This is a genomic window from Myxococcus sp. CA056 (assembly GCF_013336715.1).
GTDB lineage: Bacteria > Myxococcota > Myxococcia > Myxococcales > Myxococcaceae > Myxococcus > Myxococcus llanfairpwllgwyngyllgogerychwyrndrobwllllantysiliogogogochensis.
Genome location: NZ_JABUMT010000021.1, coordinates 1 through 57,671 on the forward strand (window position 1 = coordinate 1; position 57,671 = coordinate 57,671).

Below are 57,671 nucleotides of genomic sequence, written 5' to 3' on the forward strand. Positions count from 1 at the left end.
GCTCGACGCAGAGACTCGGCACCACCTGCAGCGCGTCCGCGACGCACACACACGGACGCGTAGCCTGAGGAAACTACAGTCGCACTGAGAGAAGGGACGCATCATGCCGGCTCGTTTGGGACGCGGGCGGCTTCGTCCTCACCTACAAGCGTTTGGAGCAGGGCCGCTTCCGCCTGCCTGCCTTCAGCGAGGACGCCTTGGGAGCGCAGCTGGATGCCACGCAGCTGTCCATGCTGCTCGACGGAATCGACGTCACGCACGTCCGCAGACCAGGCAAGTGGGCACCGCCCCCAGTCGCCGAGGCAATGCCCGCCAGCGGTGGACTGGTTTTCCCAGAGAGATGGCAGCGCTCGATGCGACGCACCAGTGCGAGTGGCGTGAGCGAGCCGAAGGGCTCGAGCAGGAAAACCTCACCCTCAAAGAGCGGGTGGGCAGCATCGAATCCCAGCTCGCGCTCCTCCAGCGGACTGTCTTCGGGAAGAAGAGCGAGAAGCTCCCCCGCCTCGAAGACGAGCTGCGCAAGTCCTCGGGCAACGCGCCCAGGCCGCGTGAAGCGACGCTGAAGGAGCGGCGGCTGAAGCGCGAGGCGCGCGCAACGTTGCCCGAGCGGCTGATTCATCACCGAGTTCCCGACGAAGCGCGGCGGTGTCCGTCCTGCGGCGGCACGGCGTTGAAACCGCTGGGCCCTGGCAAGCGAACAGACCGCATCGAGTATGTGCCCGCGCACGTGGAGCGGCAGGTCCATCTGCAGGAGACGCTCGTCTGACCCTGCGGCGCGGGCATCGTCACCGCCGCCGCGCCAAAGGCCATTGAGCAAGGCCAGTACGGCCCGGGCTTCCTGGCGCACGTGGTGACGGCGAAGTGCTGCGACTCGATTCCGCTGTATCGCCAGGCCAAGGCCCTGGCCCGCGCGGGCATGCCCGTGGCGCGCACCACGCTCTGCGACGTCTTCCACGAGGTGGGCCGGGCCACGGCGCCGCTCGCCGCGCGCCTCTTGGCCCTGGTGAGAGAGGCCAGTCTGGTGCACGCCGACGAGACACCCCAACGCGTGTTGGACGAGGGCAAGACGCGCCGGGCCTACGTCTGGACCTTCCGCACCGATGAGCTCATCGCCTACGTCCACAGCGCCAGTCGCTCCGGCGTGACGCCCCTGGAGGTACTCGGAGGAACCCAGGGCTTCCTGCTGGTGGATGGCTACACGGGCTACAACCGCGTGACGTTGCCAAAGGGACGCGTGCGCGTGGGGTGCTGGGCCCACGTGCGCCGCAAATTCTTCGACGCGCTCACCACCGCGCCCGAGTCCAAGACGGCGCTCGACTTCATCCTCGCGTTGTACGGCGTCGAGCACGCTGCCCAAGACGCCGGGACGCTCGGCTCTCCGGAACACCTCCACGCGCGCCGCACCACCAGTGCACGCATCCTCCAGCGTCTGGCTGCGTGGGTGGATGAACAGCTTCCCCTCCATCCCCCCAAGAGTCCCCTGGGCATGGCCCTTCGCTACACGAAGGGCCAATGGGGTGCACTGACGCGCTTCTTGGAGGACCCCTCGCTGCCCCTCGACAACAACGCCGCGGAGCGGGCGCTACGCGCCATGGCCCTCGGCCGGAAGAACTATCTCTTCGTCGGCAATGACGAGGCAGGTCGGAATCTGGCGGGGCTGAGCTCCCTGGTCGCCACGTGCGAGGTCCACGGCGTCAATCCCGAGACGTACCTCGCCGACGTGCTGATGCGGCTTGGCAGCCACCCCGCGTCACGGCTGGACGAGTTGCTGCCTCACCGCTGGCAACCGTCCTCCGCCTCCGCGCCTGACTCCTCCTGAACCCACCCAAGCCTTGGCGACCAGGACCTCCGTGCGCGGCTACCATGCGGCGCGAGTGGAAGGGTGCATCCGGCGGACGCCACCCGTCGGTCGGTTACGGCGAAGCGGAGTCGGAATCACCAAAGGCACTCCCGGCCTTGCGGTTCGAGCACCTACTGTCAGGAGCCGGGCAGATGGACAGCGCCCGGCTGTTCAGCCGAGGCGGTCGGGTCGGGGGCCGGCGCAGTGGTGTGCAGGCTGCTCTTGGCTGTTTCCGCCGTTTCCAGCTTCGTGCCCGTGTAGAGCGTGCCATCACTCCGTCTCCGGCCCCCTGTGCCTACCCAAAATTCAGTCGCTGCGTCATGAGTGCGTCAAGGCTGCGTCAAAACGTGCGTCATGACGCGAGCGATGCGCATGACGAGCCGCTGGGGCCTCCCTTCCGTTTGATAGGGGTCGGAATTATGCCCGGCGCAGACGCCTCAACTCCTCTCTGCCTGCCTGTGGACACTCCCCAACCTTCCTGCGAACGCAGGTAGGCTGGTGCAGCACGCGCGGGTCTACGAGGGTGTTGTTGGAAAGATCGCGACTCTACGCAGCGCGGCGCTCGTACCTGTGGTGGAGCCCGAAGACCTCCCGTAGATCTATCACCTTGGCTCCATGCTCCGGGCCCTGCACCTTACGCGTCTCGGGCGCATCTTTCCCGAGCGACAGGTGAGTCCGGCTCGCATTGTAGTAGCACTGGTACTCGCGCAGCAGGCGCCGAGCGTGGGCTTCGTTCAGGACGACGACATGGTCCAGCAGCTCCCTACGTATCGAGCCGATGACTCTCTCCGCATAGGGATTCTGCCACGGACACCATGCTGCACTCGGCACCTCGCGAATCCCCAAATGGGTAAGCGTGGCGCGAACACCCTCCGAGTAGAGCTTGTCCCTATCTCGGTGCAAGTACCTCGGAGCACTGGTCCAGGGAAAGGCCTCTCGCATCTGCTGCTTCGTCCATTCTTCCGTCGGGTGCGCTGTCACATTGAGGTGGAGGATTCGCCTGTCCCTGTGACTCACAACCACAAATCCCAACAGCACTCCAAACGTCGCAGCCGGAATGACAAAGAAATCCATCCCCGCAGACTCGGCCAGATGCAAGCGCAAGAAGTTCCGCCATGTTGGTGACGGTTTCGGCGCTCCCCTTCCCGGTCTGGGCATGTACCGAGCGACCGTTGTCTGGCCTACCGCCATCCCCAGCTTCAACAACTCCCCATGAATGCGCGGGGCACCCCATGTCGGGTTGGATTCAGCCATGCGCCGAATCAACGCGCGCAGCTCCGGAGTTGCCCGAGGCCGCCCCACCCGACTCCGGGACTTCCAGCGCCAAAAGAGCCGAAAGCCCATCCGATGCCACTTCACCACTGTCGCCGGCTGAACCAGGCACAGTGGCCTCCGCCAACCCTGCCAGAGGCGTTGGAGAACGACCCAGAAGATGCGGTCGCCCCGGGCAAGCCTCGGGGACGGGCGCTTCTCACGGAAGACTGCGAGTTGCTGGCGAAGAGCCAGGTTCTCCAGCGCCAGCTCCGAACGGCTCCGCAGGGCCGAGCGCATCGTCTCGACCAGCGTCTTCACGAAGACCCGCATCTTGCCATTCTTGCCGACTGTAGCTGGCAGGTCAGAATTCTGCCACGCCCTATCACGCACCGCCTGCTGCCACATAGACAGCCGTGCACGCTCACCCACCTCCACCCCTTCTGCCCTCCGCATGCATTGGGATCCCTGCACGCTTGGGGACCCATTCGAAGTACCGTGCATGAAATGAAGCGTTCGCTGACGCACGCGTGGCACTGGATTCGAATTTTCGGTGGCCACAACCTCCGGGAGTGCGCACACCGCATGCTCCACGCATCGGAGTAGACGGGAGCAGGGTCGAGCAAACCAAAGGCCGCATTTCCATGAAACACCTCGACCCATAAACACTGCTCATCTGTCGCGAAGAAAACAGCCCCTGGTGCGGGCTGATACGATGAGCGAGTCCCTCCACCTCCAGCCGCACTCCATACAGAGCACCGTTCCAGGACGCCTGTGACAATCTCATCCAGAAGCACCCGCCCTGACGCCCCGCACTCGGAGAGCCCTCCATGTCCGTGCTGAGCGAAGCCGACCTCCAGCGGGACATCCACGACGGCATCATCCGACTGGCCGGGCCCTTCCAACGGAGTGGCGGACGAGGGTCGAGCCTTCCTCTGGAAGAAGACCGGGCTGTCTCCGGCGCCGCCGAGGAACAGGCCATCCGGCTGGCACTCGGACGAAGGGGCTCCCCGGAAGGACGGCGAGGGTGAATGGGCTTCACGACCTGCCCGTGCCGGAGGCGCCGTGAGTGAGACCAACGGCTTTGCTTGGGAGGGTACGTGTCCGAGCTGCCATGTCGAGGTCAGGGTCATCTTCCGGTCCCATGTCGGTTTGTTGGACGACCAGGTCTTCGAGCGGGGGGAAGACGTCTTCGGCCGCGAGACGAACAAGAAGCACCCCGTCCATGCACCTCGATACGAGCTTCGAAGCGGCAGCTTCTGGGCCTATGGCGTCGATGCGTGCCCGCATTGTCTGACGGAGCTGTGGAGTCGCGTGTTCGTGAGGAACGGTCGCTACGAGTCGTTGGTGCTCACGACGCCCCCCGAGGACCCTCTCTTCTGGGATGAGCTGTGAGCCTGGCCTGGATGACCGGGCAGGCAGATGGAACCTCGAGCCGGCCACTTTTTCCGCGCGGGTGCGAAGGAACCCAGCCTCTCGCGTTGAACCCAGTCAGCCATGATAAGGAGATGCTCCCATGCGAACTGGCCTCATCGTCCTCGCGCTCGGCGCGCCGCTCTTGCTGGGGTGTGGTGACTCCGGGGATTCCGAAGAACCGAACGACTGTCCCACCACGGGCCAGGGCACGCTGGAGGTCACCATCCGCGGGCTCCCCTCCTCCGCCGCCGCCATCGTCACCCTGCGCAACGGGAACGGGCTGCGGATCATCGATGCCTCGCGCAGGCTGGAGGGGCTCTCCGCGGGCACGTGGAACCTCCTTCCCGAGCCCACCGGCGGGAGCGGGCCGCTGATTCGCACGGCCTATGACGCACCTACCTCCCAGGTCTGCGTCCGCGACGGGCAGACGGCCACCGCCACGGTCGACTATGCGCTCGTCCCCAGCAGCCAGAAGCTGTGGCTGTCCACGAGCAATGGCGCCGCCGAAATCGAGGCCTTCTCCGCGGAGAGCCTCGGCGCCTCCGGGAGCCCCTCGGCCACGGTGTTGCTCGACTCCACCCCGGCCATTCCCCGCGCCTCAGGGCTCGCGTTCGACCGACGAGGCAACCTCTGGGTGGCGCTCGGCTCGGGGGAAATCCGGCGCTATCCCGCACGGGACCTCGGCGCCTCGGGTGTCCGCGCGCCCGACGTCACCCTGACGGGCAGCGCCCTGCGCGGAGGCGTCCCGGGCCCCATTGCCCTCACCTTCGACAGGATGGGGAACCTCTGGGTCTCCGTCGGCTTCAGCGACAAGGTGCTGCGCTTCGGCGCCGCCCAGCTCACCGCCAGCGGCTCGCCCACGCCCGAGGTGGAGCTCTCGGGGCTCGGCGAGCCGAGCGCCCTGGCGTTCGACGCCGAGGACAACCTGTGGGTGGCGGACAGCGCCAGCACCGGCTCCCGCGTGCACCGGGTGGGTAGCGTGCGCCTGGTCACGTCGGGCACGGTGACTCCCGAGACGAGCATCGACGCCAAGCCCACTCCGGATGGCGTCAGCTTCTCCGGCCCCTCGGGGCTCGCCTTCGACGAGGAAGACAACCTGTGGGTCGCCTACGCCGCGAGTGGCATCGTCGCCCGGCTCACCCCCAGGGAGCAGGGCGACGCGGGCCCACGGACCGTCACGCCCGCGGTGTGGCTCGACGTCGGGGGCCCTAGGGAACTCGCCTTCGACGAGGAGGGCGGGCTCTGGCTGGGCTACGATTCCGGCGACATCGCCCGCTTGAGCCCGGGCCAGCTCGCCGCCACCGGTGCGCCGACGCCCCAGACTCTCATCTCCAGCGCCGACCTCGGCGTCACCCACGGCGTGGCCATCTATCCCGCCCCCGCCAACCTGCCCCTGTTCCACGGGCTGGACTGACGCTCGGCCCCCGGCGCGAAGGCCACTCTCCGCGCCGGGTGTCGCGCTGGCAGTACGGCATCCCATCCGTTTTGCACGCACGGCCCGAGCCCCGGAGCGTCCCGCCCGCGAACACGCTTCGAGGGCGCTCGACAGGTCGCCGCGGGCAGGCTCGCTCAACGGTGACGGCTCAGCCTCCCTCGGAAGTACCACCACCATTGCCGCAGATGTAGCAGGACGGCTCACGCCCGCACGAGTTCGGGCCGCGCGCGCCTGGCCGTCCAGCCAGTAGCGGCTCTCCGTCTCCGCGCGCAGGTGGCTCTACGCCCAGCCGGCGAGCATCGGCATCTGCTCCTCAACGTTGGAGCGTGGCAGCTTCGCGCCGCGCGCCAGCATCGCGCTGAGGAAGCCATGGACGGCACTCGCGCGGACGGCGCGCGCGGACCGGAGCGGTCCTCCAACGAGCCCTCGGCTTGCCGCTCAGGCACTGGTTCCTTGTCGCGCGCAGGCCGAGCTGCTATCCGTCAGGTCCCTGGCGTATCCCGCTCGCGCTGATGTCGCGAATCTGGAGCGGTCAAACCGTCAGGAGATATCTTGAAATCCCCCGTCGTCCGCATCGGTCTCGTGGGAGACCGCAGTCCTGCAGTGCGTGCGCATGGCGCCATTCCCGTGGCCCTCGACCTCGCGAGCAAAGTGCTCGGTGTGGTGACCGAGCCAACGTGGCTGAGCACACGCGAACTCGACGGCACACTCGCGCAGACGCTTCCCTCGTTCGCCGGCATCTGGTGCGTGCCTGGCAGCCCATATGAGAGCATGGACGGCGCGCTCGGGGCGATTCGCGTGGCGCGTGAACAAGGCATCCCGTTCCTCGGTACCTGCGGCGGCTTCCAACACACGCTCATCGAATTCGCACGCCACGTCCTCGGACTCAACGACGCGGACCATGCCGAGTCCAATCCGGACGCCGTGATGCCCCTGGTCGCCGCACTCTCCTGCTCCCTTGTCGGCGTCCAAGGGCAAGTGACCCTGACCCAGGGCTCACATGTGGCTCGGGCCTTCGGTCGCACCCGGTCCACCGAATCCTACCACTGCAACTACGGGCTGAACGCACGCTACCGGCACATGCTCGACGGCACCGCGCTGCGCATCACCGGAGAGGACGAAGCGGGCGAAGTGCGCGTCCTGGAACTCATGGAGCACCCCTTCTTCATGGCCACCCTGTTCCAGCCCGAACTCACCGCGAGCACCGGCCAGCCCCATCCGCTCATTCAGGCCTTCCTCACGGCGGCCTCCGTCCGGGCGGCCCATCCCGCTGTTGCGCGGGAAGTCACCACACACCCGGTGTAGCTCGCAAGAAGCCTCAATCGCTTGGACCTGTGGCTCTCCAGAATTCGGTCGCTGCATCACGCGCGCGTCAGCCCCGTCACAGCACTGGGCAGCGCGTGCTGACCTGCCTGGATCCTTCGGACCACTGATTACGAGAGAGGTGCCGGCCGGGATGGGTTGGGTACCATTGCTTCGCACTGCCGTCGAAATTCCAGAGGTGTGAGGTAGCCGAGGCTCGAGTGTGGCCGGACCAGGTTGTAGTGCTGCCGCCACGCCTCGATGACAACCTTCGCCTCTACCCTGGAACGAAACCATTCCATGCTGAGGCACTCGTCGCGGAGGCGTACTTGAGCACCGTGGGGACGGAGAGGCCCAAATCCTGACTGATGCGATGGAGCGAATGGCCGACACGCTGCCCGCGACGGACGGCTTCATAGCTGGCGAGCCTCCGAGTCCGGGCCTCTTCCCGCGATTGGGCCTCCACTCGCGTGCGAGGGAAGCTCGTCAAGCGATGCGGTGGCGCTGTCGCCTGCCGAGGCACGGGGGCAAGCTGTCGAAGTCGAGGATAGGCCGTCACCAACCAGCGCTCCAACATCTGCCTGCCATTGAGCAGCAGGTGCCAGCGGTCCGCGACTTGAATCGCGCAAGGTGCAGCTTGGGCGATGGCACGAGCGAACTCGCGGGCGCGGTCTGGGCTTGCGCGCCGGGCGGGGTCACCCACAGCAACAGCGCCACACAGGCGAGCAACGGGCTGCGATGCATGTGTTCTCCTCGGAGTTCGCGATTCTTCAACAACCTGGAGACCTTGAGAGCTACACTTGCAATCCTATGTCGACTCCAGGCGCAATCGCTGTGTACACGTCGGGCTCGGGGGTCCCCGAGCACGTCTCCGAGCGCCCCTGGCGTGGGGTCTATCAGCACTGGGATGGCTATCCGTCTGGCCTTGGGCAACACCTCATGGCCCGCGTTCAGCGCGCGCAAGGCGATATGCAGTCCGTGGTGCGCCAGCTCATCGATGAGGCCCCCTGGGGCTGGTCCCACTGCATGCCAGGACCCGACGCACCGGAGGGCGACCGCATCTCCGAGGAGAACGCCGGCCCGCGAGTCGCCCCGGACGAGACCGGAATGGTGGCCTACGTCTACGTCTTCGACCTGGAAGCACGTCGGCTCGACGCGTTCTCGACATGTGTCGGGGACGACGGCAAACGGCTCTGCTCCGTCGTCTTTTCGCAGACGGGCACGCCCGACCTGCGGGCGCTCGACCTCTTGCCTGAAGAGACTGTCGATGAACCCCTCCTTCCCGGCAAGGAGCTCTCGGCGAAGGAACTGCAGGCCTGGCTCGAGGGACTGCCAACGCTCGGGACAGACTCCACGTCCCTCCACTGGTTGGACACACAACAGGGCCCAGACGACGCACTCGCCATCACGTTCCGGGTCATCATCTATGAAGACGGCAGCATCCGCGACGTGCTGGAACGAGAGTGGGATGCAGTGCCCCCCTCCGCGCGACTGGAGCCGGAGCGTGTCCGGAACTTCCTCGAGGCGCTCGTCGACGTGGTGAGCGAGGATCCAAGGCGGCTCGATCCGTTCTGGATCTCCGCGCAGGACACCCTGCGTCGTTCTGGGGCAAGGCAGCGTGAGAGCTTCGCGAAAGTCCTGAGGGCACACTGGGCCCGCGACTTCGGCTCCGCGGCGTAGCCGCCCTTTCGAACGGACACGTCGCGCCCCCATCTGTCTTGCGTTGCTCGGCTGTGCCTACCCAAAACTCGGTCGCTGCAGCATGAGTGCGTCAAGACCCCGTCAAGCAGCGCGTCAAGGCGAACGAGCGAGGCGCGCGCCGTCATCGTTCTTCCTGGGTCGGCAATGCGCGAGGCGGGCTCGTGGCACGAGGCTGCGGCTCAGTGAACCAGGTGATGACCGGTTCCCGAGTGGAGTAGGACCCGCGCCATTGCCGCGGCGACCAGGTTTCCCCCAGGCTCCATGGCCTCGTGGAGCATCCTGTCCCGGTCCGCCGAAGGCGCGGCATCGGCCGCGGACTCGATCAGCAGACGCGAGCGGATGTCTGGCTCCTCCGCCTGTGCCAACCCCACCTCGAGCGCCGCCCGTGCCTCGTCCTTCCGGTCGAGCGCCGTGAGCTGCCGGCCCAGTTGCAGTTGAAGCTCGGGCACTCCCGGTGCCTCGCCGATGGCCTGGCGCGTGAGTCGCAACCGGTCCTCCGCGCCCAGGTTCGGAAGCTCGAGCGTACGCATCACGGTGAAGGCCAGGTACGGAATCCTTCCGGCGGCAATTCCAGCGGCCAGCCAGCGCTCGGCGCGACACCGGTACCAGCCCGGCGCAAGCGCCTCCACCTCGTCGTACCAGGACACGGCCTCGCTCGCGCGATGGAGGAGGAGGAGCGTGACGGCCCCTTCGTAGCGGGGCTCGGGCGAGTAGGCGTCGATACGCCGTGCCTCCTCGAAGAGCGCAAGCGCCTCCTCGTAGCGGCCCTGCCCGCCCAGCTCACGGCCTCGCTCGACCAGGGCCGTGGTGCGCGCGCGGTCGAGTCGATTGCGGCAGAAGATGAATTGCAGCTTCCCCTCAATGAGCGCGGGCAGCTCGTCCAGTTCGAGGGTGACGCTGTCGAGTTCCGCCACCACCCGATTGAGCGGCTCACCGGCCCGGACGATTTCGGCGACCTTCCGGATGCGGCGGGCCCGCGAATCCTGGCCCACCTGCTCCAGCGCCACCGCGAGTTCCATGGCCACGCCTGCAGCATCCACTCCCTGTCCCAGGTAGCGGTGCGCCTCGAAGCTGTTTTCCAGGTAGGCGACGACGCCCTCGTCGTCACCGGCTCTCCGGCACAGGTCAATCGCCTGCCGGAAGAGCGGAAGCGCGGTCTCCGCCCGGCCCTCCTGGAAATGACACGCAGCCATCTGCCCGAAGGTCATGGCCTTCATGGTCTCGGCGCTTCCTCCCGACAGGCCCTGGATTCGCTCCGCCTCGGGAGTGAGCAGCGATAGCGCACCTTCGAAGTCCAGCCCGCGCATGAGCGTGTTGGCGCGCTCCCGTGTCTCCTGCCAGCGCACGATGGGGTTATCGGCGGGAGTCCCCATCATCCGCTGGAACATTTCGGGCCGGTTCCGAGTCTCCGCGAGGCACTGAGCGATGCCGATGAGCCCCTGGCCATAGCGCTGGAGGTGTGTCGGCTCCTTGCGGACGCTCTCGGGAACCGTCAACCAGGCAGGGTAGTGCTCGAGGAGCAGGGCTTCGTGCTCGGCACAGAGCCGGATGAGCGCGGCGTCATTCTGTGATTGCACAGCATCGAAGAGCAGCTCGCGCACAGCCTCGGGCGAGGTGGGTGCCGGCCTGCCCGCGCGACCGAAGAGACGATTGAAGAGGCCCATGAAGCAAGGATACGCGAGCGAGACCGTTTCACGACACTCCGATGCACTTCTTTCCTACCCGTGCCGACCCAACCTCGGCCGCTGCGTCCTGAGCGCGTCACGGCCTTGTCGAACCGTGCGTCACTGCGAGTGAGCGAGGCGCGCACGGCAGAGGCGACAAACTCCCTGACACAGGGGGCTATTGGGCTGCCCTGGCGACAAGAACCCCGTGAAGACTGCCCGGGAGACGGGTGAGGCCGCGCTCAGTGAAGACGACATAGCCTTGATGAGGAGTGTAGCTCGCCTGCTGGATGCGTCCCTCCTCTACCCTGAAATACCCTACGATGTCCTTGGGTGCCGTGCGCGCCCCACTTTGCGACCCCCGCTGGTCCACGATGTAGAGCCACCCACTGCCCATGCGACGGGCCTCCTCCTGTGCGGCCGAGTCCTGTGGCGTGTAGTCGCGGACGACTTCGTGGATGAGTGCGACAAAATCGGGTTCTGGCGTGAATGCAGACAAGTCACCAGGGTTGCCACCAAGGGTACCGGCAATGGCGCGGCGCGGAATCCCTCCAACCACAGCCACTTCTGGAGGCAAGAGGGAGATGACTCGCACTGTCCTCTTCTCGTTTTCGAGCCCCCTTGCACGACTCGTCCACTCGAGAAGTCTCTTCCAGAGTCCCATGAAGGTAGCATATCAGCACAGTGCCCCATGGACTCGGGCAACTGTCCAACCTGAAGTTGCCCCGGTTCCGCAGAGCGGTCCCTGGGTCGCTGTGGTGCACGACGCTCTGGGGTTGACGCTGCCCCTCGGCTGACACGCCCTGCTCCGCCGACGTCCGGGCCGAAGAAGTAGCGCGGCCTCCCCGGTCTATTTCCTCTCATTACGAGGTTCCGCGTATTGAGTCGTTCCCCTGCCAACCATGACAATGGCGGTCCTCACCCGCAGTCGTCATTGGAAAGGCTGGCCGATGCCATTCGTGTCGCGGAGTCGAGTCGCTCTTGCCGTCGCGGTGTTTGGATTCCTGGGCGCGGTCCCCTCCACGCGAGCCGCGCCCACCGCCGACCCGGCGGACAACATGAGTTCCTCCACGCTCGCGTCAGCGCTGGATGAGGCTCGCATCCTCGCCTACTGGACTCCGGAACGGATGGCCTCGGCAATTCCCGCGGTGCCCCCCACGACGTCCGGCAAGGCGCCCATCAGCCTCAAGCCTGTCGCGCCGGAGAACGTGAGCCGCACCGTGGACGGCGCCGAGCCGCGAGGCGGCCTCGCGCCGCTGGCCGACATTCATACGATGAGCGGGAAGGTCTTCTATACGGACGGCGGGCAGAACTACGTGTGTTCGGGCAGCACGGTGTACAGCAATGGCAGACGGGTCGTCTTCACCGCGGGACACTGTGTGCATGGTGGCGGCTCCGGTCGCAACTGGTTCAGCAACTGGGCCTTCGTCCCCAACTACCACTCGGGTTCCCCCCACGGCACCTGGACGTCCACCAGCCTTTGGTCGAAGAACGGGTGGACCAACAACGGGGACCGGGCCTACGACGTGGGGGCCGCGGTGATGAACGACCGTAATGGCACGCGCATCGTCGATGCCGTGGGGGGACAAGGCATCAAGTGGGGAGCTCCCTACGGTGCGTACATCTACCAGTTCGGCTACCCCGCGGCCCCGCCCTTCAACGGCTCCCAACTGCTCTTCTGCCAGGGCGGCACGTGGAACGAGGGCGGCTTTCCCTCCATCTCCTGCAACATGACCGGCGGCGCCAGCGGCGGGCCCTGGTTGGAAAGCTATGGTCAGAACTACTGGGCCTATCTGTACTCGGTGAACAGCTGGATGTTCTGGGACTCGGACCCCACCATGGTCAACAAGTGGCAGGGCCCCTACTTCAGCTACGACACGGCGGGCAGCCTGTATGACGCCGTGAAGGACCTGTAACGCGCCCCTGTGCGTACCCAAAGTTTGATCGCTGCGTCAGGCATACGTCAAAGGTAGGTAAGCGCAGCGCCTATGGGGTCACCGAGTTCCTGGAGCGGTAGAGAGGGGCGGTGGAGCATTGGGGATAGGGCCTTGGGGCAAAGCAACCTGCCGCTGCACGCGGCCGACTCGACACCGCCTGCGGGGGACTGCCCTCGCAGGCGGTGGACGCCAGCCGGGCGGGCCGCGATTGGCCACAGGAGCCCCAGGACAGGGCCTCGCTCGTTCCAGGTCCCGCGCGCGTCGAGGCCAAGCGACCCTCACCTACCCCATGCTTTGCCCGCGAGCCCACGCCCACCGCCACCACGCACTCTTTGTGAAGCGGGCGCCGAGAGGATCAGAACCAAGGACAGGAGGTCACTCCCTATCCGCCTGCTGCAGTTCGAACCGTTGCATGTCAGCACTCCTACCTTGGCCAACACGCCACTCCGGCAGACTTCATTCGGGCGGAGGACTGGCGTCTGTGTCGCACGAAGGCCGCCCCGGGGTGGCCTGCCTCTGAATTTGCTCATCGCGGCGGGCATTTGCCGCACAGATATTCCCCGTGCTAAATTTTGGAGCGCAGGGGACCCCGTCAGAAGGAGTTCGAGCATGAACAGTCGATTGAGGAAGATCGCTACGACCTGCGGGTTGGTGGGCGGCCTGGTGCTGGCTCAGGCAGCAGAGGCGTCGTGCCAAAACATCTGCGTTCGGGCTTACAAAGACTGTTTGGCACACACGTCAGACCCCGCCGTATGCGTAGCAGAGCACGCCCTCTGCCTGGATGACTGCAGTAGCGGTGGTGATTCCATCACCGGCCAGCAACAGCTTCTGAAGGAGCAACCTGAACCCCAGCAGTGCGAGCGCTCCCCAGTGCAGCAGCGCGAGCTGAGCGCGCAGGCGAATCCAGCGTAACCGGGCAATGTTCGCGCAGGAGGCGCCTCGGAAGGCGCCGCCTTTGCGCTGTCTTTGGGAGGCATCCGCTTCCGGTTTAGCCGCTGCTCCCGAGGGAAGCGGTGAGCGTCAAGGTAGTTGTCGCGTGAGAGGGTTCAGCCGATGCGCTTCAGCTCCTGCACCACATACGGCGAACCCTGACAGTCTGCGCTGGCCCCCGGTGAGGCGCGGCGCTCCCTCCTACCGCCGTGGTAGCGGTGACGGAGCGCCTCGACCCTCATCACCTCCAACCGGCCGGTGGAGCCGCTGGGGATGGGGCCGCCCCAGGCGGAACGTGAGCATGCGTCCCGTGGCGAGGCAATCCACCACGGGACGCAGCCAGCGCGAGGTGGCCCAGGTTCTTCATGTGCCCAGGCTGACACCTGGGCACTGAGTTGGAAGGACTCCGCAACGCAGAGTCCGACCTCCTCCTATCGAGCAAACTCCTCTGGAAGCTCCCAAGCAAAAACAACAACACACCCAGCTTCGCGACTCACCACCACGCGAAAGCTGTCGGCAGGAAACTCTGCGACATCCCCAGCGGCGAGCTGGGCGACCTGCGTGCCGAATTCAATCTGGCAGTGCCCAGCCAACACGTAGCACGTACCGGCCCGCATTCCGCCAGCGATATCTGCCCCCGGCGAATACCGATTAACGCTCACCCGATATTTCCTCGCGGGCAAGTGCAGGGCACGCACACTCTCTTCCGAGAGTGGTTTGCTGGAGAGTTCGGACCAGCGTCGCACCGTGAGCTGTTTGGGTTCCATCATGCACCTCATTGCGGGAAGGTGATGCCAATCTTGGCGAACGCAGCCCGAGCAAACGCCACGCCATCCTCATCTCAATTCCAGACATACAATGACACGTTCACTGACGCACGCGGGCACTGGACCCGAGATTCCGGGAGCCGCAGCCGGTGAGCGACACGCCCGCCATGCGGCCAACAGTCCGGCGAGCGTCTGCTCTTCGTCGTGCCGGGCAGAGGCCTCCGCGGCGCGCTCCAGGTGAGCGTACACGTTGTCATCCACGTCGCCATTCTACCGCAAGGCAGACACGCTCACCCATTCGACGTGGGAGAAGCCAGACGTGGCCCACCGCAGGGCGTTGACGCTCGCGGCGTCGACCTGGCGATGACAGCGCACCCGCAGGCCCCTCTTCCCGAAACCCTCCGCCGCGGAAAGGAGCCTCCAGAACGACTCGCCAGCCCGGGCGCTCACCAGCGTCACCTCGATGGGCACCTTGTCGCCCGGGCGCACCGTGAGCGTCCAGGCTCCCGGAATGGTGGCATCGAAGCGCTCCAGCTTCGTCGCCAGCGTGGAGGTCGCGCACAGGCGCACGTCCTCCTCGTGCCCGGCGTGCAACTCCAGCCACGACAGGTTCGGCCACAGGGCCAGCCTGTCGAATACATCCCCCAGCGCGGGCGTGCGGTACACTTGGTCCGCGACAGACCCCCACAGCTCCAGCCGACTGACGGAGGGCGGCGGCCCCATCAAACGGGCCCAGTACGGCTCCACCCGTCGCATCCGCGTCACGCCCCGAAGATGCGGATGCGCGAGCCACTGCGCGTGGACCACCGACCAGGCCACCGTCGCCCAGTCGATCTCCCGCACCGTGCTCCAGGCCGGTCCCGGCTCGGGGAGAATCAGAGAGGCCGCCTCCTTCGCCATCCGCACCGCCACGGGAAAGCCCCGCTCGAAGCGGGTCGCCCCACTATCGATGTGGCCACCCAGCGGCATCTCCCAGCTCCGGAGGTGCGTCGCGAGCAACTCGTCGATGCGCTCCTCGTCCGGAGTGGGAGAGCACTGGAGCACGATGAACTCACCCAGGGGGTCGCCCGTCTCCAGCAACTGGTCCGCCATCACCAGCCGCACGTCGTCGTCCTCGGGGTTGGCATAGACACGGGGCAACCACTGCTCCCGGATGCTGGCGTTTCGCGACTCCTTCTCCGCGCGAACACGCAGGGCCTCCCACAGCGCCGCGAGCAGCTCCCCCGCCTTCGCGTCGAGTTCCCGCGGCACCCAGTCACGCCCCAGGCTGATGACGAAAGACAGCCGCGCGGCCGAGGCCCAAGCCTCCGGCATCATCCGCTCATACAGGGCCTCGAGGGGCTCGACGTCGAAGGGCGGCCCCACGTGCCGGAGCGCCGCGCACAGCCTCAACACCCGCTGAGGCTCCTCCGCCGAGGGGAGTCGCGCGATGGCGAGCAACCCGGGGATGAACCGGGGGTCGGGCAGGCAGTCGAGCAGGGCATCGAGCCGCGCATCCACCTCGCGCGGCTGCCCCTGCGCCCCCAGCCCGCGAGCCAGGTCCCGCGCCGCGCGACGAGCCTCCGCGGACTCCCCCTCCCGGCCCGCATGCGTCGAGTCGAGACGCGCCTCGAACTCCTGGGCGAACAGGACCAGCTCGCTCGCGCGACACTCGCGCCACGCATCCATCACAGCGCCGAAGGCCTCTTCCTCCTCCTGCCGCGCGAAGCACTCCGCCGCGCGCTCCAGGAAGCTGTGCAGGGCCTCGGTCACGTCGCCAGCGTATACCGCCTGAAGATTTCCAGCCTCCGCACAGGCGGCGACATGCCCGCCAACGCGAGCGGGCCCATCCACCTCCACGCCGAGCCTCCGCGTCAAGCCGCCCAGATTCGGAGGGGTGAGCCCCTCGAGGAATCGCGCGTCGCCCTTCCGCTGATGCCCGTCCAACTCCCACACCGTCCGCGGGCATCTCCATCTTCGAGACACGGGCCGCACGGAAGGCTTCTCCCGACACGCCAATGCCCGGGGCCGCGCGCGCCTGAGGGCCTATTCTTTCAATGCCTTCACGGGATAGTTGCCGGTGTAGGAACGGAATCGCTGCTCCAGCTTCCCGGGCACGAGCACGCCCGTGTCGAACAGCTTCAGCAGGAAGCCCTCGTACGTCGTCCATTGGGAGAAGTCCGCGCGCCGGAGCTCCTCATAGAGCACATAGGCCAACACGTGCATTCCATCGTCGTGGTCGCGGAAGAAGGCCGCGCCCGTGAGCGGCTTGCCGTCCCTCGCGCGGAGCAAACCCTGGCGCTCGCTGACGAAGACGTCGATGGCCTCGGCGCAGTCCTCCTCCGTCAGCCCCTGGGCGGTGGTGTAGCCGAACGCCGGGTCATGCTCGCGCACCAGTCGCTGGAAGTACGGGTCCGCCTCCAGGGCTGTCAACCGCGCGTCAAGGGCACCCTCGCGCTTGAACGGCGGGTGGAGCAGCTCATGCACGGCGGTCTTCACCGTGACGCTCAGCGGATAGGTGAGGTCGGTGAGGAAGTTCCAGCCCGTCACCCGGATGCCGTGGGGTTTGACGAACTTCAGCACGTGGGCGTTGAGCGCCTCCACGTGGAGCACCCGGCCGAGGACGTCCTCGTCCCAGCCCACCACGTCATGGGGCGCCAGTTGGACGCCGAATCGCGCGATGGCCTGTTCCACCTGGGGCAGGTACTCCGCGCGCCAGATGCGCGAGAAGCCGATGCGCTGGAGGAAGGCGAACAGCACGCCCAGGTCCTGGCGCACGTCCTCCATCTCGGTGAAGTCGGAGTCCTCGCTGTAACTCGTCGCCTCGAAGTCCCGGCGCATCGCCTTCCAGGCGGCATCGTCCGACACCGTCCTGGCCAAGTCTTCCACGGTGGTGGCACCCGTGACGGAGAAGACGAGCGTCAGATGGGGACCCACCATCTTCCCGGCCTGCTTTCCCATCCGCTCGGTGAGGTGCGCGAGCGCGGCCTTCTCCCCGGGCTCCAGGAGGGCGGAGAAGCGCTGAAACTCCACGGGATAGTACTTCGTGTAGAACGCGTCGCCACGGAGCAGGTTCAGCAGACAGAGGGCGTCGTAGGCCTCGGAGGGACGCAGCACCCAGTGCGTGCGCCCGGCCTCCACGCGGGTGATGGCCGGCGCGGGAGATGTGGGGACCTCCTGCCGTGAGACGCAGCTGGCGGATGCCAGCCACAGCGTGGCGACAAGGGCCACTGTGGGTACTCCCCGGAGGGCGTCGGAGGTCGGGGAGGAAACGGGGACGGTGGAGGCGAGCGGGTCCGGAGTCATGGCGCTGAAGCTGACCCCGCCCGCACGAGGATGTCTTGGACGGAACTCATCCCGTTGGACGAAACGAACGGCCCGCGAGCAGGCGCCGGTACTCGGCCGGTGCCAGGTGGAGTCGGCGGCTGAATTCGCGCGTCATGTGACTCTGGTCGCAGTAGCCCGCCTCCAGCGCGATGTCGCTGATGGGGTGTGCCGTCTCTCGCAGTGCCCGGCTGGCGCGCTCCAGTCGGGAGCGGCGCAGGTAGTCAACGGGAGTGCACTGGAAGAACTGGCGGAAGCTGCGGCCCAGTTGCGTGGGGCTCACCCCCGCCTCGCGAGCCAGTTGCGCGAGCGTGGGAGGCGGACCCCGGACCGCATCAAGCAACTCCCGCACCCGTGCGAGCCACGCGGGAGGAGCCGATGCCTTCGGGGGCGTCGTGGCGCGCACGGCCTCAGCCAGCAGCTCCAACGCCAGCCCTTCGATGGCCAGCGCCGTCATGTCGTCCCCGTGGCGGAACTCCTGATAGAGGCGCGCGGTCAGCGTGGACAGTCGCGCCGACGCAAGCTCCATCCGGCTGTCGAGCCGGGAGACGAGGGGGTAGCGCGACCGCCAGACCGCCTCGGAGAAGTCGACGTTGAAGGTGCGGGTGAGCCGACCGGCGATGCGCTGCTCGTGGGCGACCTCGGGTGCCTGGAAGGCCACCGACCTGGGAGGACATTGCCGCGAGCGTCCTTCCAACACGTCGGTGAAGCCGCCTTCCAGCGTGAGCCGGAAGCCCGCGTGCCGGTGCCGGTGAAGAGGGAGGACGACGTCGGGAGGATAGGTGCTCTCCGTCAAGACGAGCCCCGCCACCTCCAGGCGCTGGAGCGGGGTGCCGAGATAGCGACCAAATCCAAGGACGGGTGTGGAGGACACGAAGCCCCTATGTACGGCCCGTGAATCGATTGCAATCTCCAGGCTCCATCCAGGAGCCCAGGTCAAGCGCGCCGCACCCATGGCGAAGGGAAGCCCACTCCGGCCGTGCAGGAGCTGAAGCGCATCGGCTGACCCCTCTCACGCGACAAAGTGTGCCGGGCTCCCCTTTTCCTACCCGTACTTCTCGCTCATGTGCGCCCACGAACGCGTGGCCAGTTCGCGCAGCACCTGCTGATCCACGTCGGCGAGTTTGTTGATGTAGAGGCAGCTCTTTCCGTTCTTGTACTTCCCCAGCTTTTTCATCAGCGGTTCGGACGCGAGAAAGCCTGGCACGATGTAGAGCACGGTCGCGCCCTTGCGTGGGCTGAAGCCGATCTTCGGCCAATCCGCCTCGCCCATCGTGTTCGTGTATTTGTATGAGCCATAGCCGATGATCGACGGCCCCCACATGGCGGGCTTTTCGCCGGTGACCTCGCGCAGCATCTTGTCAATCGCCTTGGCGTCCGCGCGCCGGGCGTCGTCATCGACCGCGGCGATGAATTCGGCGACGGAGGCCTTGTTCTTCTGCGTTTTGACTGGCGCCTTCTTGGCTGCGACTTTCTTGGCCATGAGCGTTCCTCGCGACTCGGGGGCCTCACGCTACGCAATCACGCGCGGCAGCGGAAGCATCAGACGCGCGGCGCACAGGTCCTGTGCCTCCCCAAATCCGGTCGCCCATGCCCGCGCCGAGCCGACCTCAGGCGCACCGCCTGAGGTCATGTGGGAACCACGGTCGTTGGTTCAGGGTGCTCGGCGCCCGGCGGCACTGGACTTCGTCAAGCAACTCTCCGTGGCCCAGTCTGCTGCGGGAGTGCCGCGCGCCGCGGTTCCGGACGCTCGTGGCCATTCAACGCCCCGACGTCCCCCGACCAGCGCGAGAGGTCATCAGGTACGTTATTGAAGATTGAACCAGCCGCCCTTGCTGTCGTACCCAACGCCGTTGTGCTCGCTGAACTCGATGATGATCGTCCAGTGACCGTGGCCCCAGTTGTAGAAATAAATCTTGAGCATGGCCTCCTGGCCCGTCGGGCCCCACGGGCCCGTGAGCGTGCCAGCCAGCACCGACACCTGCACATCGCCGTTTGGTAGCTCGTAGGTTGGCAGTTCGCTGACGATGACGTCGGAGAGCGAACTCGTCGCGAGTACCAACGCCTCGACCGCGAGCGCGCCTTCTTCGTCACTCACGACGTGGGGGGCGAGATTCGGGGCTCGCCCCTCGGCCAGCGCCTGGCGGACTTCCGACGCGCTGGCACTGCCCACTGTGTCGAGCAGCACCTCGCCACCCGCCACCGGAATCGACCACACACAACTCGGGAAGCCGGACGGCGGCAAGCCCTGCTCCGCACACACAGCCCCCGCGGCAGAGGTGGCGGCGACGCTCGTGCCCGAAGACATCGCCATGACAACCAGTGTGACAACCAGCGGGTTTACTCTCGTATTCATGAGTCCTCGTGTATCGGGCGGCCGCACCAGCGACGCCCGTGATGGGTCCCTGCAATCGAGGCAGGCCGTCGACTGACCGCGTGTCCTGTTACGTCAGATGGATGCGCAAGCAGTCTCGAGCCGACCTCAGGGAACAACATAGTCCAGAATGCCTATCAAGTGAAACTGAATTGCATCAGCATTTCAACAACGAAAATACAGACACATGAACTCCTCGTCCGTGAAGCGTTGGTTCATCGTGGCCACGAGGTCTCTCTTCGAGCGCGGACGACATCGACGCCCCAGGCAGCTCCACGCCCCTGCGCCAGAAGCCCTGAGTCATTGCACTGGAAGGGGTCCATGCAGCCACGTCGTCGGTACACGGCCGCAGCGTCGAAGGCCGTCTGGTTATTGTTCGTGTTGATGGGAATCTCGAGTTGTCAGGACGGGACATCGTCGGGACTTGAGGCGATGGGGACAGCACGGAATCCTCGGGGGTGGCCAGGGTATCGGCGACCGCTGCGGGTGCGTCGTGCACGGGGTTGACCTGGACGCTCACCATCCCGGTGTCAGTCAGGCGTCCATCCCACACTGAGTACTCGAACGTCGCGGTTCCGGAGAAGTCCGCCTCCGGAATGAAGGTGGCGGTGCCGCCGACCCACGTCACGCTGCCATGGGTCGCCGTGCCAACGGAGGTGAGCGTGAGCGAATCGCCGTCCGCGTCGAAATCGTTGGAGACGAGCGACGCGCCTGGAATCACCAGGACGGTGTCCTCGTAGAGCGTCGCCAGGTCCTCGCGTGCGGACGGGGCCACGTTGGACGGAGGGGGCTTCTCCCCTCCTCCACAGGCGGCGAGGGCCACGGAGACAAAAAGGACGGAGCCCCGGATGCCGGGGAAGAATCCTGGGGTGCAGGCGAATTGCCGCGGCCACCGTACGGAAGTGAGGCTCAGGTACAAACGAACGAGTTGATACGCCACCATGCCCCTCAGAGAAAGAAGCCCCCCTTCCCGAGAAACCCAGAGGGGTGCTGCCCCCATAACGGGGCCCGGAGGCGCAAGTCGCAGAGGAAACCAATTCACTCGACCTGACGCCGGCAGCCCGCGGGTCGCCAGACCACGGAGAGCCGAGGAACAGCACTTGAGGCTCGTCCGGACTTCAGCCCCTGTGCCTCCCTGATAACCTCGATCATTGAGAAGACGCGCATGCCCGGGCGACCCGCGCCGCTTGACGCCTGGCCAGCTCTGCGCCCCTCGGCCTTGAACTTTCCGAAAACTCTCGGCGAGGTCCGCGGGGCTTGTTCAGCTTCTCTTCGTTCGCGGACCGCCCGTGCTCCTTCCATCACATCTCGGGTGTCCACGGAACTGGGCGACTCCCAGTACGGCCAACGGTGGCTGCGAGGACATCCGCAGCGGCCTCGTCTTCGCCGTCATCCCAAGCGAGCTGAACTGGAACGACGCCATCTGGGACTCGGCGCTCGCGGGCAGTTCCCCCTCCCGGCGTCAGCGACTCCGGCCGGCCCTGGGAATGTCTGCCTTCGCGCGGCGACATGCGCTCCAAGGCAGTTGCTGCGCATCCTGGTGGCTCCCACCGTTGTCCTCCTGGCCCTGGAGGGAGCGGCATGCACTCGAAGTATGGCTTTGCCCTGGTGTGTCTGGTGTTGATGGGGTGCGCGGAACCAGACTCAGCGCCGGATACCGTCAAGGCCCAGGCCTGCGCGCCGGGCGTGGCCCAGCGGGTGAAGGTCGTCATGCCTCCGGGCGACGACCCGCCCTGGGACGAGCCCGCACCCGTGAATCTGGTGGACGCCCAGGGGACCCTCTACTTCGCCGTGAACTTCCGCGATGGCCGCAGCGCGCTGTGGCGCAGCGACGGCTCGGATGCGGGCACCTTCCCGGTGAAGTCCTTCCCGGCGGTGACACCCCGGCGGAACAGGGGCCTCGGCGGACTGGTCCCTGTGGGCAGCCAGGTCTTCTTCCAGGTGTGGAACCCCGACACCGGCAAGGAGCTCTGGGTGAGCGACGGCACGGAGGCCGGCACGCACCTGGTGGCGGACCTGATGCCGGGGACGGCGGACTCCTCCCTGCGCCTTCCCACCGCGCTGGACGGCGCGCTGTCGTTCTTCCGGCTCACCCCGGTGGCGGCGGGGACACAGGTGGAGTTGTGGCGCTCGGATGGGACGGACTCGGGCACGGTGCAGGTCGTGAACTTCGGGGTGCTCGCCGCGCTCCAGGGGCAGAGCCTGAGGGGGGGCGACGCCCTGCTCTTCTTCCTCGTCGGGCCCGGCAGCGGCACCGCGCTGTGGCGGACCGATGGCACGGCCTCCGGGACATCCTTCGTCAAGCGGCTGGACGCCGACGTGGTGCCCCTGGGTGACGTGCGGAGCCCCGACAGCGGAGCCCCGGGATTGTTCACGCTGCTCGACGGCCCCAACACGGAGGTGTGGAAGACGGATGGCAGCCCGACCGGCACGGTGCGCCTGGACACGTTCGGCCGGAGTATGCGGTTGCTCGGAGCGCTGGGTTCGTCGGTGTATCTGACGTCGGCGGATACAACCACGCGGCGCATGGGACTGTATCGCCTGTCCCTCGCTGGCGGAGGCAAGAGCACCGTCAAGGTGCTGCCCAATCCCTACGCGGACATGGAAGGGACGACGCCCTACCTGCAGAACACGGCCAGCTCCGGCGGGCGGCTCTACTTGTCCGTGGCCATCGGCAGCCCCTTCCCCGGCCCCGCCGCGCTGCGCGTGGGCCTCTGGGTGACGGATGGCACCGCCGAGGGGACCGTGCAGCTCCCCGTGGAGCTGAGCATCTCGGAGTACTACTGGTCCCCTCTCTACGCCACGGGCATGGGCGCGGTGCTCTTCGGCGGGGACACGTCGCCCCTCTCCTACAACGAGCCCTGGGTGACGCGGGGCACGGCCATGTCCACGGGACAGGCCGCGGACATCGGAGGGGGAGGCGCGTCTCCCCAGGGCTTCGCCCGCGTCGGGGAGCGGGTCTACTTCAGCGCGAAGGACGACACGTTCGAGCCCCAGTTGTGGTCCCTGCCCGCCGACCTCGCGTGTCCTCCGGGCCCCGCTCCGGAGTAGGCGCTCGCCCCGCGCGTCAGTGGCGCGGGAGTTCCAGGGGCGCTCATCAGACGGGAGCCAGGTGGCTGGGAGATGACCTTGGCTTCGCGAAGAAGGGGGAGCGCTCGGTGGGAGTGTCCCGGCGGTGTTCGCGGAGCTCGAGAGCGGCGGATGGCCGCGGGGGGCCCGCGCGAAGTAAGGTGGCTGGTACACCTCTTTCCTTGCCCGCCGCTTCACGTCCATTTGGGAATCCTCAGATTCGCAGGATTGCTTCTCGTCATGGCGGCCTGTGCGCCCCGTCCCGTGCCTGTCATTCCCGCCCCTTTCTTGAGTCCCGTCGTGGTGACGGTTCCCAGGCCGCTGCTCACGGTGTTCCGCCATGAACCGGATGGGACAAGCGCTGAGTTCGGGCGGTTACCACCAGGGCCCGAAGGCTTCACCCCACCTGACACAGGCACCTGGTACGCAGAACCCTTGCTCCCCGTGCGTACCGACGCGGACGCTCGCGAAATCGCCGCCGTGTTGCGTGAGTACCGAGTGCCCGAATTGGGCTTTGGCTCGGTCGGCGTTCCAGCCCCCGGGCTGCTCGCGGCCCTTCTCCAAGGGTCCGGCGTCGTCGCGCTTCAGTTGTCTGGCACGGACTTCGGCAATGCGCACCTCGCCTCGTTGGAAAGCGAGACTCGACTCGAGGCCCTGCACCTCAATGCCACCCAGGTCACCAACACGGGGCTGGCTCCTCTCAAACGAATGCGACAACTGGCGGTGCTGCGGCTGGACGAAACGTCCGTCTCGGACACAGGCCTTGCGTCGCTCTGGGAGCACACCACCCTGCGTCGAGTCTCCCTCGCCGGAACGGCCGTAACCTCCCAAGGACTTGGATTCCTCGCGAGGCAACCGGGGCTGGAGGAACTCGACCTGTCTGATACCGCAGTGGACGACGCCGTCCTCGCATTGTTGCCGGGCGCTTCGTTGCATACGCTCAACCTCAGCGGCACGAAAGTCTCGGATGCCGGTCTCCGCTGCATTGACGCCATGCCCTCCCTCAGGCGGCTGGGCCTCGCGCGTACTGCTGCCTCGAACGCCAGCCTCGTGCATGTCGGGGGACGACGTGAACTGGAAGCCCTCCACCTGGGCAGCACGCGGGTGACGGACGCTGGGTTGCTCCACCTCGCGAAGCTGCCCGCGCTTCGTGCGCTGGTCCTCAGCAAGGCGCGAATCCGAGGCCCAGGCCTTCGCCACCTCGCGGGCAGCTCTCGACTGGAAGCGCTTCACCTCGACGACACTCTCGTGGACGATTCAGCGCTGCGCCATCTTCGGGGACTCAATGAGTTGAGAGAGGTTGACCTCTCGCACACGCTCGTGACGGGCACGGGACTTCAAGAGTTGAGTGCCTTGGTGACGCTCGAATCCCTCGGGCTCTCTGGACTCGCGCTGACTGACGGGTCCCTCACGGCACTCGCGCCCCTCAGCCAACTGACGCGGCTCGCGCTCAGCCACACGCCGATTGGATTGGAAGCGCTGAACAACCTGGGGGCCCGCCCACGCCTGAGACACCTGGACTTGAGCAAGACCCGGTTCACTGACGAATGGGTGCCCGCCATACGCCAGGCCTTTCCCGGCCTCCATTCACTGAAAGCCGAACGCACCCTCCTGACGGACGTAGGGCTGGGCCAGTTCGCTCACTTGACAGAGCTGGAGGCAATCCATGTCGCGGGGACGCTCATCCGGGGTACCGGCCTCGCGAGCCTGCACACCCTTGCGCGACTCACGACGCTCGACCTCGGCGCGACCAGGCTGGACGCAGAGGGCCAGAAAGCGCTTCAGGAATTCACAAAACTCGTCTGGCTGAGCCTCGCCGGCGGCCAAACCGGGGACGAGATACTCGGCCACCTTCCCAGTTCGCTCCGAACCCTCTATCTGACGCGCACGAAAGTCACTGACGCGGGCCTCCCGGCGCTGCTCAGACTGTCACGCCTGAGGGAACTCGACCTGCGCGGGACCGCGGTTTCCGCAGAGGCCCAGAGCGCCCTGATACGGGAACGCGGCATCCACCTCATCACCGGGCCGTGAGCCGATCGTGGGCCGCCTCCACCCTGTATCAGGGACGAAGTCTCCTCGGACGAGCCTTCCTGGGTTCTTTGTACTCAGCGTACGGATTTCGCTGGCGCGCGGGCCCCCCGTGGCTAATCTCCTCCACGGCCAGCACCGGGTTCGTACGACTGCGCCACAGCGACGAGTCGCGAGCGACGGCGGGTTCTGCCGGCTCTACGACGACGTGGGCTTCTCGGGGACCTACAAGGGCGGAGGGCCCTATGCCCCGCTCTCCTACTCCTCGGGCATCGAAGATGAGTTCAAGGTGACGGTCTGCTCGAAGTAGCGAGCACACCGACGACACCCGGCGATGCGGTCCGGCGCCTCGAACCGGACCGCCATTGCCCGGGTGCTTCGACGACGACAACCCCGTGCATCCTCACACGAGGCTGCAGTTGCGTTCCCCCATCGAGCCCCGGCGCGCGGTATCACCCCACTGAGCGTGTCCGTTTTGACAGGGGCAACTCCATCCCCACCCCCGCGACCCGAGGCTCACGGGTAGGTCTGCTTCAGGTAGATGGCGTCCTCCATCGAGGGCGGCAATTCCTTCCAGAGCCACAGGTCGACCCGCGTCCCCACCAGGGACTTCTGGCGCGGCTCGCCGTCCCCATCCGAGAACACCAGCAGGAGGTCCTGGCGCGACGGAGGCACGGCAAGGGCACCGACCGCGCCGAAGGGAAGCCGGCACTCGATGTCCTGGCCACCCTGCCGCGCCCGCCATCGGCACCGTGCGCCGCGTACGGGCCAGTCCACACGGGTCCCCCGGAAGTCCCTCCACTGGCGCAGGGACGCGTGGCCCTCCGGCTCCAGGACGACCGCGTAGTACGGACGGAGCTCCAGGTGGTCCGCGAAGACGGGACTCAAGCCAGGCCGAGCCGGCGTCACCCGGTCGTCGCCCACCTGCGCGGCCAGGTACAGCGCGTCGGCCCCCTGTGCCAGCCGCCACGTGACGGACGCATCCAAAGGGCCCTCCCACGCACCCAGGCCATGGATGACATTCGAGTCGGTGAGCGCCGGGAGCGGCTGGACCGGCCCCCACGCCGCGTCGCCCGCGATGTCCCCATCCACCGTGGGCTCGGCCTTCATGGGGACGGTGTGGTAGCCCTCCTCGTCCAGGAAGGCGACCCGCGACGGCGGAGCCGGCAGCACAAGGCGGTCCGGCGAGCCGATGAGGACACAGGCGCTCGAGACGATGTCGCCACCGCTCCCGCCGCCCTGGACGAAGGTCGCGCACACCTTCGTGCCCGTCAGCGCGACTCCGGTCAGGCCAGAGGACCCCAACACCTCGGCGAACTTGAGGACATGCGGAGCGCCTCCATCCGACTGCCCCACCACGCACTCCCACACCCCCTCATCGGCCCCGAGCGCGATGCACGCCGACGCCGAGCAGGCGCCCACCGCGGACACCGGCTGCTCGCCCGCGCCCGCCGACGTGGCACAGAGCTTCGCCGCCTCCTGGAGGAAGCTCGCCGCCGGCTTTCGCCCCGTGCAGGTGGGAGGCGCCAGCGTGGGCTCGCTATTGGACGGCTCGATGGAGCAGAAGGCCTCCTGCGGCTTCGACTTCGGCTGCGGTCTCGGCTCGGGTAGGGGCGTGAGAGCCGTCGTGGGCCCGCGCTCGGTCGTCCGAGCCAGCTCCACGAGCGAGCCGTCCTTCCGGCGCTTCGAGCGCAGCACGAACGTGCGACGCGCTTCGTCCCGTCCCCGCACGTCGATGCCCCCCGCCTCGCTCGCCCGGGTGACCTTCGCGTCCTCGGTCCCGGTGAGCGCCAGGCTCCCTGTCACCGTGCCCTTCCGGTCTGTCACCACCAGGCACCAGTCCGCGGGCATGCCGGGCAGCGGGGAGTCATTGCGCAGGGCGACGCAGTAGTCCTTCTTGCAGCGCGTGTCACATGAGAGGTGTTCCCAGTCCTCGGGGTCCGTCATGCACGACACCACGTCGGACACCTCTCCCACGTCGCGGCAGGCCTCGCCCGCGGAGGCGCGCGAAGCCAGGACAACGAACCCCATCAGCGCGAAGTGCAACGCCATTCTTCGCTGTCCACTCATGGAAGCCTCGCCCGCTTCTGCTGCTCGATGGAGCGCGCCTCCTGAAGGGTCGGTGGCACCTCGCTCACGAAGTTTTCAGTCAGCAGCGGTCCCATCAGCGTCTCCTGCGTCCCGGGCTGGTCAGCGTCCGAGACCCAGACGGAGAACCACGACGGACCGGGCACCGCGGGGATGAAGAAGATGACGCCATTCGGGATGCGGCACTCGACCGCATAGCCCCCGTCCTCGGAGGCCCAGACGCACTGAGACTCGAGGGGCCAGTCGACCTCACGTCCCCTCCGGTCCCGCCACTGCCGCAGGGACACCTTCCGGTCCGCGCCCAGCAACAGCGCGTACCGAGGGGCCTCGATTCCATTGCGGCCGAAGTCGAGCTCCAGGTGGTCCGTCCCGACGGCTGGGACGCCCCGCGCCAGCGGAACCACCCGGTCGTCCCGGACACGGGCGGCGAGGAGCATGCCGTCCGCGTCATGCAGCAGCTTGAGCCGGACGGAAGAGTCCTCGGGACCGCGCCACGCGCGCGGACCGTACAGGAGGTGGGCCCGCGTCTCGGCCACCACCTCGCGAGCCTGGGCCCACGCGGGGTCATCGAGCGTCCCATCCACCCGTACCGGAGACACCGCGGGGCCCACGAAGTACACCCCGTCCGACTCCAGCGGCGAGCCCTGGTTCGGCAGCAGCAGTCGGTGAGGCGGGGCCGCCGCGTAGCAGAGCTCCCGCAGGCAGGCCGCCCGGTTCGTGCAGCCCCCGTCCACGTGCGCGCAGAGCGTCTCTCCCCGCACGTCCCATTGGAAGGCGTTCCCATACACGCGAGGCTGCGGGAGCCCATGGACGGCCCCCTTCACATCCACCCAGACCAGGCACGACCAGCCCGCATCCAACGCGCCGTTCTTCACGGGCACGACCGTCAGACACCCCTGTGCGGAGCACGCGCCTTGTGGCGGCTTCAGCATCGATGCGGGGTGCCCGGTACTCGTGCAGGTGGCGCGGGCCTTGTCGACGACTTCGGGGGACGGCGCCCTGCCCGTGCAGGCAAAGACCTCCTGCCGGCGACCCGGAACGGTGCAATGGCCCTCGGGCGGTGGACGCGGCGGGCCCTCGAGCGGCGGACGGAACGTGAGGGACTCCGAGGCTTCGAGCTTCCCCTCCTGGGTGCGGATGAGCCGGACATGGCCGACAGCACCACCGACGAGCACGGTCAGGTCCACCATGCCCGACGCCGACACGTCCAGGCCCGGGCGACCGAAGCTTCCGGGGCCCAGCGACCAGGAGCCGGTCACCGCTCGCGTCCGGGCATCGAGCGCGAGCACACACAGCCCGCGCTTCCCGGCCTGGAACTGCTGCTCATCCGTGCGGATGCAGAACCCCTGCGTACAGACCTCCTGGCACACGGAGCGGGGGTACGAGGGATTCGACTGACAGACCAACGTCGAGGGATTGCCGGGCACTGCGCACGGCGTCTCAGCCGCTGCGCGAGCGCCAGCAACAAGGGTGATGACCAGGGCGAGACACGCTCCTCGCCACCCTGTCTTTGGAATGCCCATGAACTGATACCCTTGCGATGTATGTGCCACGCCGAAGTGGGCACATCATGCACGAGAAGCGTGGCCCTACAACCACAGCGCCGTGGTCCCGAGGCCGCAAGGCGCCCGCGGAACCTGTCGTGGACCCTGGCCTGAATGTCGAAGCGGGTTGAGAAGCAGGAGCGGATCGAGGGCGCCGAGGAGTTCGAGGGCAGCGGGCCGCGAGGGCGGAGTTCAACTCAACTCGCCCCCCAGTTGCCCAAGAAGTCGCCCATGGTGAGTCGCACGCCTTGGTTGCGCAAGATGCCGTAGGCGGTGGTCACGTGATAGAAAAAGTGAGGGATCGCGAATGCGATCAGAAACTGGTGGCCACTGGAGCGCATCGAGCCACGGCGGTGCTCAATCACGACCTCTCGACCGAGGCCGGCTTCGAGGTCGCCTGGCGCGAGCTCTCGCAGATACGCAATCGTCGCATCGAGTCGCTGGTGCAGCTCCGCGAAGCTCTTTGCATCGTTCGCGGTCGGCACCCGGGGCGCACCCAGCAACTGCGCGATCGCCAACCTGGCCCCCTCCGCGGCCCAATGGACTTGAGCGGCGAGCGTGTACATGTGCAGGTCCGCTGGCGAGTCACTCGCAACGCCGCGCATGCGCCCTTCCGCGGAGATCCGCGCGTCCAGCAACACCGCTTCTCCGCTTCCACTGGCAGCGGCATGTTCTTCGGCCTTCGCCAACTGCGCTTTCAAGTTGGTCAGTCCTCGGACAAACAGGCCAGCAGAGAGTTCGTAGGCATTCAAAGACATGGTCCATCCTTAACCGAGTCATGCGCCGGTGCCAACCGGTCCCAACCGGCGCGTATTGGGGGCTGCCTCACGCGCCCGTCAAAGCCGGGGCGGCTCCACGATGGCAGGCTTGCGCGCGGGCAACAATCCTGACGCGGAGGCCCCTGACTCTACATCACCGGAACGAGCTTCGTCGTTGGTGCGGCATTTCCTGTCGACGGCGAATCCACCGCACGCCGAGCAGGACAGCGCTTACTCCTTTCCTTTCGTCGCGGAAAGCACTTGCGTCAGCGCCTCGGTCGCGCGATTGGCGGCATCCGCGTCACCACGCGCAGCCAGCAGCTCGGTCAATTGGCGCAATTGTCCGGCCGTCAGGCCCACCCGTATGCTCGCTGCCATGTGCGAGCGCAACTGAGGCTCCACGCCCGGCGTGGCCGCCAACGCGCCGACCGTAGCCAGCTCGCGGCTTTGCCAGTCGAGATTGTCACGCTCGAAGATGTCCCCGAACAGATGCGCCTGCAAATACCGATTGATGACCGGCGCAAAGTCGAAGAGGGGCCCCTGGACCGGCGCGCCAGAAATCCTGGTCTGGTTGGCGGTTCCAATGGCGACAAGCTCATCCCCAGTGGGAATGGCTCGGCTGGGCTCACGCCCCGGTGCATCTTGGATTCCGCGCTGCTTGCGCGCCTCCACCACTTTCAGCAACTCACCCAGCGCGTTGAGGCTGCGCGGAAAGCCGACGTAGGCGTAGAGCTGCACCAGAATCTCCTTGGCCTCGCTGATGGCCAGTCCCGCGTCCAGCCCTTGGTTCAAGGCGGCGTTGAGCTTGGGCATGTCGCTCGCGGCCATGAAGGATGCAATCAGTGGAATGGCCTGCTGTTTGGCGGAAAGGGCTTGTTCGGCTGTCATTGCCTTGGACTCCTGTGGGGCGGCAGCGCCGGCTGCGCCATATTGTTCATCGGTCACCTTCTCCATCCAAATCACACTCTTGCCCTCCGCGGAGCCGGTCACCGCCAGATGGGTCATCGCGCTCGTCGGCGTGGCACCATGCCAATGCTTGACGTTGGGTGGGCACCGCACCACGTCACCGGGGCGGATTTCCTGCACCGGCTTGCCCCATTCCTGCGTCAAGCCCACACCCGCCGTCACGATGAGGAATTGCCCTCTGGGATGGGTGTGCCATGCCGAGTGGGCGCCAGGCTCGAAGGTCACGTAGGCGGTCGAGGCATTGCTGTCATCGCTGGCGGACGACAAGCGCTCGACGCGTACCTGCCCGGTGAAGGAGTCCACCGACCCGGCCGTGGAAGCCTGGGTGCCTGCGCGAATGATCTGCTGGGCGTCCGCGGGAGAGTTCGCAGCGCCATGCTGAGCGGCTGCGCAGCCCATGAAGAGGCCTGCCGCGCAAACCGCGACTCCGAAGAGAGGCTTTTTCATGAGGCGGGTCCTATCTCGCCGAGTGTGCTCGAAATAGCGATAGCACCCTTCCGTCATGGGCGTCCGCCTCCATCGAGGTGCTTCTCCTCAAGGAACTTCGACAGCAGATTCGCGATCTCGACGTTGTTCGTATCGGAGAACGGGAAGTGGGTGTTGCCCCGGATCCCCAGTTCCGGCAGGTGGACCACCGTGGCGTCACCCCCGTGACGATTGACTGCGTCGCGCCAGAGCCGTGCCATCGCGAGCCGGACGCGCCAATTGTCCTGCCCGGGGTTCGACGACGGCGCGTCGGGGATGTTGTCCCCGTAGTAGATCATGATGGGAATCTTCGTCAGCGCCTTGAACTGCTCGAGAGGAATGCCCACGGCCTCAAGCGGCCCCGCGGAACTGGACATCGGGGCAGGCACCTCTCCCACCGGGAAGACGAAGCCGCTGCCGGGTTCGTACGACACGACCGCCCGCACGTTCACGCTCTTCATCGCCGTGAGCCAACCGGGGCCGCCACCTTGCGAGTGGGTGACGAGGACGCCGGGCCCCATCTTGTCGAACAGCGAGGCGACCGCGCGCGCGCTCACTTCGGCGTCGAAAGGGCCCGTGTTTGGAGTCATCGCGCGGAAGAACTGGTTGAGCGCCTCGGGTTCTTGCGAGAACCGCACGCCCGGGAAGTAGTCAGGCCAGACGCCGATACGGAAGGTGCCGAACCACAACTGGTCGTCGGTCGTGGCGGGAATGGCCGAGGCCACGGTACTGCGTCCAGCGTCACCACGACGTGGCTGGTCGAGCAGGTAGACGGAGAAACGACGACGCAAGAAGAGGTTCTGAAATCCCTCGCGCCCGTCCGACGTCGTCTCCCACGTCTTCGAGGATTGCCCGGCGCCATGCCAGAAGACGAGGGGCAGCGGGCGCGCGTCGACCGGGACCTGGTAGAAGACGTAGGCATGATCGCCGTGGAGGGTTCCACCCTCCGATGACGGATGGAGTGGGTCGAAGGTGCCGGGACTGGTCACGACGGTGCCCCCCACGGCGAAGCTCCCCTGCTCCTTGAGTACGAGGGCGGTCGACGCCGACGTCGGGACATCGCTTCGGGCGGCCCTCACGCAGGCGCTCGACCCGAGGAGCGACGCGACGAGCCACAGTCGGCTCCACCCTGAAGAAGATAGCGTCCGCATTGGCATCACCTTCCGAGCGACCGGCCGTAGAACTCCGTCAGCTTGTTCATGGCGGCGTCCACATACTTGGGGACCCAGTAGGTCTCGATATGCGTGGCGCCGTCGACTTGTACGTGACGGTCCGCATGTTGACCTTGCCGGGCTCATTCTTCGCAATCGCCCCTCCATAGACCAGGGTGAAGGGATTGTTCGCGTTGCCCGGCGCCAAGGGGCCCGGTGACTCGCGACTGTCAGCGCGGACCGTGGAGGACTTCGCGCACGACGTCGTCATCGCGCTCGCGAAGAGAAACAGGTGGACCCATGCGCTTCGGTTCATGGCTTTGCGTTTCCCTGAGTTGCCTTCGTTGATTACAGGTCGCAGTCGGTGAGCCGAAGGCGGCTCTCGGGCAGCCCGGCCCCTACACCGAGCTCTTCGACGTGGCCTCGTCGATCTCGCAGGTCCTCCGAGGTGAATTCCACGTCGGCGGAGCCCCTGTTCTCCTACGGGCAAATTCCCTGACCGACGACAGGAGAAGTATCCGCCCCGTCCCTATCGGACAAGATGGCGGGGGAGTGAAGGGCTTTGAAGCTGCGCTTGAAGATGGGCCGTTGCCAGGCGGGTAGCCCAAAAGTTCCGAGACGACTTTGGGCTGGTACGCCAACCTGCTCTTCGCCGTCACGGTTTTCCTGATGCTCGTCGGTCTCGACCATGAGGCGGTATTGCTGGGCGCAGCGCGCCAATCTCCTGAGACTGTCTTCACCCACTCCACATGGTTCGGGGCCTGACCCGGCGTCGCTACAGGGCAGTGAAGAGATACGTCGACGGCCCGCTCGCGGAGGTGAGCCCCTCCTCCGTGCTACATGCCGCCAGGTCCAGGTTCAGAAAGGTCGCCACCTGCGTCACCTGCGCACCCTGAAACAGCCCAGACGTGATGGGCCCTTTCAGGGTAAGGACGCGTTGGCCACTCACGCTGGTTCCCACAATGGTCGTGAAATGCCAGGTACTGATTGCTCCGTTGTTCCACACAAAGGTCTGGTCACCCTCATCGGTGGCCAATAACGTCACACATGACGCCGTGGTCTCGCCCGTGAAGGTGGTCGTGAAAGAGCTCACGCCCGCGGGCAGCCCCACTCCCGTGCAAACCCCTGACAGCTCACTTCCCATGTATTGGATGAGCTTCGACGTATACGTCAATCCGGGCGAATAGGTCATCTGCGTCGTTCCGGCCGGACAGGTGATGAGCAAGAGCGCGTGCGCGACGGACGGCACCGTCAACAGCCCCAGCACCGTCCCCGCCAGCAGCAAGGAACGAGGCGACGCGGAGGAGAACCGCGTTGGATGAAGCTTCGGACTGGCTTGCATTCAACCCCCCAGGGAAGAAGAGCAGTGCGCTCATTCTCGCAGCAAGGGGCCAGGAAATCCCTGCCTGCGTATCGGCCTGTCTGCTTCTCGACGGAGGCTCTCCAGGGAGTCCTTGCTCACTCCTGACGCTCCTCCACCATCACCCGGAGAGCAGCCGCGCCATTCCTTGCGGGGTGGCTACCTCCGGAAGCGCTGGCTCTTTCGCTCGTTCTCCCGCGACCTCACTGTGACGCCCGGGCGATTTCCGTCGGACTCATGCCCAGGAAGCGGCGCAGGCAGCGAGCCATGTGGCTTGGGTGTGAGAAGCCCGCCTCCATCGCGATCTCCGTCAGGCTCTTGCGCCCTTCCATCAAGCGCAGCCGTGCGCGCTCCACGCGACGCTCCAGCACGAACCGATGAACCGGCAGTCCCGTGGCCTGTTTGAACAGCGGCTTGAAGTGAGACAGGCTGAACCCCGCCACCCCCGCCAGTTCCGCCAGCGTCAGCTCCTCGTCCAGGTGCGCCTCGATGTATTCGACCACCTGCCGCAGCCGCCACGCCGGCAATGCATGGCGACGCCTGGGCGCCGAGTCCTCCGTGGGAGACTGCAACGCGAACAGCCGTGCGGCGAGCGCCGTCGCCAGGCTGTCCACGAAGAGCCTCCCCCCCGGATATCCATCGTGGTCCTCGGCCTGCATCATCCAGCCGATGCGCTCGACCTGCGCGTCCCGGATGTGGATGGCCGGATCCAGTTCCATCCCTTGCGCCCCCAACCCCCTGGCCTCCGCGGCCTCCCTCATCAGCGCGGGCGTCAGCCGCAGGAGCAACGACCGGGCCGGGCCCGACAACGTCCACCGGGTGCTCGACCCCGCCGGAACCACGCAGAACTGACCGTGGATGCGTGCCGCCTGACGCTCGGCCTTCCCCACGCGATACGTCACCGGCACCGGCTCCCCCACATGCAGACAGAGGACATGGCGGTCATCCACCGGCGAGTCGAACCGACCCGACGGAACCGGAGACGTGAGCACGTCGAGCAACGGCGTGCGCCCCGGGCCGTGGCTCTTCAGCAGCGCGGCCGGAAGGCTTGGGTAGCACGAGGGTCGATCAGACTGGAGTTCTCCCCATGAGACGTCGGTTCTTCCTCAAGTTCGCGGCCATGACCCTCGCGGCCAGCACGCTCGGCGCTTGTGCATCCCACCCGGAGTCCCACTCCACCACGGCTGGCGTCACGGCGGTCCCAGTGACGGACGCGGCGACCTGGCGCGCGGCGCGACGCTTCGCCCCGCTCTCGTTCGGAAAGATTGCCTACGTGGAGCGCGGCTCGGGTGATGTCGCCCTGTTCCTCCACGGCGCCCCCCTCAATGGCTTCCAGTGGCGCGGCGCGTTCGACCGGCTGTGCGACCTCCGGCGCTGCATCGCTCCTGACTTCATGGGCCTGGGCTACTCGGAGGTCCCCGAGCACCAGTCACTGGCCGCCGCGGCCCAGGTGGACATGCTCGCGGCCCTGCTCGACTCGCTTGGCGCCTCTCAGGTCGACATCGTCGCCAGTGACAGCGGAGGCGCGGTCGCCCAGCTCTTCCTGGTCAAGTTCCCAGCGCGGGTCCGGACACTCCTCCTGACGAACTGCGACACCGAGCCGAACAGCCCTCCACCCAAGGTCATGCCGGCCATCGAGCTGGCTCGCGCTGGGACGCTCGCGGCCGACACCGCCGCGTGGCTCACCGACCCCGCCATGGCTCGCTCGACATTCGGCGCGGCTGTCTTCCAGAACCCCAACACCCTCACCAACGAGGTCATCGAAACCTACGCCTCGCCCGTCGTGAGCTCGCCGAAGCGGCAGGCCCAGTACCACGCCTTCCACCAGGCGTTTCTCCCCAACCCGCTGGCGGGAATCGAGGCGAAGCTCCATGGCGCCCACATCCCGGTCCGCATCGTCTGGGGCGCAAGCGACGACATCTTCTCGAACGAGGACGCGCACTACCTCGACCGCACGTTCCCCGGCTCCCAGGGGATTCGCTTCGTGCCGGGCGGGAAGCTGTTCTTCCAGGAGGAGAACCCCGACATCATCGCGGAGGAAGCCCTCCGTCTGTGGAAGGTCGACTGACTGCCTCCGTGGGGACGGGAGACGGCATCCTCGCGAGCTTCAGAGGGTCCGAAAACCGCGGGGCAGGTCATCCACCTCCGCGGCGGGCCAGTTGCGTCCGCTCCTCGATGCTCCCAGGCAGACACACCCGCCGGGGCCCGTGCAGGCGGCCCCGGCGGTGGGATTCGACTCTTCCGCGACGGGAGGCGGACTTACGGAGCGCGCGCCAGGTCCACGGTGAGGCAGGGCTCCATCTTCTCGGGGGTCACGAGGAAAGGCGCCTCGCGGTCCAGGTGCCGGGAGATGCCCGGCGTGGCGAAGCCAATCTGGCCGCCGCCGTCGTAGATCAGGGCCAACCAGTCATTCTGCGCCGCGGGGAATACATCCCCAGCGAAGCCGTTGCGGTTGAAATCCAACGAATAGGCGCCGTTGTCGACTTGGACATTGTTGTTGAAGTCGAGGAAGTTGCCTGCATGGCCAAAAATGTTGACGCCGTTGACGCGCACTCCGCCGATGCGGTCAAGGTCCGCTTCCGTGGTAGGCGCAATGGGCGCGAACGCAGAAGTCTCAAGGATATTCTGCTCACTGAAGGCAGCAACCCGCACACGCGAGTAGTCGAGCACGCCGCCAATGTTGTCAATGACGAACCCATGAAACTGGTATTCGTAGTTCATGATGCTCAGGTAGTTGGGCTTGTAGTTGGCACCGTCATTGCCACCGTGGTCCAGGCCGATGTTGTGTCCCAACTCGTGCATCAGGGTGCCAGCCACCGCCACGTTCGGTACGCCGCCCCAAAAGCCCAGTGACACCACGAAGTCCTGGGCAGGCAGCCCGCGCGAGATGCCGCTGGAGTTGCCCCCGTTGTATCTGTGCGCGAACAGCATGTAATGGAAGTACGGCGCGCGGCTCGCGGCGAAGTACTTGGCCTTGATCGTGTCGAAGTCGGTCCAGACAGGACTCAAGTCCAGGTCCACGTCCGCGGCGGCGATCTCCTGACTCACCACCAGGTGCAGCGTGATGCCCGTGGACCCATTCGGGTTGCTCACCGGCGCTTTGGCGAAAGCCGTGATGACGCTGTTCAGCGTGTCCTGGGTCGGCAGGAGGCCGGGAAGGTAGTCCACTTCCACGAAGATATCCTTCTTGCGCGGGTTGGCGCCGAGGGCACTCAAATCCACGCCGCCGAAGCCGAACAACTCCACGTAGTCGCTGAGGCGGTCCCCGTCCGTGTCAGCGTTGTTCGGATTGGTGCCAAACACTACCTCCACGATGTCGCAGACGCCATCCTGGTCTGTATCCAGTGAGGTCAGGAGACAGCCGAGAGGGAGCGGGAGTGGCACAGCCTCTGCGACCACCTCATCCTGGCGAGTACTGCTCTGTACCTCGTCCGGTGGAGCCACGTTGCCGCAGGCGGTCAAACCCAGGACGGACAGGGATGTTGTCAGCAAATACCTGCAAAGCCGCGTCATATTTCTCCCCCACATTGAAGATTAGCATTGCGCCAATCGTCGACATCATCGTCGGATGCGTCTTGAATTGAAAGAGGGATGGGGTCGATTTCGGTGGTCGCACCCCTTGGAGTTCCCACCATTTCAGCAAGCAGCTCCAAGCAAGAAAGAGATGAATTCCTTGATGAAACCAGGCCGGGATGGTTGTGTCTGGCCAAAGTTCGGCTGCCGCATCAGGAGCGCGTCAAGGCCCCATACGGCGGTGCGTCAATCCCAGTGAGCGAGGCGCGCGGAGACCGGCGCGTTCCTGTGTCGGCGACGCGGATTTGGAAACAACTCCCCTGCCGCGTCCGAATGACCGGGGCAGCGCGGCGCGGCCACTTCGGGCATTCTGCCGGGCATGGTGCCGCCTCCTTCATTTCGGACCTACGCGAAGATGCCCGCAGCGGGTCAACCGAAGTCAGCGCCCAGCCCGGGTGGCCCGTGGATCGCCCTGGAGAAGATTCATGGCGCGCAGCTCGTCATCGCCGTGCGGGCTGGACAGGTCTGGTTCGGCAAGCGCAAGGCCTGGCTGACCGAGGATGAGTCCTTCTTCGGCTGGCAGCTCATGCGGGCGCAACTGGGCTCCGCGGCCGAGCAGATGGCACAGTCGCTGGGGGCCACGACCGGCACCGTGTATTTCTACGGAGAGCTCTTCGGCGGGCACTATCCGCATCCGGAGGTGCCACCCGTGCCGGGGCTGTCCGCCGTGCAGACCGGCATCTGGTATGCGCCGGAGCTGCGCTGGTCGCCGTTCGACGTCCTGCTCGTGCGGGATGACGAAGACGAGGGCACCTTGCTGGCCCATCCGGAGCTGGAGGCCGCGGCCAAGGCAGCGGGACTCATGACGCCTCCCGTGCTTCGACGAGGGACTCGCGGCGACATGGACAGCGTCCCCACGCGGTATCCGACGCGGGTTCCCGGCGTGTTGGGGCTGCCACCCATCCCCGACAACGTGGCGGAGGGGCTGGTCATCAAGAGCGAGCTGCGCGCCTCCCCCAGCACCCGTGCCTCCGTCAAACGGAAGATCGACGAGTTCAGTGAGGGCCGCTTCGACGAGAGCGAGGCGTGGAGTCCCCACCAGTCCCTCTCGATGGAGACGCTCGAGGAGTGGGCCGCGCGACTGGTCAACCCCGCGAGGATCGCCAGCGCCCTCTCCAAGTGCGGACGCGACCAGGTCGATACGCTGCTCGACGAAGTGGTCCTCGACGTGCGGGTGGACCTGGAGCTGGCGTTTCCTCTCGCCTATCGCTCGCTCGATGCGAAGGCGGAGGACGTCCTGTCGGCCCGGATTCGCGAGCGGGCCCTGGTGCTCATCCGGGCCGCGCTCACGCCTCACGGCAATTGAGAACGGATGGCCCCGAGGACAGGGGCCACGAGCGCGGAGTTGCCCCTGTCGAAGCGGACACGGTCAGCGGGTTGAATTCGAGCGTCGGAACTCGCGCTGGGCGCACAGCTCCGTGCGCCAATGCGAGCGAGGCGCGCACGAGCGGCCCGGCATCGCTACAGGGCCGAGAAGAGATACGTCGACGTCCCACTCGCGGAGGTGAGCCCCTCCTCCGTGCTACATGCCGCCAGGTCCAGGTTCAGCAAGGTCACCACCTGCGTCACCTGCGCACCCTGGAACAGTCCAGACGTGATGGGCCCTTGCAGGGTGGTGACGCGTTGGCCGCCCACGCTGGTTCCCACCGTGGCCGTGAAATGCCAGGTACTGGTTGCCCCGTTGCTCCACACAAACGTCTGGTCACCCTCGCTGGCGGTGAACAACGCTGTACATGACACCATATCCTCGCCCACGAAGCTGGTCGTGAACGAACTCACCCCCATGGGCAGCCCCAGTCCAGTGCAAATCCCTGACAGCTCATGCCCCACGCCTTGGATGAGCCGCGGCGTATTCGTCATTCCGGGCGAATAGGCCACCTGCGTCGTTCCGGCCGGACAGGTGATGAGCAGGAGTGCGTGCGCGACAGACGGCACCGTCAACAGCCCCAGCACCGTCACCGCCAGCAGCAAGGCACGAGGCGACGCGGTGGAGAACCGTGTTGGGTGAAGTTTCAGACTGGCTTGCATTGAGCCCCCCAGGGCAGAAGAGCAGCGCGCCCATGCTCGCAGCAACGGGCCAGCAAATCCCCGCCTGCGTGGCGGCCTGTCTGCTTCTCGACGGGGCCCTCCAGGTAGACCTCGCTCCGACTGACGCCCATCCACCATCACCCGGATAGCAGCCGCGCCATCCCTGGCGAGGAGGCTACCGACGCGGCGCATACCGCATCGCCACCGAGCCAGACAACCCGGTCCCGTGTGGGGCACCAAGGCCACTTCATGCAGTGCGTCAGTGCCATGAGTGAAGGCCACGCGTGCGCGCTTTTGGGGGTCCGCGACGGGCCGCTGGAGGAGCCATGGCAGCCCTCGCCGCTCTCTCCACTGCCATCAAATGCCAGACCCCGGCGATTGCCGCAAGCCCCCCCGGTCATGCTCCACCATCACCCGTTTCACTCCCGAAGCAGGAGGCCAGGGGATGCACACGAACGTGGTGACACAACACGAGGTGGTGATTGCTGGAGGGGGCCCGACCGGGCTGATGCTGGCGGCGGAGCTGGCATTGGCGCGGGTGGACGTGGCCATCGTCGAGCGGCGCGCCAATCAGGAGGTCACCGGCTCGCGCTCGCGCGGACTGCACGCGCGCAGCCTGGAGGTGCTGGATCAGCGCGGGGTCGTCGAGCGCTTCGTCTCGCAAGGGCAAGCAGTCCAGAACGTCGCGTTCGGGCAGACGCTTCTGGACCTCAGCGACTTCCCGACACGTCACAACCATGGACTCGCGCTCTTGCAGGAGCGCTTCGAGCACATCCTGGCGGAGTGGGTGGGCGAGCTGGCGGTGCCCATCTACCGTGGGTGCGAGGTGACGGGCTTCGCGCAGGACGACACCGGCGTCGACGTCGAGCTGTCCGACGGCCGTGCGTTGCGGGCGAAGTACCTCGTCGGGTGCGACGGGGGTCGCAGCCTCGTTCGCAAGGCTGCGGGCATCGAGTTCCCGGGGTGGGATGCGTCGATCAGCTACCTCATCGCCGAGGTCGAGATGACCGGAGCGCCGGCGTTCGGCATCCGCCGGGATGAGAAGGGCACCTACGCCATGGGCAAGCTGGAGGACGGCCGCGTGGGCGTCGTGCTGAGAGAGGAGCAGGTCGGCACGGGCGACGCGCCGACCCTCGAGGGGCTGCGCGAGGGGCTCGTCGCGCTCTACGGGACGGACTACGGCCTGCGCCGCGCCACGTCCCTCTCGAGGTTCACCGACATGACGCGGCAGGCGGCGTCCTACCGGGACCGACGGGTGCTCCTGGCCGGCGACGCGGCCCACGTGCACTCGCCCATGGGCGGACAGGGACTCAACCTGGGCGTGCAGGATGCCGTGAACCTGGGGTGGAAGCTGGCCCAGGTCGTGCGCGGCGTCTCGCCTGAGAACCTGCTCGACACGTACCAGGCCGAGCGGCACCCCGTCGCGGCCCGTGCGCTGCGGAAGACCATGGCGCAGACCGCGCTGAGCCGAGGTGACGCGCGAATGGACGCCGTGCGCGAGACGTTGGCTGAGTTGCTGCAGATGGACGGGCCTCGCAAGCAGTACGCGGCGATGATGTCGGGGCTGGACGTCCACTACGAGCTGGGCAGCGGACACCCGCTGGTCGGGCGCCGCATGCCGGACCTTGACCTGGCCACCCCCGACGGCCCCCGGCGCGTGTTCCACCTGTTGCACGACGCGCGGCCGGTGCTGCTCGACCTGGGCGAGTCCGGCACTCTCGACGTCACGCCCTGGGCGGACCGCGTTCGGAGGGTCGCTGCTCGCTACACGGGGGAGTGGGAACTCCCGGCGCTCGGCGCGGTCACTGCACCCGTTGCGGTGCTGATTCGACCGGACGGTCACGTCGCGTGGGTCGGTGAGGGCACGAACCAGGGCCTGCGTGAGGCCTTGACCCGATGGTTCGGGCCGCCGCGTACGCCGTAACGCGTTTCGCTTGCCTTAGCGGACCATGCCCGGCGGTCTGACGGCCGCTGCGGCATGGGTGCGTCAAGGCGAGTGAGCGAGGCGCGCGAGCGGAGCATCTCCCCCCTGGGGACATACGGGGTGTATTCGGGCGGGCACCGGAACGTCGGTGGATTCAACGGGTCGTAGCAACGCTCGAATCCGAGGAGTTGCGATGGGAGCAAACAAGCGTCGCCGGGCTGCTCGTGCTGGGCGTCCTCCCATGCCGTCGCCCGGGCGCTCCGCGCTCGACTGCGAGTCACCCACTGGTTACGAGAAGAAGCACCGCGCTGCCGCTTGATGACGAAAGCGCGGAACCGGGGCAACTTCAACCCACGGCCTTCGGAAGCGCCCACTTTCCGATTACATTGCCAGCTTGGTCGAAAATCATGACTAACACCCACCACATCTGGCCCATAATTGCCGCAATCTTCATATCCGGCTGCACAGCCCAGACAACCAGGGCCGCATCTGACAATCGTGCCTCAGACAGGGCGGACAGCAACGAATGCAGCAGAGCACGTGCAACCCTTGAGCTGGAGGCCAGAAGCCACACGGATTGCACAGAAGACGACGACTGCCATGCGGAAGATGTGCGACTAATCGATGACGGATGCTGCCTTTCAGTATCTCGAACATGGCAGCAAAGCCCAGAAAGTCGTGCCCTGCTCAATGCAGCATACATCCAATGCAACGGCGTAGCAGACTACTACTGCCCGAAACAGTGCGTCGGCGCCTGCATCAACAAAAAGTGCGTCGGCAAGACAGCCGCAACACACGCACCGGGGTCGCAGTAAGTCCAACTGCCTGAACTAGAGCTGGCCTCGAAATTGAGCGAGCAAGCCCGGGGGCGGAGGGCGGGCCGCTGATCGACCAAAGGGATGGTCATGCCCAAAGCTGGCCGGTGGACCTGACGGATGAACGGTAGAGCCTGTTCGAGCCGCTGATTCCCTCTCGTCCCGGTTCGCCCTCTACACACGTAGAGAGACGCGCCTCCCCGCCCCTCTCGACGAATTACACAAGATTCGGGACGTGACCGGCACCCACCAGGAGACCGCAGCACCTCGAAGGGCTCAGAAGAGGCTGACTTTCGTATACAGGCTGTAGCCAGCGTCTCGTTTCATCCACATGAACCGGCGGCCTTCCCTGACCTCGTTCGCGGTGAACTGGAGCGTGTGGTCCGTCCCCTTCTCCAGGCATTCGACCAGCCAACCGCCCCCGTAGAGCGTGCAGTCCAGCGCCTCAAGAGAGGGGCTGCGGACCGCCCAGTCACTGGCTTGCGATAGCTCTTCCCACTCCATCATCTCCCTCTGGGTCAGCTTCTTCGCATTGGCGACTCCCGTCAGACGGACGGTTTCCTGGATGGGGCCCGCCAGGAGGGCTGTGAAATCCTCGAACTTCTTCGCCTGGAGCAACTGCTGCAACTCGACGATCTTTGCGTGGACCTGATTCTTCTCCGCGTCGCTCCAGACAATCTTCTGGCCTGTCCGCCAGAGAGGGGGCTTCAGCTTCGTGGGTGCCTTGAACGTGAGCGGGACCTTCACCTGGATGTTCCCCACGTCGGAGTAGGTCTCGGCCAGCGCTCGGTCCTTGCCCACCTTCACCGTGAGCTTTTGCAGTTTGCCTTGGACCGTCTCCGCATGGCCGTCGACTTCCACCCGCAGGGTGTTCTTCCCCGGCACCACGAAGTGCTGGATGGGAAAGCCCCGCCGGAGTTCGGGCTCCATGTCCTCTTCGGGGCTGCTCACGGGATGCCGGTAGACGAGGACGTCGTTCACGAACAACCGGGGCCGCGCTTGCGGCTTGTAGGTGAACTCCACGACGAACTGGTCGGGAATCGTGCCCGCGGACTCCGACTTGAGCCGCACCTGGACCTGCGCATGCGCCGCTTCCACGAAAGCGAGACAAAACATCAGAAGCATGCGGCTCGCATTCCCTACCAACCACTGACCCGTACGCACGAACAACCTCCAGGGCTCACTCCAGCGATTGCGTCGAAGGAGCCGACGCAACCGGCCTGGAGCCAAGTCTGAGACCTTTTACCATGGTGCCTGGCCCAAACGAGGCAGACAGCCATTCAGCGGTCGAGCCTGGGCCCGTCGACCCGGAAGTCGAACAAGAAGTATGGAGGCACGCACGCGCCTGTTCCAGGAGCGCTGCCTGGGTAACGGCTGCAGCCATAGTCGTCGCGGCAGGGTTCGTCGACGGAACAGGTGCGCGTGGTCATGACCGCCACGAGCCCTTGTTTCTGGACGCAGTCTTCAATCGAGTCCTCCTGCGGAAAACAGACCTGCTCATAGCCGGAGACGAGCATCGGCGCGCACACCGAGGAGCCCGAGCGCGCGCCGGGCTGGGCGCACGGCACGGTGCAAAACCCGAGCGGGAACCCGTAGCGATTGGCGATGCACGGAATGGCGTCCGAGGACTGCCCCTGACACACCTCAGGTGGATCGGCGACGATCTGGTCGCCGCTCGCGCCCGGGCGGGCGACCACTCGGGCATTCTCACACGCGTCGCCGGAGGTCGGAATCGCGGGCGCGCAGTACCCGACTTCGTCGTGATGACTGTCGCGGCACTTGAGCCCGGTCTGGCACGTCCAGTCCGCGAAGGTTGGATCTCCGAGCCCACAATGTGAGCCGTAGAAGCCGGCGGAGGTGGGGTGTTCGGGAAACGGTCGTGGCTCAGCGAAGGCCGTCCCATCCGCCACGCTCGCGAGCATCCGTGCCCGCCAGCCGAGCTCCTCATGCAGGTGCGGCGAGACGCCGACCGCGAGGGCGTTGAACGTCTGGTTCGGGTCTCGCTCCTCGCCGGGGAGGTGGAAGCCCGCCACGGACCGGCTTTGATGGCAGCCTGTACACGTGAAGCCATCGAGCCGTCGCAGCAGGCCCCTCGGGGAGCGAACCAGCTTCGCCTTGGCATAGGGGAGCTCGGCGAACACACGCGAGTCGATCTCTGCCTTGAAGAGGGAGCTGAAGACGCGATTGGAGGGCCTGGAGAGCCCTCGGGGGCTCACCGAGATGGCCCGCGTGGCCAGGAACCGGTCCGGAATGACGGAGCGCCCGGCGTCGATGTCCATGAAGCTCTTCACCATCCAGTCCGTCAGCGCCTTGCGCTCCGCCGGATTGAGGTCCGCCCGAGGCGTGTTGAGGAGCGGCCGTGGGATGAGGCGATTCGCCCTCACGTCGAAGGCCCTGAGGACGTACTCCGCGTGGTCGTCCGCCTCGGGGGTTCCCGGCCCGTGCAGATTCTGGAAGTTCGTCTCGAGGCGGCTCATGGGCGGCAGTTGGGTCACCATCCGCCCCACCGCGACGGTTCGCTCGGAGGCGCTCACCGGCAGCTCGCGCCACTGTCTGGCGATCGCCCCGCAGCTCGCGCCCGGTCCCATGGGCAACGGCCGGATGACGTTGACGGTCATTGGCAGGCGGACGACGGGCCGGCCTTTCGGCTGGAGTGAGAGGCGATAGATCAGCCGGAGCTGGCCACACTCCTTGGGCGTCGAAAAGCGCATGTCGAGCCGGTTGACCACGCCCACCAGCTGGAAGCGCGCGTGGGGCGAGCGCAGCCACTTCGGATCGAAGACGTAGTTCAGGCGCTGGGTGTCGAGCGGAAACTGGCTGAAGGCGACGCCGTCCCGACTGGAAAGCTCGGCAAGGTCGCGCTCGATGACCGCGACGAAGGATGCATACCGTGGCGAAGTGAGGAGGCTCTGCGCGTCCTCGGCCGGAGCGCCCAGTTGCTGACCGAAGGCCAGCCCCTGCCGCTCCAGGAGTATCAGCTCCGCGGGGTCAGCGAGCAGCAGCGAGGGTTCGCGAGCGGGCGAAGGAGGCACTCGCGCGGCGGGCGCGGGCGAAGGAGGCACATGCGCGACGGGCGCTGGCGAGGGAGGCACTTGCGCGGCGCGCGGTTGGCTTGCCGTGGAGCTCGGAGCGCGGGCTGGAGGGCGCTCCTGCGGTTCGCTCGAACAGGCGGCGCATATGAATGCGAGCGTGGTCGCGATAGCGCGCGATCCGGAAAGGCATGCTCTGGACTGGTTCGGTTGCATCGCCGCACCTTTCGATTGTCCTGGGGAAGTGGGCGTGATCCGGTTCGATGGACAGGTTGACGACGCCGCTGCTCTTTCGAACCCGGCCGGTGCAGCGTAGCCGATTGCCAAGGACATGCGCTGCTCATCGTCCTTCTTCACCCACCCCCATGCGCCGGCCCTCCTGCTGTCAGAACGCAGCAGGCGGGCCGACGTCTTCCCTATCGAACCAGGCGCTAGAAATCGACGGCCAGGAGGGCGGCTCCCATCTCACCTGGGCTCTCTCCGCGTGACCTCGTATCGCCGAGCCCGAGCTGACCGTAGTCATTGTCACCCCAGCATGTGACGTCGCCATCGTCGAGGGTGGCACAGGTGTGGGAGCCCGTCGTGAGTGACGTCGCGGTACGGCCCGTACCGAGGTTGACCGGAGGCAGCGCGTCGCCCATTTGAGCAGGGACCTGACCGCGGTTCTTCGAATCGCCGAGCCCGAGCCGGCCATTCTCGTTGGAACCCCAGCACTTGACGGAGCCGTCATCGAGGAGCGCACACGTGTAGAATGCACCCAAGGAGAGCGCCTTCGCGGTCCGTCCCGTGCCGAGGTTCACCGGGGCCAGCGCGGCGGCCATCTCCCCGGGACCGTCTCCTCGGGGCTGCGCGTCACCGAGCCCGAGCTGGCCATATTCGTTGTAACCCCAGCACTTGACGGAGCCGTCATCGAGAAGGGCACACGTGGAATAGCCACCAGCGGCGATGGCCCGCGCGGTCCGCCCCGCGCCGAGGTCCACCGGGGGCAGCGCGTCGCCCATCTCATCCGGGCCATCTCCACGATCTTCCTTATCGCCGAGCCCGAGCTGGCCAAACGCGTTGTAACCCCAGCACTTGACGGAGCCGTCATCGAGGAGCGCGCAGGTGTGACCAGAACCCGCTGCGAGCGCCTTCGCGGTCCGCCCCGCGCCGAGGTCCACCGTCGGCAACGCATCACCCATCTCCCCCGGGCCATCTCCGCGGCTCCTCATATCGCCGAGCCCGAGATTGCCATATTGATTGTCACCCCAGCACTTGACCGTGTCATCGTCGAGGATGGCACACGTGTAATCACTGCCGTTGGCGGCGAGCGCCTTCGCGGTCCGCCCGGTGCCGAGGTCCACCGGCGGCAGCGCATCATCCATCTCTCCGGGAGCATCGCCTCGGCGCTCCGTATCCCCGAGCCCGAGCATGCCAGCGACGTTCCACCCCCAGCACTTGACCGCGCCACGCTCGAGGAGCGCACAGGTGTAGTAGGCACCGAGGTGAAGCGACGTCACCTTCTGACCCGCGCCAAGGCGCACGAACGGGAGCAAACCGCCCATCTCACCTGGGCCGTCCCCACGGCTGGCCTCATCCTCGAGCCCGAGCTGACCATATTCGTTGAAGCCCCAGCACTTGACGCGTCCGTCCTGGAAGACCGCGCAGGTGTGCAGCGGCCCGGCGACCACCGAGTTCGGAACATCGTCACGGACGCGCACGGCGACCGAGCCGGTCGTGGTCGCGCCGTGAATGTCGGACACCTGGTACTCGAAGCTGGCTGCGCCCGCGAACCCGGGCGTCGGTGTGAACTTCACCTCATCGCCGACGAGCTCGAGCGTGCCGTGGTGCGCGTTCGCGACCTGGCTCACCGTCAGCCCATCACCCTCCACATCGCTGTCATTGGCGAGGAGCTTCGCCACCGGGAGGGTCAGCCCGCCATTCATTCGGGTGACGGCCGAATCGGCGCTGGCAACGGGAGCGTCATTCACGGATTGGACGGTGACGGTCACCGTCGAAGTGCTGGTGTTCGTCCCATCGCTGACCGTGTAATTGAACGTCGCCATCCCGAAGAAGTTCGACTCCGGGGTGAAGGCGACATTGCCGCCCGCCAGCGTCACGGTGCCCTGGGTCGCATTGCCAACGGCGGTGACAGCGAGTGAGTCGCCGTCCGCGTCGGTGTCGTTGGCGACGAGCGTGGTCGCCGGGATGACCACGGCGGTGTCCTCGTCGGTCCTCACCCTGTCCGCCACCGCGACCGGGGCCTTGTTTGCCGGAGGAGTCGGCGGTGGCTTCTCCCCTCCTCCTCCTCCACACGCGGCGAGGACCCAGGAGCCAAGAAGGATGGCGCACCGGATGTCAGGGAAGAATCCCGGGGGGCAGGCGAACCGGAACAGCCACCGCGCGGAAGAACGACTCAGAGACAGACGACCCAGCTGATGTTTCACCAGTTCCCCTCATGGAAAGACGCACCACCCCTCGCGAAGAACCCCAACGGGATGCTGCCCCCCCATAACGGGGCCTGGAGACGCAGGTCGCAGAGCCAGACGCTCAATTCAACGGGATGGCCCCTCATCCGAGGAGTCACCAGGTCCCGGAGGGAGGGAACGTCGGACCGTGCGCGCGGGACGCATCAGAACACGCCCGCGAGCCCCAGCGCGGCACCCTCCGGGCCCAGCGCGGCCACGGGCAGGGACTGCGTGTCGGGCCACAGGAGCAGCAACGCGCCGCTCAGCACCGCGAGTCCTCCCGCGCCATAGAGCAGGCCGCTGGTGGCGTTGAGGTCGTGGATGCGGCCGTTGCGCCGGGCGACCTCCTGCTGCGGCAGGCCCGAGGTGATGCCGTCGCGCTGGCTCTTCGCCTCCAGCGTGGCCCATGCGCCAGCGCCCAGGGAGAGTGTCCCGAGCGAGAGCGCACCCCACCCCAGCGGCTTCCTCCAGCTCCACGGGCCACCCCCGTCCGACTCCACCAGCGTGAGCGGGGGCGGCCGTGGCTCGAAGCCCGCCACGAAGTCGCGTCCGAATGGCAGGGTGAAGATGTGCTGGAAGGCCGCGTGCGCCGCGCCGCGCGAGGCCACGCGGGGCGCCTCCGCGGACAGGGCCTCCAGGTGGACGACGTCCTGGGTGGTGGGCAGCAGGTACTCGGCTTCGTCCTCCACGCGCCTCAGGAAGAGGGGGCCGCGCGGGGGCGGGCGCAAGAGGCGCAGGGGCTGACCGGCGGCATTGTGGAACTCCGCCAGCCGCACACCATTGGCGTCCACATCACCACCACGTGGGTGCGTCCCGCGATTCGCACCCGTCCCGGGAAGGTCGGAGCCAACACGCGAGCCACGGCCTGCCCGACCTGTCCGTAGCCCCCCACGATGACGATGGAGCCCTTGTGCGCGGCCATGTCACGGCACCTCCGCCACATCGCGGTTCGACCGCCCGGGGGCGCTCGCCCATCGCTCACGGAAAGCGCGAACGAGCGCCAGGAGCGCGAGCCCCGCTGGGACCGGCTGGAGCACACCGGTCAGCTCGAAGAGAACGTCGTTCGGCAGCTCGTAGGTGGGTGGTGGGAAGAGCTGAGACAACAGGGCCGTGGGCGCGCCACCGAAGTAGAGGACATCCTTCAGGACGTGGTTGTAGAGCCCCTCGAACGCACCAATCATCCCGACCGGCACCGCGAGCGTCGTCAGCGTGAGCACGGCGAAGGCCAGCTCGCCGCGCCATCCCCCTCGACTCGGGCGCAGCACCCTCAGCGAGGCGAGGAGGATTCCGGTGGTGACGGCGGCGACCCCCACCATGTGCAGTCGCCATGGCGTTCCGTAGAGGAGGCCACCGTAGACGTGGTGAGCGCTCGTCAGCAGCAACACCGCGAGCGAGGCCTTCACCGAGCGGCCCATGCACCCCTGGAACATCGACTGCGACCCCGTCATGACGCACTCCTCTCGCGACTCGAGCCCGCTTCCGTGGGCCCACATGAACCACGCGGAGAGATGTGCCGTGTGCGCTGGTAGAGTGCGAGTGAGCCTCGAACACATCATCCATGCGGCCCACGCATCAATCCGTCCCCGTATGTCACTGCCCTCGCTCTCCAACATCGACGCCTTCGTCCGTGCCGTGGAGGACGGAAACTTCACGCAAGCGGCGCGCAGGCTGCACATCACCGCCTCCGCCGTCAGCCGCCGCATCGCCCGCTTGGAGGAAGAGCTGGGGGTGCGCCTCTTCCAGCGGACGACGCGAGCGCTCAGGCTCACGGATGACGGGCGTGACTTCTACGCGCGCTGCCAGCACATCCTGGCGGAGTTGGGTGAAGCCAAGGAGTCGCTCGCCCGCTCCCGCAACCGCCCCACGGGGCGCTTGCGCGTGGAGGTGCCGCAGGTCATCGGGCAGCTCGTGCTCACCCCAGCCCTGCCCCGCTTCCTTCAGGCCTATCCAGGCGTCGAGATTCATCTGACGATGCGGGACGAGGTGGTGGACCCCATCTCCGAGGGCGCCGACGTGCTCATCCGAATGGGACCGCTGACAGATTCGAGGCTGGTGTCGCGCAGCCTGGCGATGACCCGGATGGTGGCCGTGGCAGCGCCGGCCTACCTGAAGCAGCACGGGACACCTGCCATGCCCTCGGACCTGTCGCATCACCAGTGCCTGGGCTTCCTGCGCCAGGGCATCGTTGGTGAGTGGCGCTTCAAGGGCCCAGAGGGCATCACACGCGTCGCGCCGCGCGGTGCATTCCATGTCAGCCAGGGAGCCACGCTGCGCGATGCCGCGGCGATGGGGCTCGGCATCGCGTGGATGATGGACTTCATGGTGACGCGAGAGCTGGCCACGGGCGCGCTCGTCACGGTGCTCGACACCTACGCCCGCGAGGAGCGCCCCATCTACCTGCTGCACCCGCCCGGCCGGCATTTGCCCTCCCGGGTACGGGTGTTCCTCGACTTCGTGAAGACGCTCTTCGCCAACTCCCGGGCGGAGCAGCAGTAGGTACTGCGGCCGGCGACGGACTCAGGGACCGTCACACAGCCCCCCTCGTCCCACAGGGCGATGTCCGTTCCGCGCACCCGTGCGCAGCCTCCGGGAACCGACGCGCGTTCGACGGTGCCGACCTCAAGAGGTCCGGTGCGCTCGATTGAGTGAGTCCCGATGCCTGACAAGACACCCGAGATCTCAGCAGCAGAAGCCATGTCCTTGGACCAGTTTCTCGCGGCGCCCATCGAGCAGGTGCGGCGGATAGCGCCCACCACGCTCATCTGGGTGGTGGAAGGCACACGCCGCAGTGCCGCCCTGGCCGGCATCGACGTGAGTTCCGAGGACTACGCCCACTGGACCATCTCCCAGATGAACGCCTGCGTGGAGCTGTTCTTCCACCACGGTGTGCGCCACGTCATCACCCCCTTGCTCACACCGAGTCAGTTCGCCGAGGTCACCCCCCGCTATCGCGAGCGCCTGTTCGACTGGGTGGCCCTGCTCGTGAAGGAGTTCTCGCGGCGCAGCACCGCCCAGCACCAGGGCTGGCGCCTGCGGTTGCTGGGCGCGGAGAGTCTGCCGGATGAGCTACGGCCTCTTTCCGAAAAGGTCGCCGCGGCCACCCCTCGGGGCGAGCACACGCTTTGGTGTTCGGTGGTGGCGCAGTCGGGGGCCCCCTGGAACGAGTTGCTCCAGGCCGTCGTTCGCACCGGAGCCCGCACCCGCGAGGATGCCATCCGCGCGCTCTACGGCGAGGACATCCCTCTCGCCCGGTTGATGATTGCTTTTGGCAAGCCCATGGTGTCCCCGGAGCAGGTTCCTCCCCTGCTGCAAGGCCCCATGGACTGTTACTTCACCCAGCGGCCCGGCTACCGGCTCACCGAGCGGGAACTGCGAACCGTGCTCTACGACCATGCCTACCTGCGGCGCACCTGGCGCGCCGACAAGACGGGGCGGGCGGAAGAAGCCATCAGCCACCGCTGCGCGTGGGAGGAAGGACCCATGGTGGGGCTGGGTATCCGCCTGGGCCCATTCTGGTACCCCGCCCCCACCATGGCTCCTCTCTTGGAGGACACATTGAGGTGACCTGCTCCTGGACCGCGCCTGCTTCATCAGATGAACGCGATGTTCACTTCGAGGAGGAAACGTCCATGGCGGACCTGTCTCACATTGAGCGGATTGGTGAAGGGGGACCCGCCGCCCTCCACCTGTGGAACCCACGGAGAAAGGACAACCCAGCACGGCGTGTGCTGCGCGGCGCCTGTGCACATCTGGCCCAAGCCCAGTCATCCGATGGTGCGTGGCGGGTCCATCCCGCGCCACGGTTCCTTGAGAATGCCCTGGCGTGTCTGGTCGCGGATGTCTTCGTGCCCGAATTGCGACCCCACCTGAGCGCGACGCGGCGCTGGGTCCAGGCCGCACCGGTCCAGAACCATCACGAAGTGCCTCGTCGGATAGAGAGCTGGCTCCAAGCATCGGTGGGCGGCGCGGCCCCCACCGCCAGCCTTGACGTGTCCCATCCCCTCTTCTCCGAGCCGGTCTTCCGCGACCGCCGGAACTTCTTCCTCGCGCTCGCGCTCGCGGTGGGCGCACCCGTGCGCGGAGGGCCGTCTCGCGAGGAACTCCAGGCCCAGGTGCTGGAGCGGATCCTCGCCCGTCAGACCGTGCGGCTCAAGCGTTGGTCGGGAGCGGAGCTGGCCGCGCTGTTCCTCTTGCTGGCCGATGAAGCGCCGTCAGCGGACACCGTGGAGGCGCTGAAGGCGCTGCGCGAGGCCCAATCGGCTTCGGGCTCCTTCGGTGGGCAGATGGGGGCGACCCTCGTGGCGCTCGCGGCACTGCGGCGGTGGGACCCCACCTCGGAGTCCTTCGCCCGCGCGTTCGACTTCTTTCTGCGCGAGCGCACGACAGCGGGGGTGTGGTGCTTCAGCCCCGCGGAGGTATGGGACACGGCGCTGCTCTGCCGAGCACTGGAGGGTTGTGAAGACCTGGACCCCGCGATGTTCGAGCGTGCCTGGGCCTTCCTCCTGCGCTCTCAGAATGAGGACGGAGGCTGGCCCTACCGGGAAGGGGTCGAATCGGATACCGACACCACCGCGATGGTGATGCTTGCCCTGCCTCACACGGACGCCGGTACGTCCGCGTCGGGCCTGGGGCGAGCGTACCTGGAGCGGATGCGGACCCCAGCGGGGTTGTGGCTGACGTGGCAGTCCCGGGACGACCCGCCCGCCGAGGACGTGGTCGCACATGCCATCATGGCGTTGCGCAAATGGGGCACGCTTCCTGCGTTCTGGGCCCCCGCGGGGGAGTGGCTCGCACTGCGCGCGCGGCAGGAAGGCGGCTGTCGTGCGCACTGGTACAACATCGACTCCTATGCCGCTCACGAGGTGGGGCTGGCGCTTGGACCTTCCCATGACTCGGCACGGCGGCTCGCACGGGAGTTCGTTGAGCGGCAGAACCCGGATGGGGGTTGGTCCCCCACGCAAGGGGCGGCGAGCTCGGCGGCCTCCACGGGTATGGCGCTAGCGTTGCTGACCTTCTACCTGCCCAGTGAGCACCTGAGCGTGACTCGCGCCATCGACTATCTGGCGGACCTCCAAGAGCCGGGGGGCTCCTGGCCTGGGCCGCTGTGGATGTACGCTCCCAGGCCCTTCGCCATTGATTACCCCATGCAGATCCACGCCCTCGCCGTGCATGGACTGGCCGCTGTGGCGCGGGCCTCCCGGACCCCGCCGCCGCCACTCACTGAAATCTGAGCTTGCCCGACAGAAGCAGGTGAAGCTCACAGCCCCTCCGGCAGCCTGCTCGCGCTCACGACGAAGCTCGGCGAGGCAGTCGGACGGTGACCGTCGTGCCATTCTCCCTGCTTGAACGCACCTGGATGGTGCCTTCATGAGCACGCACGACCTGCTTGGCGATGAAAAGGCCCAGCCCAATGCCTCCCTGGGGCTTGCCCGTCACGCTGGGCCCTCGCGTCAGCCGTTCGAACAGGTACGGGAGCTCACCCGGAGGAATCGGCTCGCCCCAGTACCGCGGTGCTCCATCTGCAGTTCTCTTCCGGGATTGCCCAGGCGAACCTCTTCCACCACCTGCAGGGCGCGCCCCTGGAGGTCGGTGGGCCTTCGATGGATGGCCAGGCCATCGCCGAGGCGCACCTGGGTGAAGTCGAGCAGGTCGTGAATCAACCGCGCCGCTCGCTCCGCCGAGGAGACGACTCTGACGAGGCCCTGTGCCTGGAGGGCGTCCATCCCTTGACGACGCAGGAGTTGGGTGGAGGAGAGCAGGATCGCGTTGAGGGGATTGCGCAGGTCGTGGCTCACGATGCCAATGAGTTCCTTCACCCTCGCCCATGTAGACGCCTCGCTCGAGCGCCACGCGCATCTCGCGCGCGGGTGGCCCGCTCTGGATGTCCTCGGGCTTGAAGAGGATGCTGAAGGGCTGGCCGACAATCTCCTGCGGACTCTCCCTGCGTGACTTGCGCGGCCATCTTGCCCTGTGTCATCCCCCACCCCATCCTCCGGACCTGCGTCGCACCTTCCTCACGTCCAGTCGGTGGCGAGGAACGTAGGACGCCAGTGACAGCGATGACTTCTTCGTGCCAGGGGATGGGCCGAATGTGGCGAGCAGTGCACGGCCAATCGCATCCTTCACCCAACGAACCGCGGGGGAATGTGCACTGGGAGGATTGAACTCTCCAGGTCGGAATGGCGCCAGGCCCCACAACCGCCCCGCTCATTGGCCCTGGGGTGTGGCGAAAGCACCGCCATACTCGGGGAGTTCGAACGCATTGGCCGCATGGGTGACGAGCTTTCGAACACGCGCTCGAGCGGCTTCGAGGTGAGCATCCGGTAGAACTGGTTGCGCAGGAACAGCCCGGGCCGCGTGCGGGGGGCGAAGAAACCGCCCACGCGCTTCGCGCCGTCCTGTGCCGGTGTCGCATAGGGTCTCAGCCGGGCATCGAAGCACGGCTCGCGAGGCGGTAGGGCTCGGCCAACGTGCGCCAGCGGTGCCATGGCCGCACACAGTCACGTGGCGGTTCATCCTGGCCGAGCAGCTCGACCGTGCGGCCTCAAGCCGCGGGGCGGGGCTTCGCGAGGAACTCAGTGAGCAATGGGGCCACGGCGGCGGGACGTTCATAGTGGGGCAGGTGCCCGGCGTCGTCGATGATGTGGAACTCCGCGTGAGGCAGGGCCGCGTGGACCTCTTCGGCGATGTGGAGGGGCGTGATTCGGTCGTCGCGGCCCCACAGCAGCAGCGTGGGTATGTGGCGCCTGGCCACACGGTGGAAGACAGGCGCGGCGGTGTGGATGGCCATGTGTCGCAGGGTCGAGAGCAGCGCATGTCCGAATCCCGCGATGCGCGTGGAAGGAAGGAAGCGAGCCTCCAGCTCCGGAATCAGCTCGGGGCGGCGTGAATAGCCCGGCAGCCGTGCTCGCAGCTGCCGCTCGCCCATCACCGCGAAGAGGGCCTCACCCAACACGGGCACGTGCATGAGCCGGACCCCAAGCGACAGCTTCGTTCCGAAGCCATCCGGTTCGATGAGGCACAGGCTCCGGACGCGCTCGGGATTCCGGTCCACGTACTGCACCGCCAGCAGCCCGCCGAAGGCGAGTCCCACCAGATGCACCGGCGCGTGGAGCCCCAGCGCGGCCAGCAGCTCCGTGAGCTGCCGTTCATACAGCTCCGGGCCGTACCTCACCTTCGGTCGGTCCGAATACCCTCGGCCGAACAAGTCGTAGCGCAGCACCCGGTGACCCGCGCGCACGAGCGGCTCGACAAGGGGCTCCCAGATGAACAGCGGCAGTGTGGCACCGGGAATCAACACCACGGCGGAGCCGCCTTCGGGGCCGTCCAGCAGGTAGTGTGTTTGCCCATCGCTCAGGGCGATGAATCGGCCCGGGGCCTCCGCCCGGAGCCGCGCGTCGAGGGGAACTGACGGAGGGGTTCGCATGGCCAGTGAGTAGCGCCGGGCCCCGTGGCTCGGAAGGGACCGCTGGCGACGAAGAGGGGACCACTCGTGCCACCTCGCTCGCTTGAGCCTGCTCCGTGTTGTGCGTAGCGTCCGGAAGACGAGGGCATCGCCATGGCCACCCCCAGTGTCTCCACGAGATTGCCCCGGCTCATCCTGGACACAGTCGCGGCGAAGGGCGCGAACGCCGACGCCGTGGCTCGCCGTGCCGGAGTGGACCGGACACGGTTGACGGACGCGCACACGCGAATCGCCCTGCACCGTGGCGACCTGCTCTGGGAGAATGCCGCCGCGGCTGTCGGCGACCCGCACTTCGGGCTCCATCTGGCCACGACCTTCGAGCCCGGCCAGTTCGACCTCTTCGACTATCTGTGCCGGACCGCCGCGACCCTGGGGGCGGGGCTCCACCTCGCGAGCCGTCACTTGCGGTTGCTGCATGATGGCGCCGAACTCAATCTCACGTTGTCGGAGAGCCGCGCGACGCTGCGCTACCGCTGCCCGAACCGCCCCGCCGGGCCTGGACGGCAGGAGGCCGAGTTCACGCTCGCGCGGCTCCTGACCTTCGCGCGCGAGGCCACTGGCCAGCCGTTGATTCCCTTCCAGGTAGGCTTCACCCAGGCGGCCCCACGTGGGCGGAACGTCCTCGCCGAGGCCTTCGGCACGACGCGACTGGCCTTCCGTCAGGAGTCCTGCACGCTCACGCTGCCCCGGGACATGCTCTCCCTCCCCCTGCGACAGGCGGATGGCGGATTGCACGCCCTGCTCCTTCGCCACGTGGACCTGCTGGCCCGCGAGGCGACGCGCCCCGTGGGCTGGCGTGAGCGGCTCCAGGCCCAGGTGGAAGAGGAAGTGGAGCGAGGAGAACCGTCACTCGCCAGTGTGTGCGCGCGCCTGGGGATGAGCCCGCGCGGCCTCCAGCGCCGACTCAAGGCCGAGGGGCGGACATTCCGCGAAGTGACCGAGGGCGTCCGCCTGGAGAAGGCCCGCCGGCTGCTTGCCGACGACTCGCTCAACGTCGCGGGTATCGCGGAGCGCGTGGGCTATTCGGATGCACGAGCCCTGCGACGCGCCTTCCTGCGCTGGACGGGGATGAGCCCTGGACGCTACCGCCGGAGTACGTCCGCCGCGTGAGCCGTGGCGCGGACCGGTTCCCGTTCGTTCCATGCCCGGAACGGGTGCGTTGCACACCATGCGTTCGCGCCCGAGGAGAGGGCAATTGTTGGGGGAAGCAGCCTCGGGCTAGAAGTCTCCGACGAAGAAGGAGGAGTGAATGTCGAGTCGAACCGTCTCCCGGAGGACGTTGCTCCAAGGTGCGTTGGTGGCCGTGGCATTCAATCCCCTGAGCCGAAGCTGGGCCTCCACGCTGGAGGCGGGCTCGGCCCCGCTGCCGCCACTCGATGGCGAGTTGCTGATGGACACGGCGTCGCGGACCGCGGCCTCGGAGGACTTCGGCCACATCCTCCACCGCACGCCGTGGGCGGTGCTCGTTCCGGGCTCGGTGAAGGACATCGTGGCCATGGTCCGCTTCGCGCGGCGCCAGGGCCTGAAAATAGCCGCCGCTCGGGGCCTCGGTGAGAGTCACAGCACCTTCGGCCAATCCCAGGTGGCGGCGGGCATCGTCATCGACATGTCCACGCTGTCGACCATCCACGAGATTGACGAGGACAGCGCCTGGGTGGATGCGGGCGTCCGGTGGCACGAGCTGCTCCAGGCCTCGCTTCCGTGCGGCAAGAGTCCGCCGGTGCTGACCGACTACATCGAGCTGAGCATCGGTGGGACGCTGTCGGCGGGGGGCATCGGCGGACAGGCGTTTCGCTGGGGCCTCCAGGTGGACAACGTCCTGGAAATGGACGTCGTCACGGGCCGGGGAGAGCTCGTGCGGTGCTCGCGCTGGCGTGAGCGGCCCCTGTTCGACGCCGTGCGCTCGGGACTGGGCCAGTTCGGCATCATCGTGCGCGCGAAGGTGCGGCTCGTCGAAGTGCCGCCCCGCGCCCGGACGTACACCGCGCTGTACAGCGACCTCCACCGCTTCATGGAGGACCAGCGGCGGCTCATCGAGGACGGTCGCTTCGACTACGTCGAGGGCTCCGCCGTCACCTCCAACGGGGGCCGGGCGTATCAGCTCGAGGTGGTGAAGTACTTCACCCCGGGCTCGGAGCCGCACGATGCGAGACTGCTCGCGGGCCTGGGCTTCCAGCCGGGAACGCTCCAGGTGAGCGATGGCAGCTACTTCGACTTCGCCAACCGGCTCGCGCCGTTGGTCGAGCTGCTCAAGCAACTCGGCGTCTGGGGTTTCCCCCATCCGTGGCTGGACATGTTCGTCCCCGCCCGGTCCGCCGAGGCCTTCGTCCAGGAGGTCCTCTCGCAGACCACCGAGGCCGACATGGGACAGGGGCCCATCCTGCTCTACCCCTTCCGCGCCTCGGAGCTGACCGCGCCCTTCCTGCGCACGCCCAACGACAGACACGTCTTCCTCTTCTCGCTGCTGCGCACCGCCATTCCACCGACGCCGGAGAACGTCGACTCCCTCGTGCGGAAGAACCGCGCCATCTTCGACCGGCTCACGGCCATCGGCGGGAAGATCTATCCCGTGGATGCCGTGCCCATGAGTTCCGGCGACTGGCGCCGCCACTTCCACCCCGCCTGGGAGCGGTTCGAGCACGCGAAGGGGCGCTACGACCCGGACCGCATCCTCACGCCGGGACAGGGCATCTTCTGATCGACGCCCCCAGGGGCCTCCTCGTGCTCGGGGCCACGCCCCATTGGCGAGGAGGCCCTCTCCGCATCACCGCGCGCGGCACCAGACTTGAGGATTCAGGCAGCCGCGCCCACCCGGCATGCCAATCTTGCCGCCGTCATAAAAGAACCAATACTTATGAACCCACCCGCCGCCCGGGCAATTGTCTCCGGGCGATTGGGTCCCCCGATAATAGGCAAACCCGCCCCAATACTGGTCGACGGTTGGGTTATCGGCATTCACGAAAAATGGCGACACATTGTAGACGCGCGCCCCATGGTTCCAATAACTGCACATGACCCGGATAGGCTCGTCCGTGAGATCA

The 57,671-nt window shown here is 66.9% G+C and carries 44 protein-coding genes and 3 pseudogenes (1 of these 47 running past the window's edge); 19 read left to right on the forward strand and 28 right to left on the reverse strand.

The annotated features are described in order from the left end of the window. Positions 1–101: 101 nt before the first annotated feature. Both tnpB and HUA76_RS41560 read left to right on the forward strand, forming a co-directional pair. Positions 102–254, forward strand: a pseudogene (gene tnpB, locus HUA76_RS46635) (IS66 family insertion sequence element accessory protein TnpB); the annotation flags it as partial. An 86-nt stretch (positions 255–340) separates the two neighbouring features. Beyond that, positions 341–1,819, forward strand: a pseudogene (locus HUA76_RS41560) (IS66 family transposase). Positions 1,820–2,386: 567 nt separating this feature from the next. On the opposite strand, the gene HUA76_RS46640 reads toward HUA76_RS41560, so the two are convergent. Then, positions 2,387–3,754: an integrase core domain-containing protein gene (locus HUA76_RS46640; protein ID WP_371823599.1), complete on the reverse strand. Its 1,368-nt coding sequence runs from the start codon at positions 3,752–3,754 to the stop codon at positions 2,387–2,389. Positions 3,755–3,921: 167 nt separating this feature from the next. On the opposite strand from HUA76_RS46640, the gene HUA76_RS41570 reads away from it, so the two are divergent. From HUA76_RS41570 to HUA76_RS41585, 4 genes are all read left to right on the forward strand, one after another. Continuing rightward, positions 3,922–4,122, forward strand: a complete 201-nt coding sequence (locus HUA76_RS41570) for a hypothetical protein (protein ID WP_174464047.1) — start codon at positions 3,922–3,924, stop codon at positions 4,120–4,122. A gap of 34 nt (positions 4,123–4,156) precedes the next feature. Beyond that, entirely contained in the window at positions 4,157–4,486 is a 330-nt protein-coding gene (locus HUA76_RS41575) for a hypothetical protein (protein WP_141643386.1), read from the forward strand. Positions 4,487–4,607: 121 nt separating this feature from the next. Continuing rightward, complete coding sequence (locus HUA76_RS41580) at positions 4,608–5,921, forward strand: hypothetical protein (RefSeq protein ID WP_174464048.1); 1,314 nt, start codon at positions 4,608–4,610, stop codon at positions 5,919–5,921. 573 nt (positions 5,922–6,494) lie between these two features. Continuing rightward, positions 6,495–7,247 (forward strand): CTP synthase, encoded by a 753-nt coding sequence (locus HUA76_RS41585; RefSeq protein ID WP_141643388.1) that lies wholly within the window; start codon positions 6,495–6,497, stop codon positions 7,245–7,247. Between the two features lie 128 nt (positions 7,248–7,375). Here the strand turns inward: HUA76_RS41585 and HUA76_RS41590 are convergent. Next, a pseudogene (locus HUA76_RS41590) lies at positions 7,376–7,570 on the reverse strand (transposase); the annotation flags it as partial. Between the two features lie 484 nt (positions 7,571–8,054). Between HUA76_RS41590 and HUA76_RS41595 the strand changes: the two are divergent. Next, positions 8,055–8,924: a hypothetical protein gene (locus HUA76_RS41595; RefSeq protein ID WP_174464049.1), complete on the forward strand. Its 870-nt coding sequence runs from the start codon at positions 8,055–8,057 to the stop codon at positions 8,922–8,924. Positions 8,925–9,124: 200 nt separating this feature from the next. On the opposite strand, the gene HUA76_RS41600 is transcribed toward HUA76_RS41595, so the two are convergent. Both HUA76_RS41600 and HUA76_RS41605 read right to left on the reverse strand, forming a co-directional pair. Then, positions 9,125–10,609: a hypothetical protein gene (locus tag HUA76_RS41600; RefSeq protein ID WP_174464050.1), complete on the reverse strand. Its 1,485-nt coding sequence runs from the start codon at positions 10,607–10,609 to the stop codon at positions 9,125–9,127. 178 nt (positions 10,610–10,787) lie between these two features. After that, positions 10,788–11,273, reverse strand: coding sequence for a hypothetical protein (locus tag HUA76_RS41605; RefSeq protein WP_174464051.1), 486 nt, complete (start codon positions 11,271–11,273; stop codon positions 10,788–10,790). A 328-nt stretch (positions 11,274–11,601) separates the two neighbouring features. Between HUA76_RS41605 and HUA76_RS41610 the strand changes: the two genes are divergently transcribed. Beyond that, positions 11,602–12,525, forward strand: a complete 924-nt coding sequence (locus HUA76_RS41610; protein ID WP_217440890.1) for a serine protease — start codon at positions 11,602–11,604, stop codon at positions 12,523–12,525. Between the two features lie 1,382 nt (positions 12,526–13,907). Here HUA76_RS41610 and HUA76_RS41615 read toward each other — a convergent pair. The 7 genes from HUA76_RS41615 to HUA76_RS41645 form a co-directional block, all read right to left on the reverse strand. Next, positions 13,908–14,246: a hypothetical protein gene (locus HUA76_RS41615; protein WP_254614828.1), complete on the reverse strand. Its 339-nt coding sequence runs from the start codon at positions 14,244–14,246 to the stop codon at positions 13,908–13,910. Between the two features lie 267 nt (positions 14,247–14,513). Next, the gene (locus tag HUA76_RS45915; RefSeq protein ID WP_174464052.1) at positions 14,514–15,995 is read right to left on the reverse strand and encodes a TIGR02996 domain-containing protein; all 1,482 of its coding nucleotides are present in this window, start codon (positions 15,993–15,995) and stop codon (positions 14,514–14,516) included. Positions 15,996–16,268: 273 nt separating this feature from the next. After that, a complete protein-coding gene (locus HUA76_RS41625) occupies positions 16,269–17,453 on the reverse strand; it encodes a hypothetical protein (RefSeq protein WP_254614829.1) in 1,185 nt (394 codons plus the stop codon). A gap of 121 nt (positions 17,454–17,574) precedes the next feature. Next, positions 17,575–18,420 carry a helix-turn-helix transcriptional regulator gene (locus tag HUA76_RS41630; RefSeq protein ID WP_174464054.1) on the reverse strand — a complete coding sequence of 282 codons (846 nt, stop codon included), beginning with the start codon at positions 18,418–18,420 and terminating at the stop codon, positions 17,575–17,577. A 171-nt stretch (positions 18,421–18,591) separates the two neighbouring features. Further along, entirely contained in the window at positions 18,592–19,029 is a 438-nt protein-coding gene (locus HUA76_RS41635) for a DUF1801 domain-containing protein (RefSeq protein ID WP_174464055.1), read from the reverse strand. Positions 19,030–19,353: 324 nt separating this feature from the next. Continuing rightward, complete coding sequence (locus tag HUA76_RS41640; protein WP_174464056.1) at positions 19,354–19,902, reverse strand: hypothetical protein; 549 nt, start codon at positions 19,900–19,902, stop codon at positions 19,354–19,356. Positions 19,903–20,077: 175 nt separating this feature from the next. Beyond that, positions 20,078–20,695 carry a cadherin-like domain-containing protein gene (locus HUA76_RS41645; protein ID WP_174464057.1) on the reverse strand — a complete coding sequence of 206 codons (618 nt, stop codon included), beginning with the start codon at positions 20,693–20,695 and terminating at the stop codon, positions 20,078–20,080. Between the two features lie 806 nt (positions 20,696–21,501). Here HUA76_RS41645 and HUA76_RS41650 point away from each other — a divergent pair. The 3 genes from HUA76_RS41650 (at position 21,502) to HUA76_RS41660 (ending at position 25,327) form a co-directional block, all read left to right on the forward strand. Beyond that, positions 21,502–22,971, forward strand: a complete 1,470-nt coding sequence (locus HUA76_RS41650; protein WP_174464058.1) for a hypothetical protein — start codon at positions 21,502–21,504, stop codon at positions 22,969–22,971. 462 nt (positions 22,972–23,433) lie between these two features. Further along, on the forward strand, positions 23,434–25,020 hold the full coding sequence (locus HUA76_RS41655; RefSeq protein WP_371823600.1) for a hypothetical protein: 1,587 nt from the start codon (positions 23,434–23,436) through the stop codon (positions 25,018–25,020). A gap of 109 nt (positions 25,021–25,129) precedes the next feature. Beyond that, positions 25,130–25,327 carry a hypothetical protein gene (locus tag HUA76_RS41660; RefSeq protein WP_174464044.1) on the forward strand — a complete coding sequence of 66 codons (198 nt, stop codon included), beginning with the start codon at positions 25,130–25,132 and terminating at the stop codon, positions 25,325–25,327. A gap of 206 nt (positions 25,328–25,533) precedes the next feature. Here the strand turns inward: HUA76_RS41660 and HUA76_RS41665 are convergent, their stop codons facing one another. From HUA76_RS41665 to HUA76_RS41690, 6 genes are all read right to left on the reverse strand, one after another. Further along, entirely contained in the window at positions 25,534–27,069 is a 1,536-nt protein-coding gene (locus HUA76_RS41665) for a hypothetical protein (protein ID WP_174464059.1), read from the reverse strand. A gap of 14 nt (positions 27,070–27,083) precedes the next feature. Beyond that, positions 27,084–28,475, reverse strand: coding sequence for a hypothetical protein (locus HUA76_RS41670; RefSeq protein WP_174464060.1), 1,392 nt, complete (start codon positions 28,473–28,475; stop codon positions 27,084–27,086). A 371-nt stretch (positions 28,476–28,846) separates the two neighbouring features. Further along, positions 28,847–29,407 carry a DUF1993 family protein gene (locus HUA76_RS41675; RefSeq protein ID WP_174464061.1) on the reverse strand — a complete coding sequence of 187 codons (561 nt, stop codon included), beginning with the start codon at positions 29,405–29,407 and terminating at the stop codon, positions 28,847–28,849. Positions 29,408–29,638: 231 nt separating this feature from the next. Next, complete coding sequence (locus HUA76_RS45920) at positions 29,639–30,820, reverse strand: carboxymuconolactone decarboxylase family protein (protein WP_174464062.1); 1,182 nt, start codon at positions 30,818–30,820, stop codon at positions 29,639–29,641. 53 nt (positions 30,821–30,873) lie between these two features. After that, on the reverse strand, positions 30,874–32,157 hold the full coding sequence (locus tag HUA76_RS41685; RefSeq protein WP_371823601.1) for an alpha/beta fold hydrolase: 1,284 nt from the start codon (positions 32,155–32,157) through the stop codon (positions 30,874–30,876). A 1,395-nt stretch (positions 32,158–33,552) separates the two neighbouring features. After that, the gene (locus HUA76_RS41690; protein ID WP_371823606.1) at positions 33,553–34,341 is read right to left on the reverse strand and encodes a helix-turn-helix domain-containing protein; all 789 of its coding nucleotides are present in this window, start codon (positions 34,339–34,341) and stop codon (positions 33,553–33,555) included. A gap of 95 nt (positions 34,342–34,436) precedes the next feature. On the opposite strand from HUA76_RS41690, the gene HUA76_RS41695 reads away from it, so the two are divergent. Continuing rightward, a complete protein-coding gene (locus tag HUA76_RS41695) occupies positions 34,437–35,417 on the forward strand; it encodes an alpha/beta fold hydrolase (RefSeq protein WP_174464064.1) in 981 nt (326 codons plus the stop codon). A 191-nt stretch (positions 35,418–35,608) separates the two neighbouring features. Here HUA76_RS41695 and HUA76_RS41700 read toward each other — a convergent pair whose 3' ends face one another. Beyond that, positions 35,609–36,877: a hypothetical protein gene (locus HUA76_RS41700; RefSeq protein WP_371817408.1), complete on the reverse strand. Its 1,269-nt coding sequence runs from the start codon at positions 36,875–36,877 to the stop codon at positions 35,609–35,611. 364 nt (positions 36,878–37,241) lie between these two features. Here HUA76_RS41700 and HUA76_RS41705 point away from each other — a divergent pair, with 364 nt between their 5' ends. Then, a complete protein-coding gene (locus tag HUA76_RS41705; protein WP_174459421.1) occupies positions 37,242–38,228 on the forward strand; it encodes an RNA ligase family protein in 987 nt (328 codons plus the stop codon). A 155-nt stretch (positions 38,229–38,383) separates the two neighbouring features. Here HUA76_RS41705 and HUA76_RS41710 read toward each other — a convergent pair whose 3' ends face one another. Further along, a complete protein-coding gene (locus HUA76_RS41710; RefSeq protein WP_174459422.1) occupies positions 38,384–38,950 on the reverse strand; it encodes a hypothetical protein in 567 nt (188 codons plus the stop codon). A 445-nt stretch (positions 38,951–39,395) separates the two neighbouring features. Between HUA76_RS41710 and HUA76_RS41715 the strand changes: the two genes are divergently transcribed. Continuing rightward, the gene (locus HUA76_RS41715; protein WP_174459423.1) at positions 39,396–40,874 is read left to right on the forward strand and encodes an FAD-dependent monooxygenase; all 1,479 of its coding nucleotides are present in this window, start codon (positions 39,396–39,398) and stop codon (positions 40,872–40,874) included. 1,091 nt (positions 40,875–41,965) lie between these two features. On the opposite strand, the gene HUA76_RS41720 is transcribed toward HUA76_RS41715, so the two are convergent. The 5 genes from HUA76_RS41720 to HUA76_RS41740 all read right to left on the reverse strand — a co-directional run bounded on the left by HUA76_RS41720 (position 41,966) and on the right by HUA76_RS41740 (position 48,613). Next, on the reverse strand, positions 41,966–42,814 hold the full coding sequence (locus tag HUA76_RS41720; protein WP_174464065.1) for a hypothetical protein: 849 nt from the start codon (positions 42,812–42,814) through the stop codon (positions 41,966–41,968). Between the two features lie 155 nt (positions 42,815–42,969). After that, complete coding sequence (locus HUA76_RS41725; RefSeq protein WP_174464066.1) at positions 42,970–44,751, reverse strand: hypothetical protein; 1,782 nt, start codon at positions 44,749–44,751, stop codon at positions 42,970–42,972. Between the two features lie 398 nt (positions 44,752–45,149). Next, positions 45,150–47,144, reverse strand: a complete 1,995-nt coding sequence (locus HUA76_RS41730) for an Ig-like domain-containing protein (protein WP_371823602.1) — start codon at positions 47,142–47,144, stop codon at positions 45,150–45,152. 185 nt (positions 47,145–47,329) lie between these two features. Beyond that, complete coding sequence (locus HUA76_RS41735) at positions 47,330–47,956, reverse strand: hypothetical protein (protein WP_254614832.1); 627 nt, start codon at positions 47,954–47,956, stop codon at positions 47,330–47,332. A 132-nt stretch (positions 47,957–48,088) separates the two neighbouring features. Next, positions 48,089–48,613, reverse strand: coding sequence for a hypothetical protein (locus HUA76_RS41740; protein WP_174464068.1), 525 nt, complete (start codon positions 48,611–48,613; stop codon positions 48,089–48,091). Positions 48,614–48,752: 139 nt separating this feature from the next. Here HUA76_RS41740 and HUA76_RS41745 point away from each other — a divergent pair, with 139 nt between their 5' ends. From HUA76_RS41745 to HUA76_RS41755, 3 genes are all read left to right on the forward strand, one after another. Further along, positions 48,753–49,661, forward strand: a complete 909-nt coding sequence (locus tag HUA76_RS41745; RefSeq protein ID WP_174464069.1) for a LysR family transcriptional regulator — start codon at positions 48,753–48,755, stop codon at positions 49,659–49,661. Positions 49,662–49,859: 198 nt separating this feature from the next. Then, positions 49,860–50,729, forward strand: coding sequence for a hypothetical protein (locus tag HUA76_RS41750; protein ID WP_174464070.1), 870 nt, complete (start codon positions 49,860–49,862; stop codon positions 50,727–50,729). A gap of 281 nt (positions 50,730–51,010) precedes the next feature. Next, entirely contained in the window at positions 51,011–52,396 is a 1,386-nt protein-coding gene (locus tag HUA76_RS41755) for a prenyltransferase/squalene oxidase repeat-containing protein (protein ID WP_174464071.1), read from the forward strand. Between the two features lie 55 nt (positions 52,397–52,451). On the opposite strand, the gene HUA76_RS46645 is transcribed toward HUA76_RS41755, so the two are convergent. The 3 genes from HUA76_RS46645 to HUA76_RS41770 all read right to left on the reverse strand — a co-directional run bounded on the left by HUA76_RS46645 (position 52,452) and on the right by HUA76_RS41770 (position 54,591). Continuing rightward, the gene (locus HUA76_RS46645) at positions 52,452–52,655 is read right to left on the reverse strand and encodes a HAMP domain-containing sensor histidine kinase (RefSeq protein WP_174464143.1); all 204 of its coding nucleotides are present in this window, start codon (positions 52,653–52,655) and stop codon (positions 52,452–52,454) included. Then, positions 52,616–52,981: a histidine kinase dimerization/phospho-acceptor domain-containing protein gene (locus HUA76_RS41765; RefSeq protein WP_174464072.1), complete on the reverse strand. Its 366-nt coding sequence runs from the start codon at positions 52,979–52,981 to the stop codon at positions 52,616–52,618. Before HUA76_RS41765 ends, HUA76_RS46645 begins: the two co-directional genes overlap by 40 nt. 728 nt (positions 52,982–53,709) lie before the next feature. After that, entirely contained in the window at positions 53,710–54,591 is an 882-nt protein-coding gene (locus HUA76_RS41770) for an alpha/beta fold hydrolase (RefSeq protein WP_174464073.1), read from the reverse strand. Positions 54,592–54,723: 132 nt separating this feature from the next. Here HUA76_RS41770 and HUA76_RS41775 point away from each other — a divergent pair, with 132 nt between their 5' ends. Both HUA76_RS41775 and HUA76_RS41780 read left to right on the forward strand, forming a co-directional pair. Next, positions 54,724–55,740, forward strand: coding sequence for an AraC family transcriptional regulator (locus tag HUA76_RS41775; RefSeq protein WP_174464074.1), 1,017 nt, complete (start codon positions 54,724–54,726; stop codon positions 55,738–55,740). 139 nt (positions 55,741–55,879) lie between these two features. Continuing rightward, complete coding sequence (locus HUA76_RS41780; protein ID WP_174464075.1) at positions 55,880–57,328, forward strand: FAD-binding protein; 1,449 nt, start codon at positions 55,880–55,882, stop codon at positions 57,326–57,328. A 66-nt stretch (positions 57,329–57,394) separates the two neighbouring features. Here the strand turns inward: HUA76_RS41780 and HUA76_RS41785 are convergent, their stop codons facing one another. Next, on the reverse strand, positions 57,395–57,671 hold the 3' portion of the coding sequence (locus tag HUA76_RS41785) for a hypothetical protein (protein ID WP_174464076.1). The gene runs 170 nt beyond the window's last position; only the last 277 of its 447 coding nucleotides appear in the window; the start codon falls outside the window, past its right edge — the gene reads right to left on this strand; its stop codon occupies positions 57,395–57,397.

Excerpts from the sequence above, each read along its gene's own strand:
- HUA76_RS46640 (WP_371823599.1), bottom strand. The coding sequence starts at position 3,754 with ATGGGTCGAGGTGTTTCATGGAAATGCGGCCTTTGGTTTGCTCGACCC.
- HUA76_RS41570 (WP_174464047.1), top strand. The coding sequence starts at position 3,922 with ATGTCCGTGCTGAGCGAAGCCGACCTCCAGCGGGACATCCACGACGGC.
- HUA76_RS41580 (WP_174464048.1), top strand. The coding sequence starts at position 4,608 with ATGCGAACTGGCCTCATCGTCCTCGCGCTCGGCGCGCCGCTCTTGCTG.
- HUA76_RS41595 (WP_174464049.1), top strand. The coding sequence starts at position 8,055 with ATGTCGACTCCAGGCGCAATCGCTGTGTACACGTCGGGCTCGGGGGTC.
- HUA76_RS41600 (WP_174464050.1), bottom strand. The coding sequence starts at position 10,609 with ATGGGCCTCTTCAATCGTCTCTTCGGTCGCGCGGGCAGGCCGGCACCC.
- HUA76_RS41605 (WP_174464051.1), bottom strand. The coding sequence starts at position 11,273 with ATGGGACTCTGGAAGAGACTTCTCGAGTGGACGAGTCGTGCAAGGGGG.
- HUA76_RS41615 (WP_254614828.1), bottom strand. The coding sequence starts at position 14,246 with ATGATGGAACCCAAACAGCTCACGGTGCGACGCTGGTCCGAACTCTCC.
- HUA76_RS41635 (WP_174464055.1), bottom strand. The coding sequence starts at position 19,029 with ATGGCCAAGAAAGTCGCAGCCAAGAAGGCGCCAGTCAAAACGCAGAAG.
- HUA76_RS41640 (WP_174464056.1), bottom strand. The coding sequence starts at position 19,902 with ATGAATACGAGAGTAAACCCGCTGGTTGTCACACTGGTTGTCATGGCG.
- HUA76_RS41650 (WP_174464058.1), top strand. The coding sequence starts at position 21,502 with ATGCACTCGAAGTATGGCTTTGCCCTGGTGTGTCTGGTGTTGATGGGG.
- HUA76_RS41665 (WP_174464059.1), bottom strand. The coding sequence starts at position 27,069 with ATGGCGTTGCACTTCGCGCTGATGGGGTTCGTTGTCCTGGCTTCGCGC.
- HUA76_RS41675 (WP_174464061.1), bottom strand. The coding sequence starts at position 29,407 with ATGTCTTTGAATGCCTACGAACTCTCTGCTGGCCTGTTTGTCCGAGGA.
- HUA76_RS45920 (WP_174464062.1), bottom strand. The coding sequence starts at position 30,820 with ATGAAAAAGCCTCTCTTCGGAGTCGCGGTTTGCGCGGCAGGCCTCTTC.
- HUA76_RS41685 (WP_371823601.1), bottom strand. The coding sequence starts at position 32,157 with ATGGAGGGGCGATTGCGAAGAATGAGCCCGGCAAGGTCAACATGCGGA.
- HUA76_RS41695 (WP_174464064.1), top strand. The coding sequence starts at position 34,437 with ATGAGACGTCGGTTCTTCCTCAAGTTCGCGGCCATGACCCTCGCGGCC.
- HUA76_RS41700 (WP_371817408.1), bottom strand. The coding sequence starts at position 36,877 with ATGTGGGGGAGAAATATGACGCGGCTTTGCAGGTATTTGCTGACAACA.
- HUA76_RS41705 (WP_174459421.1), top strand. The coding sequence starts at position 37,242 with ATGGTGCCGCCTCCTTCATTTCGGACCTACGCGAAGATGCCCGCAGCG.
- HUA76_RS41710 (WP_174459422.1), bottom strand. The coding sequence starts at position 38,950 with ATGCAAGCCAGTCTGAAACTTCACCCAACACGGTTCTCCACCGCGTCG.
- HUA76_RS41715 (WP_174459423.1), top strand. The coding sequence starts at position 39,396 with ATGCACACGAACGTGGTGACACAACACGAGGTGGTGATTGCTGGAGGG.
- HUA76_RS41720 (WP_174464065.1), bottom strand. The coding sequence starts at position 42,814 with ATGCTTCTGATGTTTTGTCTCGCTTTCGTGGAAGCGGCGCATGCGCAG.
- HUA76_RS41740 (WP_174464068.1), bottom strand. The coding sequence starts at position 48,613 with ATGACGGGGTCGCAGTCGATGTTCCAGGGGTGCATGGGCCGCTCGGTG.
- HUA76_RS41745 (WP_174464069.1), top strand. The coding sequence starts at position 48,753 with ATGTCACTGCCCTCGCTCTCCAACATCGACGCCTTCGTCCGTGCCGTG.
- HUA76_RS41750 (WP_174464070.1), top strand. The coding sequence starts at position 49,860 with ATGTCCTTGGACCAGTTTCTCGCGGCGCCCATCGAGCAGGTGCGGCGG.
- HUA76_RS41770 (WP_174464073.1), bottom strand. The coding sequence starts at position 54,591 with ATGCGAACCCCTCCGTCAGTTCCCCTCGACGCGCGGCTCCGGGCGGAG.
- HUA76_RS41775 (WP_174464074.1), top strand. The coding sequence starts at position 54,724 with ATGGCCACCCCCAGTGTCTCCACGAGATTGCCCCGGCTCATCCTGGAC.
- HUA76_RS41780 (WP_174464075.1), top strand. The coding sequence starts at position 55,880 with ATGTCGAGTCGAACCGTCTCCCGGAGGACGTTGCTCCAAGGTGCGTTG.